This window comes from Jidongwangia harbinensis (assembly GCF_020216025.1).
Classification (GTDB): domain Bacteria; phylum Actinomycetota; class Actinomycetes; order Mycobacteriales; family Micromonosporaceae; genus Actinoplanes; species Actinoplanes harbinensis.
Map to the genome: position 1 here is coordinate 1 of NZ_JAIWNC010000052.1, position 57,671 is coordinate 57,671.

General features: G+C 72.7%; 47 protein-coding genes (1 of these 47 running past the window's edge). 26 read left to right on the top strand and 21 right to left on the bottom strand.

Going from position 1 to position 57,671, the window contains the following annotated elements; genetic code table 11:
* Together LDL48_RS38575 and LDL48_RS38580 are read right to left on the bottom strand one after the other, a co-directional pair.
* Positions 1 to 1,187 (bottom strand): non-reducing end alpha-L-arabinofuranosidase family hydrolase (locus LDL48_RS38575; protein ID WP_225260129.1); only part of this gene is annotated, 1,187 nt, incomplete at its 3' end.
* A gap of 395 nt (positions 1,188 to 1,582) precedes the next feature.
* Positions 1,583 to 2,929 carry an extracellular catalytic domain type 1 short-chain-length polyhydroxyalkanoate depolymerase gene (locus LDL48_RS38580; protein ID WP_225260130.1) on the bottom strand — a complete coding sequence of 449 codons (1,347 nt, stop codon included), beginning with the start codon at positions 2,927 to 2,929 and terminating at the stop codon, positions 1,583 to 1,585.
* Between the two features lie 388 nt (positions 2,930 to 3,317).
* On the opposite strand from LDL48_RS38580, the gene LDL48_RS38585 reads away from it, so the two are divergent.
* From LDL48_RS38585 to LDL48_RS38600, 4 genes are all read left to right on the top strand, one after another.
* Entirely contained in the window at positions 3,318 to 4,280 is a 963-nt protein-coding gene (locus tag LDL48_RS38585) for a PaaX family transcriptional regulator (RefSeq protein ID WP_225260131.1), read from the top strand.
* Between the two features lie 236 nt (positions 4,281 to 4,516).
* The gene (locus LDL48_RS38590) at positions 4,517 to 5,881 is read left to right on the top strand and encodes a glycoside hydrolase family 43 protein (protein ID WP_225260132.1); all 1,365 of its coding nucleotides are present in this window, start codon (positions 4,517 to 4,519) and stop codon (positions 5,879 to 5,881) included.
* A 28-nt stretch (positions 5,882 to 5,909) separates the two neighbouring features.
* Entirely contained in the window at positions 5,910 to 8,003 is a 2,094-nt protein-coding gene (locus LDL48_RS38595; protein WP_225260133.1) for a family 43 glycosylhydrolase, read from the top strand.
* Positions 8,004 to 8,080: 77 nt separating this feature from the next.
* Positions 8,081 to 9,619 (top strand): sigma-70 family RNA polymerase sigma factor, encoded by a 1,539-nt coding sequence (locus tag LDL48_RS38600; RefSeq protein ID WP_225260134.1) that lies wholly within the window; start codon positions 8,081 to 8,083, stop codon positions 9,617 to 9,619.
* An 18-nt stretch (positions 9,620 to 9,637) separates the two neighbouring features.
* Here the strand turns inward: LDL48_RS38600 and LDL48_RS38605 are convergent, their stop codons facing one another.
* Positions 9,638 to 10,390, bottom strand: coding sequence for an MBL fold metallo-hydrolase (locus LDL48_RS38605; RefSeq protein WP_225260135.1), 753 nt, complete (start codon positions 10,388 to 10,390; stop codon positions 9,638 to 9,640).
* Entirely contained in the window at positions 10,387 to 11,205 is an 819-nt protein-coding gene (locus LDL48_RS38610) for an alpha/beta hydrolase (protein WP_225260136.1), read from the bottom strand. The genes LDL48_RS38605 and LDL48_RS38610 overlap by 4 nt, the downstream gene beginning before the upstream one ends.
* A gap of 178 nt (positions 11,206 to 11,383) precedes the next feature.
* Here LDL48_RS38610 and LDL48_RS38615 point away from each other — a divergent pair, with 178 nt between their 5' ends.
* Positions 11,384 to 12,424, top strand: a complete 1,041-nt coding sequence (locus tag LDL48_RS38615) for a helix-turn-helix transcriptional regulator (RefSeq protein WP_225260137.1) — start codon at positions 11,384 to 11,386, stop codon at positions 12,422 to 12,424.
* Here LDL48_RS38615 and LDL48_RS44330 read toward each other — a convergent pair.
* The 8 genes from LDL48_RS44330 to ppdK form a co-directional block, all read right to left on the bottom strand.
* Positions 12,400 to 14,274 (bottom strand): fibronectin type III domain-containing protein, encoded by a 1,875-nt coding sequence (locus LDL48_RS44330; RefSeq protein WP_272493137.1) that lies wholly within the window; start codon positions 14,272 to 14,274, stop codon positions 12,400 to 12,402. The two genes, LDL48_RS38615 and LDL48_RS44330, sit on opposite strands and share 25 nt — an antisense overlap.
* A 150-nt stretch (positions 14,275 to 14,424) precedes the next feature.
* Positions 14,425 to 15,480 (bottom strand): HAMP domain-containing sensor histidine kinase, encoded by a 1,056-nt coding sequence (locus LDL48_RS38625; protein WP_225260138.1) that lies wholly within the window; start codon positions 15,478 to 15,480, stop codon positions 14,425 to 14,427.
* Positions 15,477 to 16,148, bottom strand: coding sequence for a response regulator transcription factor (locus tag LDL48_RS38630; protein ID WP_225260139.1), 672 nt, complete (start codon positions 16,146 to 16,148; stop codon positions 15,477 to 15,479). Before LDL48_RS38630 ends, LDL48_RS38625 begins: the two co-directional genes overlap by 4 nt.
* A gap of 16 nt (positions 16,149 to 16,164) precedes the next feature.
* On the bottom strand, positions 16,165 to 17,841 hold the full coding sequence (locus tag LDL48_RS38635; RefSeq protein ID WP_225260140.1) for a serine hydrolase domain-containing protein: 1,677 nt from the start codon (positions 17,839 to 17,841) through the stop codon (positions 16,165 to 16,167).
* Between the two features lie 143 nt (positions 17,842 to 17,984).
* Complete coding sequence (locus tag LDL48_RS38640) at positions 17,985 to 18,890, bottom strand: universal stress protein (RefSeq protein ID WP_225260141.1); 906 nt, start codon at positions 18,888 to 18,890, stop codon at positions 17,985 to 17,987.
* Between the two features lie 79 nt (positions 18,891 to 18,969).
* Positions 18,970 to 19,719, bottom strand: coding sequence for a pyruvate formate-lyase-activating protein (gene pflA / locus LDL48_RS38645; RefSeq protein WP_225260142.1), 750 nt, complete (start codon positions 19,717 to 19,719; stop codon positions 18,970 to 18,972).
* Positions 19,716 to 21,956: a formate C-acetyltransferase gene (pflB, locus tag LDL48_RS38650; RefSeq protein ID WP_225260143.1), complete on the bottom strand. Its 2,241-nt coding sequence runs from the start codon at positions 21,954 to 21,956 to the stop codon at positions 19,716 to 19,718. Before pflB ends, pflA begins: the two co-directional genes overlap by 4 nt.
* A gap of 70 nt (positions 21,957 to 22,026) precedes the next feature.
* Positions 22,027 to 24,690, bottom strand: coding sequence for a pyruvate, phosphate dikinase (gene ppdK / locus LDL48_RS38655; RefSeq protein ID WP_225260144.1), 2,664 nt, complete (start codon positions 24,688 to 24,690; stop codon positions 22,027 to 22,029).
* A gap of 296 nt (positions 24,691 to 24,986) precedes the next feature.
* Here ppdK and LDL48_RS38660 point away from each other — a divergent pair, with 296 nt between their 5' ends.
* Positions 24,987 to 25,271 carry a hypothetical protein gene (locus LDL48_RS38660; RefSeq protein WP_225260145.1) on the top strand — a complete coding sequence of 95 codons (285 nt, stop codon included), beginning with the start codon at positions 24,987 to 24,989 and terminating at the stop codon, positions 25,269 to 25,271.
* A 52-nt stretch (positions 25,272 to 25,323) separates the two neighbouring features.
* Here LDL48_RS38660 and LDL48_RS38665 read toward each other — a convergent pair whose 3' ends face one another.
* The gene (locus tag LDL48_RS38665) at positions 25,324 to 26,214 is read right to left on the bottom strand and encodes a universal stress protein (protein WP_225260146.1); all 891 of its coding nucleotides are present in this window, start codon (positions 26,212 to 26,214) and stop codon (positions 25,324 to 25,326) included.
* A gap of 127 nt (positions 26,215 to 26,341) precedes the next feature.
* Entirely contained in the window at positions 26,342 to 27,799 is a 1,458-nt protein-coding gene (locus LDL48_RS38670; protein WP_225260147.1) for a S8 family serine peptidase, read from the bottom strand.
* Between the two features lie 270 nt (positions 27,800 to 28,069).
* Between LDL48_RS38670 and LDL48_RS38675 the strand changes: the two genes are divergently transcribed.
* Positions 28,070 to 28,954 (top strand): SMP-30/gluconolactonase/LRE family protein, encoded by an 885-nt coding sequence (locus LDL48_RS38675; protein WP_225260148.1) that lies wholly within the window; start codon positions 28,070 to 28,072, stop codon positions 28,952 to 28,954.
* On the opposite strand, the gene LDL48_RS38680 is transcribed toward LDL48_RS38675, so the two are convergent.
* Genes LDL48_RS38680 through LDL48_RS38705 form a run of 6 tightly spaced genes read right to left on the bottom strand, consistent with a single transcriptional unit; the run spans position 28,955 to position 35,396 of the window.
* A complete protein-coding gene (locus LDL48_RS38680; protein ID WP_225260149.1) occupies positions 28,955 to 29,692 on the bottom strand; it encodes an SDR family oxidoreductase in 738 nt (245 codons plus the stop codon). It lies immediately after the preceding gene.
* The gene (locus LDL48_RS38685; protein WP_225260150.1) at positions 29,692 to 30,918 is read right to left on the bottom strand and encodes an acetyl-CoA C-acetyltransferase; all 1,227 of its coding nucleotides are present in this window, start codon (positions 30,916 to 30,918) and stop codon (positions 29,692 to 29,694) included. The genes LDL48_RS38680 and LDL48_RS38685 overlap by 1 nt, the downstream gene beginning before the upstream one ends.
* Complete coding sequence (locus LDL48_RS38690; RefSeq protein ID WP_225260151.1) at positions 30,918 to 31,895, bottom strand: ABC transporter permease subunit; 978 nt, start codon at positions 31,893 to 31,895, stop codon at positions 30,918 to 30,920. The genes LDL48_RS38685 and LDL48_RS38690 overlap by 1 nt, the downstream gene beginning before the upstream one ends.
* On the bottom strand, positions 31,892 to 32,881 hold the full coding sequence (locus tag LDL48_RS38695; protein WP_225260152.1) for an ABC transporter permease: 990 nt from the start codon (positions 32,879 to 32,881) through the stop codon (positions 31,892 to 31,894). The genes LDL48_RS38690 and LDL48_RS38695 overlap by 4 nt, the downstream gene beginning before the upstream one ends.
* On the bottom strand, positions 32,878 to 34,374 hold the full coding sequence (locus LDL48_RS38700) for a sugar ABC transporter ATP-binding protein (RefSeq protein ID WP_225260153.1): 1,497 nt from the start codon (positions 34,372 to 34,374) through the stop codon (positions 32,878 to 32,880). Before LDL48_RS38700 ends, LDL48_RS38695 begins: the two co-directional genes overlap by 4 nt.
* Positions 34,371 to 35,396, bottom strand: a complete 1,026-nt coding sequence (locus LDL48_RS38705; RefSeq protein WP_225260154.1) for a sugar ABC transporter substrate-binding protein — start codon at positions 35,394 to 35,396, stop codon at positions 34,371 to 34,373. Before LDL48_RS38705 ends, LDL48_RS38700 begins: the two co-directional genes overlap by 4 nt.
* A 183-nt stretch (positions 35,397 to 35,579) precedes the next feature.
* On the opposite strand from LDL48_RS38705, the gene LDL48_RS38710 reads away from it, so the two are divergent.
* From LDL48_RS38710 to LDL48_RS38780, 16 genes are all read left to right on the top strand, one after another.
* Entirely contained in the window at positions 35,580 to 36,308 is a 729-nt protein-coding gene (locus LDL48_RS38710; protein WP_225260155.1) for a TetR/AcrR family transcriptional regulator, read from the top strand.
* 73 nt (positions 36,309 to 36,381) lie between these two features.
* Positions 36,382 to 37,965, top strand: a complete 1,584-nt coding sequence (locus tag LDL48_RS38715; RefSeq protein WP_225260156.1) for a long-chain fatty acid--CoA ligase — start codon at positions 36,382 to 36,384, stop codon at positions 37,963 to 37,965.
* 72 nt (positions 37,966 to 38,037) lie between these two features.
* A complete protein-coding gene (locus LDL48_RS38720) occupies positions 38,038 to 38,958 on the top strand; it encodes an ABC transporter ATP-binding protein (RefSeq protein ID WP_225260157.1) in 921 nt (306 codons plus the stop codon).
* Complete coding sequence (locus LDL48_RS38725) at positions 38,955 to 40,532, top strand: ABC transporter permease (protein WP_225260158.1); 1,578 nt, start codon at positions 38,955 to 38,957, stop codon at positions 40,530 to 40,532. The genes LDL48_RS38720 and LDL48_RS38725 overlap by 4 nt, the downstream gene beginning before the upstream one ends.
* Before the next feature lie 238 nt (positions 40,533 to 40,770).
* Positions 40,771 to 40,902: a hypothetical protein gene (locus LDL48_RS44015; protein WP_255630134.1), complete on the top strand. Its 132-nt coding sequence runs from the start codon at positions 40,771 to 40,773 to the stop codon at positions 40,900 to 40,902.
* Positions 40,903 to 41,108: 206 nt separating this feature from the next.
* Complete coding sequence (locus LDL48_RS38730) at positions 41,109 to 41,786, top strand: lytic polysaccharide monooxygenase auxiliary activity family 9 protein (RefSeq protein ID WP_225260159.1); 678 nt, start codon at positions 41,109 to 41,111, stop codon at positions 41,784 to 41,786.
* A 91-nt stretch (positions 41,787 to 41,877) separates the two neighbouring features.
* Positions 41,878 to 42,468, top strand: coding sequence for a GNAT family N-acetyltransferase (locus tag LDL48_RS38735; protein ID WP_225260160.1), 591 nt, complete (start codon positions 41,878 to 41,880; stop codon positions 42,466 to 42,468).
* A 32-nt stretch (positions 42,469 to 42,500) separates the two neighbouring features.
* Positions 42,501 to 42,929, top strand: coding sequence for a Fur family transcriptional regulator (locus LDL48_RS38740; RefSeq protein WP_225260161.1), 429 nt, complete (start codon positions 42,501 to 42,503; stop codon positions 42,927 to 42,929).
* Positions 42,930 to 42,952: 23 nt separating this feature from the next.
* A complete protein-coding gene (gene katG / locus LDL48_RS38745; RefSeq protein ID WP_225260162.1) occupies positions 42,953 to 45,229 on the top strand; it encodes a catalase/peroxidase HPI in 2,277 nt (758 codons plus the stop codon).
* A 73-nt stretch (positions 45,230 to 45,302) separates the two neighbouring features.
* Complete coding sequence (locus LDL48_RS38750) at positions 45,303 to 47,996, top strand: hypothetical protein (RefSeq protein ID WP_225260163.1); 2,694 nt, start codon at positions 45,303 to 45,305, stop codon at positions 47,994 to 47,996.
* A gap of 56 nt (positions 47,997 to 48,052) precedes the next feature.
* Positions 48,053 to 48,457 carry an SRPBCC family protein gene (locus LDL48_RS38755; protein ID WP_308016544.1) on the top strand — a complete coding sequence of 135 codons (405 nt, stop codon included), beginning with the start codon at positions 48,053 to 48,055 and terminating at the stop codon, positions 48,455 to 48,457.
* A gap of 22 nt (positions 48,458 to 48,479) precedes the next feature.
* On the top strand, positions 48,480 to 50,000 hold the full coding sequence (locus tag LDL48_RS38760; protein ID WP_225260164.1) for a serine hydrolase domain-containing protein: 1,521 nt from the start codon (positions 48,480 to 48,482) through the stop codon (positions 49,998 to 50,000).
* Positions 50,001 to 50,130: 130 nt separating this feature from the next.
* Positions 50,131 to 50,787 (top strand): hypothetical protein, encoded by a 657-nt coding sequence (locus LDL48_RS38765; protein WP_225260165.1) that lies wholly within the window; start codon positions 50,131 to 50,133, stop codon positions 50,785 to 50,787.
* A gap of 93 nt (positions 50,788 to 50,880) precedes the next feature.
* On the top strand, positions 50,881 to 51,321 hold the full coding sequence (locus LDL48_RS38770; RefSeq protein WP_225260166.1) for an HNH endonuclease: 441 nt from the start codon (positions 50,881 to 50,883) through the stop codon (positions 51,319 to 51,321).
* A gap of 96 nt (positions 51,322 to 51,417) precedes the next feature.
* The gene (locus LDL48_RS38775) at positions 51,418 to 51,978 is read left to right on the top strand and encodes a hypothetical protein (protein ID WP_225260167.1); all 561 of its coding nucleotides are present in this window, start codon (positions 51,418 to 51,420) and stop codon (positions 51,976 to 51,978) included.
* Positions 51,979 to 51,993: 15 nt separating this feature from the next.
* Complete coding sequence (locus LDL48_RS38780) at positions 51,994 to 53,187, top strand: MFS transporter (RefSeq protein ID WP_225260168.1); 1,194 nt, start codon at positions 51,994 to 51,996, stop codon at positions 53,185 to 53,187.
* On the opposite strand, the gene LDL48_RS38785 is transcribed toward LDL48_RS38780, so the two are convergent.
* Positions 53,165 to 55,453, bottom strand: coding sequence for an acylase (locus tag LDL48_RS38785; protein WP_225260169.1), 2,289 nt, complete (start codon positions 55,451 to 55,453; stop codon positions 53,165 to 53,167). The two genes, LDL48_RS38780 and LDL48_RS38785, sit on opposite strands and share 23 nt — an antisense overlap.
* A gap of 164 nt (positions 55,454 to 55,617) precedes the next feature.
* Here LDL48_RS38785 and LDL48_RS38790 point away from each other — a divergent pair, with 164 nt between their 5' ends.
* The 3 genes from LDL48_RS38790 to LDL48_RS38800 all read left to right on the top strand — a co-directional run.
* Entirely contained in the window at positions 55,618 to 56,142 is a 525-nt protein-coding gene (locus LDL48_RS38790) for a hypothetical protein (protein WP_225260170.1), read from the top strand.
* Between the two features lie 92 nt (positions 56,143 to 56,234).
* Complete coding sequence (locus tag LDL48_RS38795; protein ID WP_225260171.1) at positions 56,235 to 57,095, top strand: helix-turn-helix transcriptional regulator; 861 nt, start codon at positions 56,235 to 56,237, stop codon at positions 57,093 to 57,095.
* 35 nt (positions 57,096 to 57,130) lie between these two features.
* On the top strand, positions 57,131 to 57,671 hold the 5' end (the start) of the coding sequence (locus LDL48_RS38800) for a sensor histidine kinase (RefSeq protein ID WP_225260172.1). Its footprint extends 641 nt past the window's final position; only the first 541 of its 1,182 coding nucleotides appear in the window; it begins with the start codon at positions 57,131 to 57,133; its stop codon lies off the right edge, out of view.

A 57,671-nucleotide genomic window follows, 5' to 3' on the forward strand; every position in this document is an offset into this window, starting at 1 on the left:
GCGGCTTGGGGGGTCCAGTTGCCGCCGAGGCTGGTGGCGGTGAAGGAGCGGAAGTAGCGGCCGTTGGCGCCGATGGCTTCGACGATCATGAGGTATTGGTTCTGGCCTTGGATTTTGTAGATCTGGGGTGCTTCGAAGAGGTTGTTGGTGGTGTCGCTCATGATGGTGGTGTAGCTGGTGCCGAAGTTGCCGGGGAAGTTGCCGATGGGCATGGAGGCTCGGTAGATCTTGCCGTTGTCGCCGGCGAAGAAGAGGTACATGTTCTGGCTGTCGCCGATGAGGGCCTGGTCGATGGGTCCGGTGTTGGAGCCGGTGATGGAGCCGGTGAACAGGTTTTGTGGTGCGGACCAGCCGTTGGGGTTGGTGGGGTCGGTGGAGGTGCGGTAGGAGAAGGCGGGTCCGCCCCATTGGTAGGCGAGAACCCAGATGTTCTTGGGGGCGAAGTAGAACAGTGAGGGTGCGACGGTGGCGGAGGACATCGCGTTCTGGCTGGCGGTGGCGAGTTCGGTGAAGTTGTTGATCAGGCTGAAGTTCATCGAGCCCCAGGTGGTGCCGGTGTCGTGGGTGGTGGCGTAGACGAGGTGCCGGCCGTTGTAGGGGGCGGTGGTGAAGTCCTTGAGCGAGACCCAGCCGGAGCGGGGGTTGGCGAGTACGCCGGTGGAGTTCCACCGGTAACTCGACGGCAGACTGCACGAGGCGGGTGGCGGCGTCGTCGGTCCGGACGGCGGGGGCGTCGTCGGTCCGGACGGCGGGGGAGTCGACGGCCCCACACTCCCGGTGCACGCCACGCCGTTCAGCGCGAAGCTCGTCGGCGCCGGGTTGCTGCCCGTGGACGAGCCGTTGAAGCCGAACGAGGCCGTGCCGTTGGTCGCGATCGACCCGTTGTAGCTGACGTTTCTCGCGGTCACCGCCGCGCCGCTCTGCGTCAGTGTGGTGTTCCACGCCTGCGTCACGGTCTGCCCGGCGCCGAACGACCAGGTCAGCGTCCAGCTGGTCAGCGGATCACCCAGATTGGTGATCGTCACGTTGGCGCCGAACCCGTCCTGCCACTGGGACGACACGGCGTAGGCCACCGAACAGCCCGCGGCCGCGGCGCCGGCCGGCAGCGCCACGGCGACCGCGGTGGACACGAGCAGTGCGGCACCGGCCGACGCGAGGCCGGCTCTGGTCGCTCGGGACCTGTTCATGACGCATCCTCCTACCGGACATGGCGGCCGACGTATGCGTGGGGATTGATGTTTCTGTTAACGTTAACAAGCCGCGTCAGGCATGCTACGGGAGCGCTCCCATGGGCTCAATAAAAGCTCATTCAAAATTCTTGAACGTCAATCCGTGGGTACGACCTGCGCGGCGAAAGGCCAGCTCACCACGGTGGTACACGGGACGTAACACTTTTTGGGCAACTTCTTCTTGCTGATCGTGAAAACGGATGCAACATGGCCCGGTGCCATTCGGCAAACGTTTGCCTAGTCGAAAGGGTGTGCCGTCGGCGTGGCATTGGGCGGCGGGTATTGCGGGCGCCGGGGCCCGCACGAGCGGCCGCGCCGCGTGGCGCCCGTGCGGTATCCGGTCACCGGTGCGTCTAGGCGACGGTGCAGGCGGCGCCGTTGAGCGTGAACGCACTCGGCGCGGCCGTGTTGCCGCTGTGCGTGGCCTGGAAGCCGACGGTCACCGAGCCGTTGGCCGCGATGGCGCCGTTGTGGCCGACGTTGCGCGCGGTCACCTGCCCGGAGGACGGCGAGTAGGTGGCGTTCCATCCGGACGTGATGGTCTGGCCGCTCGGCAGCGTGAAGACCAGGGACCAGCCGTTGATGCCGGCGGAACCGGTGTTGGTGATGGTGAGGTTGGAGGTCAGGCCGTTGTTCCAGGCGGTGATCGTGTCGGTGACCCGGCAGGCCCCGGACGCCGGCGGGTTGGACGGCGGGTTCGAGGGCGGGTTCGACGGCGGGTTGGACGGCGGATTCGAGGGCGGGTTCGAGGGCGGGGACGGCGGCACCGCGTTGGAGATTCCGAAGAACGAGATCGCCGCGGCGGCCATTCCGCTGCTGGGCAGGCTGTGCCCGGCACCCTGGACGCTGTACGCCTCGACCTGGACGACGCTGCCCGCGTCCATGAAGCGGCGGCGGTTCCAGTTGGCCTGCGGCGTGTCGGTGGACGTGGGTGTCTGGCTCAGCCCGAACACGTTGGTCCACTGCTCGACCGACTCCTGCAGCAGCGAGTAGGGCACGAGCGTGTCGTTGGTGCCGTGCCAGAGCTGCACCCGGGGACGCGGCCCGGTGTAGCCGGGATACGCCTGGCGGACCGCGTCGCCCCACTGCTGGGGCGTGCGGTTCATGTTGCCTCCGGTGCACTGGCCGCCGGGCGGGTAGTCGGCCGCGTTGGCGAAGCAGTTGAAGGGCACGCCCATGAAGGCGGCGCCGGCCTTGAACAGGTCGGGGTAGACCGCCATCATGTGCTGGGTCATCATGCCGCCGGACGAGCTGCCGGTGGCGTAGACGCGGTTCAGGTCACCGGCGTGCTGCCGGTTGGCGTACGCCACCATGGACGCGATGGAGACCGGGTCGCTGCCGCCGTCGCGCCGCTTGGACGCCGCGGACCAGGTGTCGAAGCACTTGCCGAAGCCGGCCTCCTGCATGGCGGACGGGTAGATCACGATGTACCCGTACTGGTCGGCGAGCCGGGCGAACTCGCTGCCCGAGTAGAAGCCGGGGCCGGAGCCGCCGCACCCGTGCATGGCCACCACGATCGGCGGGTTGGCCGGGCGGCGGTCCGGGACGTAGATGTGCATGCGCATCCCGCCGGGGTTGGCGCCGAAGTTGGTGACCTCGGTCAGCGACGCCGCGTACGCGGGCCGAGTCGCCGGTACGGCCACCCCGGCCACGGCCAGTGCGACAGCCGCGGCCAGGAGCAGCTTCCGTCTGATCTTCATGCTGATGACTCCTCGAGGGAAGGCGGGGACCGTCGCACGCTGCGGGCCGCACCGCGGTGCGGCCGCATGGCGGCGGATGAGGATGGTGGTGGCGGTACTCGGTAGCCGGAGCGCCCGCCGGTCCACCGGCGCCCAAGGTCGCCGGAGCGATGCGCGCCACGCCCTCCTGTCGCGCATCGGGGCCGGCCTGCGCCGGTACCCACCGCCGTGCCCCGGCCGTTTCGCACGGCCCGGCGCCACAAGCGTTGTATGGCACTTAGCTTGCTCCACGGCCGCAAAACTGTCAATCGACAAGTTTCGATCCACTGGCCGTGTCACCGGCGGCCCGCGCCGGGCGCCCGATTACAGTCGGGGTCACCCGTCACCAAGATCCCGCCGGAGCGTCACCGTGACCAGCCCGTACGACATCGAGGAGATCTTTCCGGGCGACGCCGCGGGGGCGGTGCGGCTGCCCCGGCGGCAGGCCGGGAACTCACCGCAGGACCTCACCGTGACCCTGCTGGCCGACTACACCCTGCGTACCCGGGCCTGGTTGCCGTCGGCGGCCCTGGTCGCCCTGCTCGCCGAGGCCGGGGTGAACCAGGCCGGGGCGCGGACTGCGATCAGCCGGCTCGCCCGCCGGGGCGTGCTGGAGGGGCGCCGGCGGGGGCGGCAGACCGCGTACCGGCTCACCCCGGCCGCGGCCACGTTCCTGGCCGTCGGCGGCAGCGCGATCGTCTCGCCCGCCGACGGCATCGAGCCGTGGGACGAACACTGGACCCTGATCGCCTTCTCGCTACCGCAGGAGGTGAGCAACCAGCGGCGCGGGCTGCGCGCGCAGCTGCGGTGGATGGGCTTCGCGCCGCTGTACGACGGGCTCTGGGTCTCGCCCCGGGACCTCACCGGGAAGGCCCAGGCCCAGCTGACGCACCTCACGCTCGGCGCCATCACGGTGTTCCGCGCCCGGCACGTCGACTTCGACACCGCGGTCCGGCGCGGCCCCCTCGACGCCTGGGACACCGCGGCGATCGCCGAACAGTACGAGTCCTTCATCCGCCGGTGGAGCCCGACGCCGCCCCGGATGGCCGCCGGGGAGATCGCGGGCGCCGAGGCGGTCCGGGTCCGTACCGAGGTGATGGACACCTACCGGCGGCTGCCCATCCTGGACCCGCAGCTGCCCAGCCGGCTGCTTCCGCCGGGCTGGCTGCGCGAGCCCGCGCGCGACCTGTTCGCCGCCATCTACGACGGACTCGCCGAGACCGCGCAGAACCACGTCCGCGCGGTCGCGGCCCGCTCCGGCGACGAACCGCTGTCCGGCGTACGGGCGCACACCGTGGCCGAACTCGCGGCCGGTCTGCCGAAGGACGACTAGCCGGCCGGGGTCGCGATCCGCGAACGCCGCCGGAAAGTGTTACGTGCGGCCCACCAAAGACGCCGCGCAAGTCGCCTGCGGCCCGCGTCTTGAGCGCGTGGAAACACTCTGGCAACATTGCTGCGTATCGATGGGAGCGCTACCAACCAGCGCGTTCAGATCCGCTGTGTCCTGGCGATATACCGCTGTTAACGATAACAGAATTCGTGATCTTGAAGGGGCGGGACGAGGCACCGATGACATCGCTCAAGCGTGCGACCGCGGGGCTGCTGAGCCTGCTCTGCGCCGCCGTCCTGCTGCCCGGCGCGGACGCCCGCGCGGACAACCCGATCGTGCAGACCATCTACACGGCGGACCCGGCGCCGCTGGTGCACAACGGACGGGTCTACCTGTACACCGGCCACGACGAGGACGGCTCGACCTACTTCACCATGCGGGAGTGGCGGGTCTACTCCTCGGCGGACATGGCGAACTGGACCGACCACGGCTCACCGATGAGCCTCGCCACGTTCAGCTGGGCGAGCGCGGACGCCTGGGCCGGTCACGTCATCGCCCGCAACGGCAGGTTCTACTGGTACGTGCCGGTGAAGAACCGGGCCACCGGCCGGATGGCCATCGGCGTCGGTGTCGCCGACAGCCCCACCGGGCCGTTCCGCGACGCCCTCGGCCGGCCGCTGGTGGAGAACGGTGAGATCGACCCCGCGGCCTTCCTCGACGACGACGGCCAGGCCTACCTCTACTGGGGCAACCCCAACCTGTGGTACGTCCGGCTCAACCCGGACATGATCTCCTTCTCCGGCGGCCCCACCCAGATCCCGCTCACCGCCGCCGGGTTCGGCGCCCGCAGCGGCAACCCGAGCCGGCCCACGCTGTACGAAGAGGCGCCCTGGGTCTTCAAGCGCAACGGCATGTACTACAACGTGTTCGCGGCGGAGTGCTGCTCGGAGTTCATCGCCTACTCGACCGCCCCGGGCCCGACCGGGCCGTGGACCTACCGCGGCACCGTCATGCCGCGTCAGGGCGCGAGCTTCACCAACCACGCCGGCGTCATCGACTTCAACGGCGGCTCGTACTTCTTCTACCACAACGGCGCGCTTCCCGGCGGGAGCGGCTACACCCGGTCGGTGGCCGTGGAGAAGTTCAGCTACCGGGCCGACGGCACCATCCCGACGATGTCCATGACCACGGCCGGCCCGCCGCAGATCGCCCCGCTCGATCCGTACGTGCGCCAGGAGGCCGAGACCATCGCCTGGTCGTCCGGGGTGGAGACGGAGGTGTCCGCCGAGGGCGGGATGAACGTCGGCTTCATCGAGAACGGCGACCACATCAAGGTCAAGGGCGTCGCGTTCGGCGGCGGTGCGACGTCGTTCAGCGCCCGGGTGGCGTCGGGGACCAGCGGCGGGCGGATCGAGCTGCGGCTCGGCGGCCCAAGCGGCACCACGGTGGGCACCTGCACCGTGCCGGCCACCGGCGGATGGCAGACCTGGACCACGGTCACCTGCCCGGTCAGCGGCGCGACCGGCACCCAGGACCTGTACCTGCGGTTCGCCGGCGGCAGCGGCTACCTGCTCAACCTGAACTGGTGGCAGTTCCACAGCTGACCCGAGCGCATCGAGCGAGGAGACGACGATGAACCACGACGGTACGACCGCAGTGTCCCGGCCCGGGAGACGCCGCCTGCTGGCCGTGCTGGCCGCGGTGCTGACCATGCTCGCCGGTGGGGTGGCCGCGGTCGTCTCCGCGCCGGCCGCGTCCGCGGCGACGGTCGACCCGAGCGCCTGGTACGTGCTGGTGAACCGCAACAGCGGCAAGGCCCTGGACGTCTACAACCTGGCCACCAACGACGGTGCCCGGATCACCCAGTGGTCCCGCAACGACGGCGCCCAGCAGCAGTGGCAGTTCGTCGACTCCGGCGGCGGCTACTACCGCCTGCGCTCCCGGCACTCCGGCAAGGTCCTCGACGTCTACAACCTCTCCACCGCGGACGGGGCGAGCATCGTCCAGTGGACCGACGGCAACGGCACCAACCAGCAGTTCCGGCTGGCGGACTCCGACGGCGGGTTCGTCCGCCTGCTCAACCGCAACAGCGGCAAGGCCGTCGAGGTGCAGAACGCGTCGACGGCCGACGGGGGAAACATCGTGCAGTACGCCGACCACAACGGCGCCGGGCAGCAGTGGCAGCTGGTCCCGGTGGGCACCGGCGGCACACCGACCACGCCGCCGCCGGCGAACGGCACCTTCAACAACCCGGTGATCTGGCAGGACTTCGCGGACGGCGACATCATCCGGGTCGGCGACGCCTACTACTACTCCGCCTCGACCATGCACTACTCGCCGGGCGCGCCGGTCCTGCGGTCCTACGACCTGGTCAACTGGGAGTACGCCGGACACTCCGTGCCCCGGCTGGACTTCGGAAGTGAGGCGTACAACCTCAACGGCGGCCGGGCGTACGTCAAGGGCATCTGGGCGTCGACGCTGAACTACCGGCCCAGCAACAGCACGTACTACTGGCTGGGCTGCATCGAGTTCAACCGGTCCTACGTCTACACCGCGGCGGCGGTGGACGGCACCTGGACGAAACGCGCCCAGCTGCCGTGCTACTACGACGCCGGGCTGCTGTTCGACAACGACACGCCGTACGTCGCGTACGGCAACGGCACCATCAGCGTCGCCCAGCTCAACGCGGACCTCACCGCACAGGTCCGGGCCCAGACCGTCTACCAGACCCCGTCGAACATCGGCACGCTCGAGGGCGCCCGGATGTACAAGCGCGGCAACTACTACTACATCTGGCTGACCCGCCCGGCCAACGGCCAGTACGTGCTGCGCTCGACCAGCCCGTGGGGTCCGTACGAACAGCGCCAGGTCCTGCTCGACCTGCCCGGCCCGATCTCCGGCGGCGGCGTCCCGCACCAGGGCGGCATCGTGCAGACCCAGAACGGCGACTGGTGGTACATGGCGTTCACCGACGCCTACCCCGGCGGGCGGATGCCCACCCTGGCGCCGATCACCTGGTCCGGCGACGGCTGGCCGGTCCTGCAGACGGTCAACGGCCGCTGGGGCGCCACGTACCCGAAGCCGGCGATCAGCACGACCCGGACGGTGCGGCCGATGACCGGCGCGGACACCTTCACCGGTACCACGCTGGGGCCGCAGTGGGAGTGGAACCACAACCCGGACACCAGCCGGTACAGCGTCGGCGACGGGCTGCGCCTGCAGACCGCCACCGTGACCGGGGACCTGTACAACGCCCGCAACACGCTGACCCACCGCATCCAGGGCCCGACCTCGACCGCGACGATCGAGCTGGACCACGCGGGCATGGCCAACGGGGACCGGGCCGGGCTGGCCATGCTGCGGGACCAGTCGGCGTACATCGGACTCAAACGGGACAACGGCACCACCCGGGTGGTGATGGTGAACGGGCTGACCATGAACAGCAGCTGGGCCACCACCGGCACGGGCTCGGAGGCGGCCGCCGCGGCGGTCTCCGGCACCCGGATCTGGTTGCGGATCAACGCCGACATCCGGCCCGGCTCCGGCCGGCAGGCCCGGTTCTCGTACAGTACCGACGGCGTGACGTTCACCCCGCTCGGGCCGGCGTTCACCCTGAACAACGCGTGGCAGTTCTTCATGGGCTACCGCTACGGGATCTTCAACCACGCCACCCAGGCACTCGGCGGCTCCGTCACGGTGCGGCGCTTCGAGATGACCACCCCCTGAAAAACCCCGCCCGCGCATCGCCGTCGAACCATGGGGTGGGGCGACGGCGATGCGCGGCCGGTGCGGAAAGGCGAACCGTGCAGGCCCTGGACCGTGAGACCGAGCACCTCGTCGTCGCCGCCCAGCACGGGGACCGGCGGGCCGCCGAGGACCTCGTGGCCCGGCACCTGCCGCTGCTGTACAACCTGGTGGGCCGGGCCCTCGACGGGCACACCGACGTGGACGACGTGGTGCAGGAGACGATCCTGCGGGCGTTCCGGGACCTGTCCAGCCTGCGCTCGCCCGCCAGGTTCCGGTCCTGGCTGGTGTCCATCGCCATGCACCAGATCAGCAGCCGGATGCGGGCCTGGCGACTGCACCGCGAACGCACCGGGCACCTCGGCGAAGCCGGCGATCTGCCGGATCCGCACGCCGACTTCGCCGAGGTGACCATCCTGCGGCTCGGCCTGTCCGGGCAGCGGCGGCAGGTGGCCGAGGCGGGCCGGTGGCTCGACCCGGGGGACCGGGAACTGCTGTCCCTGTGGTGGCTGGAACTCGCCGGTGCGGTCAACCGGGCGGACATCGCCGCGGCGCTGGGGATCAGCGGCGCGCACACCCGGGTCCGGATCCAGCGGATGCACCGCCGCCTCGACCTGAGCCGGTACCTGGTGGCCGCGCTGCGGGCCCGGCCGCGCTGCCCGGTGCTCGACGAGGCCGCCCGCCACTGGGACGGCGTACCGGGCCCGCGCTGGCGCAAACGCTTCGCCCGCCACCTGCGGGACTGCGACGTCTGCGGTTCCGTGCGGACCGGCTTCGTGCCGATCGAGCGCCTGCTGGCCGGGCTGGCACTGGTCCCCGTTCCGGCGTCCCTGAGCGTCACGATCGCCGGCGGCGCGCTGACTGCGGGTGCGGTCGCGGGCGGCGCGGCCTCGGGGGCCGGGACCGCCGTCGGGGTGAGCCTGGGCGGATGGCTCGGCTCGGCCACCGGGCTCAAGGCGGCCGTGGCGGTCGCGACGGTCGCCACCTCCGGCGGGTGGTACCTCGCCCGCCCGGACCCGGCGACGCCCCCGCCGGTGGCCGCACCGCCGGCCGCGTCCGCCCGGCCGGCACCCCCGGCATCCCCGGCCCGGCCCGGCACCGTTCCGCGGCGGACCTCGGCGCCGGCCCCGGAGCCGCCGCCCGCCACCCCGGCGTCCTCGGCCTCGCCGAGCCGCACCGGGCTGCTGCGACTCGGCGAGGCCACGCTGCGCCCGGCCGGCGATCCCGGGCGGACCGTCGTACCGCGCGACGGCGAGCTGGTGGTGGTGTCCCTGCCGCCGGGTGAGACCGGAGCGGCGACGTTCTCCGTGCTGACCGGGCTGGCCGATCCGGCGTGCTACTCGCTGCGGTCCGGCGACGGTCGGTACGTCCGGCACAGTTCCTGGCGCCTGGTCCTCGCCGTCGCCGAGGACGCGCCGCTGTTCCGGTCCGACGCGACGTTCTGCCCGCAGCGGGCCGCCGACGGCGCGGTGCGGCTGCGGTCGCACAACTATCCGGGCTCCTACGTGCACCGCCGCGGCGACGAGATGTGGGTCGATCGGGCCGAGCCCACCGACGACTTCACGGCCGAGAGCACGTTCGTCGTGGATCCGGTCTGACCACGGCCCGGTACCCGGTCAGGACAGCACCGCCGGTCGCCCGGGGGTGAGCCAGGTCAGGTCGTCCGGCGGGAACGCGGCGGCGATCTCGGCCCGCCCCTCGTGGAAGTGTGACCAGCCCTCGTAGTGCACGGGCACCACGTGGCGCGGCCTGATCCGGCGACACAGTCGCGCCGCGTCCCGGCCGGTCATGGTGAACCGGGCCGGTCCGGTCAGGCCGAACTGCACCTTGCCCAGGTGCAGGACCGCGGTGCCGACCGTGAACCGCTCGGCCACCGCGAGCAGGCCGGGAAAGAGCACGGTGTCACCGGAGATCCAGACGACCTCCGCCGCGCCGGCCGGCCGTAGCGCGAACCCGGTCGTCGCCCCGACCAGCGGCACGGCCCACGCCGGGCCGTGCCGGGACGGCGTGGCGGTGACCGTGAGGTCACCGACCGCCGCGTCCTGGAATGCGGCCAGGCCGACCGCGGTGCCGCCGAGACGCCGCGCGGCGGCCTCCGTGGTGAGCACGACGGGAACCGTCGACAACAACTCGCGGCCGGCGTCGTCGAGGTTGTCGGCGTGCTGGTCGTGGGTGAGCAGCACGGCGTCCAGCGGCCCGAGATCGGCGCGCGGAACCGCGGGGCCGGCGGTCTTGCGGGAGGACGTGCCCCAGCCGAACGAGTACCGCCGGCCGGGGGCGTCGAAGGTCGGGTCGACCAGCAGGCGCACCCCGCCCAGCTCCAGCAGGGTGGTCGGCCCGCCGATGTGGGTGATGCGGACCTGGGTCATGTGCCGGTCGGCACGGGACCGGTCCGGGCGTGGCGCAGGGCCCAGTCAAGCACCTCGTCCGCGATCGCCTCCCAGCCCTTCTGCGCGGGCAGCAGGTGGGCGTAGCCGGGGTACTCGCGGATCTCGGTCACGGTGTCGGACTTGTAGTGCTTGTGGTTGGACTGCTGAACGGCGGGCGGCATGATGTGGTCCTCGCCGCCGGAGACGAACAGCAGCGGGGCCCGGCGGTCGTTGTGGTAGTCGACCCAGGTGTCCTGGTGACCGGGCTGGAAGTTGGCCAGCACGCTGCCCCACAGGATGTTGCCGTTGGCGGGGATGTGGTAGCGGTCGTACAGCGCCTTCGATTCCTCCGCGGTGAAGGTGTTGGTGAACGCGTAGGTCCACTCCGGGAGCGTGAGGCCGACCGCCTTGTGCCGGTTGGCCGGGGACTTCAGCACCGGGAACGTCGATTTCACCTGGGCCAGCGGTACCACCCGGACGCCCTCGGTGGGCGCGGAGTTGAGTGCCACGCCGGCCGCACCGTAGCCGTGGTCCAGCAGGATCTGGGTGAACGCACCACCGGCCGAGTGGCCGATGATGATCGGTTGCTGACCCAGGCCCTGGATGATCTTCTCGATCTTGTCGATGATGGCCGGAACGGTGACGGCGGTGATGATGTCCGGGTTCGCGTTGAGCGCCTCGACCTCGACCTCGAACCCGGGGTAGCCGGGTGCGATGACCCGGAACCCCTTCTGCTCGTAGTGCGTGATCCAGTTCTCCCAGCTGCGCGGCGTCACCCAGAAGCCGTGCACCAGAACGATGGTGTCGGGGTTCATGAGCGAACCGTAGGCCGGGTAGGTGATCCGGCGCCTTCGTCGGGTGTGCATTCCGTTGTGCGCCGTGTGCACAGCGGTCCGCGGGTGCTGCCCAGGGCGGGTGCGGGTGCACGCCTGGCACAGCAGAATGCACGTCCTGCCGACCCGCGGCGAGCCGGATCGACGCTACGCTTCGGCCATGCACCGGAGCGATTCGGCGATGCGCCACTTCGACCTGACCGACAACGAGCCGTCGTCCCGGGTCGCGATCCTGGACGAGGCGGCACGCACCTGCTCGGTGCCGTTCCGGGCGCGACCGGCCGACCGCGGTCGCCGGGTCCGGTTCCAGCACATGGACCGGTACTTCGGCGGTGTCAACGTCACCCGGACCGCGCTCGACAACTTCTCCGGGCTGCGGTCGGCGAAACTCGCGCGCACCGATCCCGCGCCGCGACTGATCCTCACCGTCTCCTCCGGACCGTACCTCATCGAGCAGAACGGCCGGGCGGTTCGGCAGCGATCGGTCTCCATGGTTCCGTACTGGAGCTGCGACGCCTACCGCCTGCACGGCGACGAACCGACCCGGGCCTGGTCCGTGACCGTGCCCATCGCGGACCTGGGCCTGCCCTACCTCTTCCTGCGCGACGTCGGGGTCCGCAACATCGGCCACAGCCCACTCGGCCCGATGGTCCGCAAGTACCTGGTCGAACTGGCCGGGCTGGGCGAACTGACCCCGGAACGGGCCGCGTCCCTGGCGCACCCCACGGTCGACCTGATCCGCGCCCTGCTGACCACGGCCGGCGGCGACGAGTTCCTCAGCCGGCAACCGCTCGGCCGCACCCTGGGCATGCGGATCATGCTGCATCTCCGCAGCCAGGTAAGCGACCCGGAGCTGAGTGCCGACAAACTCGCGGCCCACTTCGGCATCTCCAAACGCTACCTGTACGCGGTGCTCGCCGGCATGAACGTCACGCTCGGCGAATGGATCCGGACCGAACGGCTCGGCCGCGCCGCGCGGGCGCTGACCAATCCGGCCAACGCACTGGTCTCGGTGGCGGCCATCGCCCGGATGTCCGGCTATCCGGACCACTCCTCGTTCTCCCGGGCGTTCCGGCAACGGTACGGGTGCACGCCGTCGGACTGGCGGCTGCGCACCGGCCCGGACGGCACCGAGCCGGACCCCCAGGGGGATCCGGCTCGGTGGAGCGGGTCGGCTCAGCCCAGCAGGCGGGCCCAGTAGACGAGTTCGTCGGCCTGCGCGGCCGTGAGGCCGGCCTTCTTGTCCTTCGGCTCCTTGAGCACCTTGCTGATGTACAGCTCGATCTGCCCGTGGTCCAGCTTGTTGCACAGGTCCTGGCCGAGGCCCACGCCGGCGTTGTTCGCGGCGAGGTAGCGCAGCGTCAGCGCCTTCAGGTCCGGCACGCTCGGCGTGACCGTGTAGTCGGCGGACACGGCCGCGGCGGTGTTGCCCGCGAGGTCGGTGCCGCCGGCGCAGGTGGCCGTGTACCGGGCCCGGTTGTCCCGGGCCACGGTCAGGACGGCCGCCCGGGCCACGCCGGAGACGGTGTCGGCCGTGTCGCAGCCCGCCGCCGGCATCGCGCCGAGCGGGTAGGTCGCGAGGCCGAGCCCGCTGACCCGCACCGCCGGAGCGGCGGTGTCGACGTTCAGGCCGGTGACCGCGGCGGCGGTCGTGTTGCCCGCCCGGTCGGTGACGGTCCCGGTGGCGCTCCGGGCGGCACCGTCGCCGTCGACGCGGACGGGCGCCGGGCAGTCGGCGACGCCGGAGCCGCCGTCGGCACAGGTGAAGCTCACCGACGGCGCGGTGCGGTACCAGCCGGCCGCGTTCGCCGTGCCGTCCACCGCGGCCTGGTACGCCGGCGCCGTCCGGTCCACGCTGACCCGGACGCTGGTGCTGGCCACGTTGCCGGCGCGGTCGGTCACGGTGCCCGTGACGACCTGGTCGGCCCCGTCCCGGGTGAGGGTGACCGGCGACGAGCAGGTGCCGACGCCGGACTGGGCGTCCACGCAGGTGAAGATCACCGAGACCGGACCGTTGTGCCATCCGTTGCGGTCGGCGGCCCGGGTGAGCGCCGCCTTGATCGTCGGCGGGGTCTTCTCGGGCGCGGCCGGGGTGACCACCGGCGCCGGGACCACGGGTGCGGTCGGGTCGGTGACGGTCAGCGGCGCCATGCCACTGCCGTTGACGTTGTACGCCTTGACCTCGACGACCCAGTTCTTGCCCAGGGGCAGGTTGAGCACGCCGGAGGTGGCCGGCGCCTTCACCTTCACCGAGCCGGCGGTGGCCTTCTCGACGCCGTACATGAGCAGGTAGTAGTCGACCGCCGGGCCGCTCGTCGGCGCCTGCCAGGTCACGTCCACCAGCGTCGAGTTGGGCCGGCGGGTGGCGACCGCACCTGCCGGGTCGGCCGGCTTGTGCTTGTCGATCAGCGACTTGCCGAGCACGGCCGCGCAGGTGCCGTACTGGTTCTGCGGGGCGACCTGCACGAGGTACGTCCGGGCCGGGTCCAGGTTCGGGAACCGGTGGCTGGTCGCCGTGGTGACCTGGTCCAGCAGGACGACGCTGTCGGAGTACCGGATGAGCTGCATGCGGTAGCCGGTCAACGGCGCCTCGCCCGCCCAGGTGGGTTCGTTCCAGCTGATCGTGCCGATGCTGCCGTCGGCGCCGTCGCGCCCGGGGACGGCGCCCATGATGCCGCTGGGGGCCAGGGTGCGCGCGGTGACGAAGGGGCTGTACTCGCCGGGCCCGTCCGCGTTCTCGGTGGCCACCCGCACCTTGTACGACACGCAGGGTCCGGTCGTGGGGATCGTGTAGGTCGTGGTGTCGCCCGGGACGAAGGTGACCGTCTCGGTGCCGCCCTGGACCATGTCGATGCGGTAGAAGGTCGCACCGGCGACCGGCTCCCAGGACATCACGATCCGGGTGGCGTCGTCGGCGGCGCGCGTCACGGTCAGTCCCTGCGGCGCCGGCAGAGCCGTGGACGCGTCCGACGCGAGCGCCGGCGTCCCCGTCAAGGCCAGCGACGCGGCCACCGCGGCGGCGCCGGTTCCGGCCAGGAGTCGTACCCGCATCTTTCCTCGTCTTCCTCATCGGCCGCCCCAACGGCGGCGCTGATCAGGGGATCGGCGGCCAACCTCAAGCTGGCCTGAAGACGGCGTCAAGGAGCCCTGTGGTTCCACCCGGCCACTGCGACGGGCCGGACCGGCCGCGCCTGGGGCCGGTCAGCGCCGCAGGGTCAGACGGAACACGCAGCCCTCGCCGCCGGGTCCCGGCGACCGCAGGGTGAGGGTGCCGCCGTGCGCCTCGGCGATCTGACCGGCGATCGGCAGGCCGAGGCCGGTGCCGTGCACGTCCGGCCGGCCGCGCCAGAAGCGCTGGAAGACGCGGTGCTGGTCGCCGGCCGGGATGCCCGGGCCGTTGTCCGCGACCGTCACGGCGAGCCCGGTCGCGCTGCTCTCCACGGTGACCCGCACGGCCGCCCCCGCGGGGGCGTACCGGATCGCGTTGTCGACGAGGTTCGCGACCGCCCGCTTCACGGTCGGCTCGTCGACGGAGCACTCGGCGCGCGGCGGCCCGGCCAGCGACACCGTGGTGCCCTTCGACGCGGCGAGTACCGCGGCGTCCTCGACGACGTCCCGGACGACGGCCATCAGGTCGGCCGGCCTCCGGTCGAGCAGGCGGGCCCGCCCGCGGGCGTCCACGAGCAGTTCGTCGATCGCCTTCCGCAGCCGCACCGCGGACGTCCGGGAACGCCGCAGCCCCTCCCGGTAGACCTCCACGGTCGGATCCGGGTGGGACAGCAGCACGTCGGCGTTGGTCATCAGGACGGCCAGCGGTATCCGCAGTTCGTGGCTGGCCTCCTCGATCAGCCGCCGCTGGGCGTCGGCCGCCCGTTCCAGCCGGTCCAGCATCGCGTCGAAGCCGGCGGCGAGCGACACGACCTCGGTCGGGCCGTGGCGCAGGCCGATGCGGCGGCTGAGGTCGGTCGCCTCGATGTCCTCGGCGACCGCCCGGATCCAGTCGATCGGGCGGACCGCCCGGCCGGCCCACCACCAGGCCAGCGCCGCCGCGGCCGGGGCGAGGGCGAGGACCGTCCAGCCGGCCCACCCGGACCGGTGGGTGGTGTGCCGTACCTCCTCCGCGGTCCGCGCGGCGTTCACCGTCGTCTCGGTGTCGGTGGCCACGACCACGCCGAACAGCAGGAGCGCCGGGAGATAGATCGCCAGGAACCCGGGCACCGCGAGGCGGACCCGCAGGGAGCGCCAGGTCCCGGTCACGACGGCGCCCCCAGCCGGTAGCCGACGCTGGTGACCGTGACGATCAGCGCCGGGTCGCCGAGCTTGCGGCGCAGCCGGCTGAGGATCACCCGGACCGATGCGGTGAACGGGTTCGCGTGGACGTCCCAGACGTGCTCCAGCAGATCCTCGGCGGACAGCACCTCGCCCGGGTGGTGCATGAAGTACCGCAGCAGGGAGAACTCACGCGCGGTCAGGTTCAGTTCGGCGCCGCCACGCCAGGCGCGGTGCGCGGCGAGGTCCAGGGTCAACTCCCCGACCTGGATCCTCGCTCCGTACCCGGTGCCGCGCCGGGCCAGGGCCCGCAGCCGGGCGACCAGTTCGGCGAAGTGGAACGGCTTGACGAGGTAGTCGTCGGCACCGGCGTCGAGCCCGGCGACCCGGTCGGCCACGGCGTCCCGGGCGGTCAGCACGAGGCTCCGTCGCGGGCGGCGCAGCGCACCGTCGTGCGCGAGCCGGCGCAGCAGGTCGAGGCCGTCCCCGTCGGGCAGCCCGAGGTCGACGCAGGCGACGTCGTACCCGGTGGTCCGGAGCAGCTCCTCGGCGTCCGCGTAGGTGCCGGCCAGATCCACCGCGTACGACTCGTTGCGCAGGCCGAGCGCCACGACCTCGGCGAGATCGGGATCGTCCTCGATGAGCAGGATGCGCATGGCGGACCGGGTCCCGTCAGCCGGCCCGGCGGGCGGTCGTGCCGCCCGCGGGCCCGGTCACGGTCATCCGGTCGCCGGCGAACGCGACGGTGACCTCGGGGCCGCCGCCGGTGGGGTCGTCCGGCCGGTAGTGGTCACCGGACCGGACGAACGACAGCGCCGGAGCCCCGGTGGGCAGCTCGGCACCCTGCACGCCGCCGTTCGCGTCGACGGCGTACCAGCCCAGGACCGATCGTCCGCCGGTCGTGACGGTCACGTAGCTGCGCAGTTCGCCGTCGGCGAGGATCGTGCCGGCCGGGGTGACCGCGGTGATCGGACCGAACTCCGATTCGATGAGGCCGCGTTCCGTGCGGCCCTCGCCGGTGCGCCCGGCCAGCAGCGCCGACACCCGCTCCGCGTGCCGGCGGACGTCGCCGGGCGGGACGCCGCGGGGCGGGAGGAGCGCCGCGACGCCGTCCGCGCCGTGGGCGGAGATCTCCATGCGGCCGTCCCGTGCGGTCACCTCGAACGAACCTCCCGTGCCCAGCCGGTAGGTGCCGACGATACCGGCGCCGTCCACCGCACCGGCCGACGTGCCGGGCACCGGCACCGGATCACCGGCGAACAGCGCCGGGCCGATCGCGCCGAGCAGCTTCTCCGCGGTCATCCCCGGCCGGTTGGAGGTGACCACCACCGCCCGCTGCCGTTCCGGCAGCCAGGCGACCACCACGTTGTGGCCGACGTCGCCGCCCCCGCCGGCGGTCATCAGCACGGGCATGCCGTGCACCTTCGCCGCGAGCGCCACCCACCCCGGCGTCTCCGACCGGCCGTCGCCCAGGTCGAAGCCGGGCCGGCCGATGGCCGCGACGGACCCGCCGGAGACCACGGCGCCGGTGAAGAGCGCGTGGGTCCAGGACGCCAGCTGCCGCGCGGTCATGGCGAGTCCGCCGTTGCCGTCCAGCGCCCAGTGCGGTCCGCCGAAGTCGCCCCGCTGACCGGTGCCGCCGCCGTCCAGATAGCCGACGGCGCGCGGCCCGGCCGCGGCCGGAGTGCCGTTCCAGAAGCCCCCGGCGACCCGGCCGCCGGGCCGGGACAGAATCCTCGACGCGGTGTAGTCCCGGTAGCTCCGGCCCGACAGCTTCTCGATGATGAGGGCCAGCAGGGTGTACCCGCCGTTGGAGTAGGCGTGGCCGGTGCCCGGCGGGAAGGCCAGCCGGAGCCGGCCGAGGGCCGCGACGGCGGCGTCCCGCGACAGCGGCCGGTAGTCCTCGCCGTGCGATCCGGTCAGCCCGCTGGTGTGCAGGAGCAGCTGCCGCACGGTGGCCGCGCGGACCGGTCCGGCCAGTTCGGGCAGCAGCCGGCCGGCCCGGTCGTCCAGCGTCAGCTTCCCGTCGTCGACCAGGCCGAAGACGGTGGCGGCGGTGACCGCCTTGGTGACCGAGCCGATGCTGAAGACGGTGTCCGGCGTGTTCCGTGTCCCGGTGGCGTCGTTCGCCGATCCGTACCCGGCCAGGCATTCGAACCGGCCGCCGGTGGAGATCGCGACCGACCCGCTGAACCCGGATCGTGCCCAGGCGCCGAACGCGGCGTCGAGGGTGCGGTCGCACGCCGGTTCCGCGCCGGTGGTGGCCGGTCCCGGACCGGGAGTGTCCGCTGTGCAGGCGGCCAGTGCCGCGGCCAGCAGCACGGACATCATCGCCAGACGTCTGTTCATCCGGCGACCGTACGAAGGGCCCTGCGAACGTGCGGTAAACGAACCTGGACCGGCGCGCGTCCGGCCAGAACCGGGTCGACCAGGACGGGCTGATCAGGCTGAACGAGATGACACCCGCCGGATGAGCCGGGCCGACGCGCCTGTCACCGCTGTTCAGCCTGCTCGGTGCCGCCGGAACGAGGGCCGGCGTACCGCAGGGCGGAGGACCGGGGTCCGGTCCGGTCGGGCCCGCCGGGATGCTCCCGGGGCACCACGGCCACCGGGCAGTCGGCGGTGCGGGCCACCACCAGCGGTACGCCGTCCTGGCGCGGCCAGCCCATCGGACCGTGCTGCCGGCCCTCGACGACCAGCAGGCCGGCGCCGATCCCGGCCTGCACCAGGGCTTCCGGCACCGGCCCGCGGAGGATCGCCCGCCGGCTCCGGACCGCGGGAAACGCCACCGAGTACGGCTCCACCCGCTCGCGCAGCACGTGCAGGGCGCGCGCGTCCAGGGCGGCGCGGGTGCGCGGGTGGGTGACGTGCTCCCGCGGACCGTCGGGGCAGACGTGCACCGCGGCGAGCGGTACCCGGTGCTGGCCGGCCCAGGCGAACGCGAACCGCAGGGCCGCGTGCCCGGACGTCTCGCCGTCCACGGCGACCACGACATGCCCGGCGAACGCCGCGCCCCGGCCGCCGGCCAGACCGCGCACCACGACGACCGGGCAGCGGGCGTGCCGCAGGATGCGGCGCACCGTGGTGCCGGCACCACCGGCACCGATCACGAGCAGGTCCGCGGCGCACTCGGTCAGCACCGACTCCGGCGCGGCCGCCGAGGTCCGCACGGCCACCCGCTGCCCGCCGAGGCGGTTGCGCAGCACCCCGACGGTGTGCGCGAGCGACGGGTCCGCCACCTCCAACGGCAGCGCCGGCAGCCGGTCCGGGAACCGCGCGGCGGGGTAGGCGCGCAGGAGGACCAGGCGCGAGTCCGTGGCGGCGGCCTCGTCGGCCGCCCAGGCCAGTGCCGCCGATCCGTGTGCGCCACCGACCCCGGCGACGATCGTGCCGGTCATCGGCCGCACCGGCCCGTCGCTCGTGCCGGGGCCGCCGGGCGGCCGTGCCCCGGGGAGACGGTCATGGTGCACCTCCGGATCAGCACACGGTCAGCCCGCGGGCCCGGAACCGGCCGCGGACCCGGTCGAGCAGCTCGGCGCCGGGTGGCTCCGTCTCGGCCAGCGGGAAGTCGATGCCCAGGGCGGCGTACTTGCCGGCGCCCAGGCGGTGGAACGGCAGGACCTCGACCCGTTCGACGGTGGGCACGGCCGCCACGATGTCGGCGACCGCGTCGACGTTCGCCGGGTCGTCGGTGAGGCCGGGCACCAGCACGAACCGGACCCAGATCGGGATGCCGCGCCCGGCGAGGCGGTGGGCGAACCGGACGGTCGGCGTGAGGCGGCCGGTCCGGGTCACCCGCTGGTAGGTGCCGGGGTCGCCGGACTTGATGTCGAGCAGGACCAGGTCGACCGCGTCGAGCAGGGCGTCGTCGGCCCGGTCGCCGAGGAAGCCGCTGGTGTCCAGCGCGGTGTGCAGGCCCATCGCCGTGCAGCGGGTGAGCACCTCGCGGACGAACGCCGGCTGTTGCAGCGGTTCGCCGCCGCTGATGGTGACCCCGCCGCCGGCGACCTTGATGAACCGTTCGTAGCGGCGGATCCGGGTGACCAGCTCGTCGACGGTGGTGGGCTCGCCGTTGCGCTGGTACCAGGTGTCCGGGCTGTGGCAGTACTGGCACCGCAGCGGGCAGCCGGCGAGGAACGCCACGAACCGGGTGCCCGGCCCGTCCACTCCGGTGGAGACGTCGAAGGAGTGGACGGCGCCGGTCACGGGCACGGCCTGGACGCTCACAGCGCACCGTGGAAGGTCCGGGAGATCACGTCGTGCTGCTGCTCGCGGGTGAGCCGGACGAAGTTGACCGCGTAGCCGGACACCCTGATGGTGAGCTGCGGGTATTTCTCGGGGTGGGCCATGGCGTCGGTGAGGGTGGCCCGGTCGAGCACGTTGACGTTGAGGTGGAAGCCGCCGGCGTCGGTGTAGCCGTCCAGGACCCCGGCCAGGTTGCCGATCCGCTCGTCCCGGGTGTGCCCGAGGCCGTCCGGGGTGACCGTGGTGGTCAGGGAGATGCCGTCCCGGGCGCAGCGGTACGGCAGCTTGGCGACCGACAGCGCGGCGGCGACCAGGCCGTGCCGGTCCCGGCCGTTCATCGGGTTGGCGCCGGGCGCGAACGGCTCGCCGGTGCGCCGCCCGTCCGGGGTGTTGCCGGTGTGCTTGCCGTAGACCACGTTCGACGTGATGGTCAGCACCGACAGGCTGGGTTCGGCACCACGGTACGCCGGCTGCCGGCGGATCTTCGCCATGAACCGTTCGACCAGGTCGACGGCGATCGCGTCGGCGCGGTCGTCGTTGTTGCCGAAGGTCGGAAAGTCCCCGTCCACGGCGTAGTCGACGACCAGCCCGGTGGTGTCGCGCAGCGCCTTGACCTGGGCGTACCGGATCGCGGAGAGGCTGTCGGCGGCCACCGAGAGTCCGGCGATGCCGGTGGCGAGGAAGCGGTGCACCGGGTAGTCGTGCAGGGCCATCTCGATGCGCTCGTAGGCGTACCTGTCGTGCATGTAGTGGATGACGTTGAGCGCGTCCACGTACGTCTCGGCCAGCCAGTCCAGGGTGCGGTCGAACGCGGCGAGCACCTCGGCGTAGTCGAGCACGTCCCCGGCGACCGGTGGGCCCACCGGCGCCACCTGCTCGCCGGTGATCTCGTCGCGGCCGCCGTTGATCGCGTACAGCAGGGCCTTGGCCAGGTTGGCCCGGGCGCCGAAGAACTGCATGTCCTTGCCGACCCGCATGGCGGACACGCAGCACGCGATGGCGGTGTCGTCGCTGTAGTCGGGCCGGATCAGGTCGTCGTTCTCGTACTGGATGGAGCTGGTGTCGATGGAGACCTGGGCGCAGAACCGCTTGAAGCCCTCGGGCAGCGCCGGCGACCACAGGACGGTCAGGTTCGGCTCGGGTGCGGGTCCGAGGTTGTAGAGCGTCTGCAGGTAGCGGAAGCTGCTGCGGGTCACCAGCGGCCGGCCGTCCGCGCCGCGGCCGCCGATCGCCTCGGTCACCCAGGTGGGGTCGCCGGAGAACAGCTGGTCGTACTCGGGCGTGCGCAGGAACCGGATGATCCGCAGCTTGATCACGAAGTCGTCGATGAGTTCCTGCGCGGCGGACTCGGTGAGGGTGCCCTCGTCGATGTCGCGTTGCAGGTAGATGTCCACGAACGTCGAGGTCCGGCCGAGCGACATGGCCGCGCCGTTCTGTTCCTTGGTGGCGGCCAGGTAGGCGAAGTACAGCCACTGGATCGCCTCGCGGCCGGTGGTCGCCGGCCCGGAGATGTCCGAGCCGTACCCGGCCGCCATGGTCTTGAGTTCTTCGAGGGCGCGGATCTGCTCGGCCAGTTCCTCGCGGTCGCGGATGACGTCCTCGGCGGAGAGCCGCGCGTCCAGGGCGTCCTTGCGGGCACGCCGTTCGGCGATCAGCCGGTCCACGCCGTACAGGGCGACCCGGCGGTAGTCACCGATGATCCGGCCGCGGCCGTACGCGTCGGGCAGCCCGGTGATGATGTGTGAACGCCGCGCGGCCAGCACGTCGGCGGGGTACGCGTCGAAGACGCCGTCGTTGTGCGTCTTGCGGTACCGGGAGTAGATCGCGTGCACCGCCGGGTCCAGCGCGTACCCGTAGGCCTTGAGCCCGGCCTCGACCATCCGCAGGCCGCCGGCCGGCATGATGGCCCGGCGCAGCGGCGCGCTGGTCTGCAGTCCGACGATCAGTTCGTGCGAGCGGTCGAGGTAGCCGGGGGCGTGCGCGGTGATGGTCGACGGGGTGTGCGTGTCGACGTCGTAGATCCCGCGCCGGCGTTCCTCGACGAACATGCGCTGCAGTTCCTGCCAGATCCGGTCGGTGCGGTGCGTCGGCCCGGCCAGGAACGCCCCGTCGCCGGTGTAGGGCGTGACGTTGTCGTGGATGAACCCGGCCACGTCGATCGTGTCGCGCCAGGCCGTACCCGTGAACCCACGCCAGGCATCTCTGCGTTCCTGCACCATGACTCCTCCTCGCTTCTCCTCCCAGCCTCGCCGGTGACCCCCGGTCCGGGCAGGGCCGAAAGTCCCGCCACTACCTGCTGTCCGACGAGGCCGCCGGGCAGGCGGCGCGGCCCGCTTCCAGCCGGGCGACCGGGACGCGGAACGGTGAGCAGGACACGTAGTCCAGCCCGGCGTGGTGGAAGAACCGGACGGAGGCGGGGTCGCCGCCGTGTTCCCCGCAGACCCCGACGGTGAGGTCCGGCCGGGTGGTCCGGCCGCGTTCGACGGCGATCCGGACGAGTTCGCCGACGCCGTCGGTGTCGATCGTTTCGAACGGTGACGCGGCGAAGATGCCCAGTGCCAGGTAGCGGCCGAAGAAGGCGCCTTCCACGTCGTCGCGGGAGAAGCCCCATGTCATCTGGGTCAGGTCGTTGGTGCCGAAGGAGAAGAACTCCGCGTTGTGCGCGATGTCGCCGGCGGTCAGCGCGGCCCGGGGTACCTCGATCATCGTGCCGATCCGGATGCGCGGGATGCCGTCGATGTCCCGCAGTACGGCCTCGGCTTCCGCGCGTACTGTCTCGAGTTCCTGCGCGGTGCCGACCAGCGGCACCATGATCTCGGGTCGTGGGTCGCCGCCGGCGGCCGTCCGCAGCGCCGCCGCCTCCGCGATGGCCCGTACCTGCATGGCGAACAGACCGGGCACGACCAGGCCCAGTCGTACTCCGCGCAGTCCGAGCATCGGGTTGGATTCGTGCATGCGGCGTACCGCGGCGAGCAGCACCGCGTCGCGGCCCGGATCGCGGCCCTGCGCCTCGGCGCGGGCGACCCGGGCGGTCAGGTCCTCCAGCGCCGGCAGGAACTCGTGCAGCGGCGGGTCGATCAGCCGGACGGTGACCGGTCGGCCGTCCATCGCGGTGAACAACTCGACGAAGTCGGCGCGTTGTAGCGGAAGCAGCGCGGCCAGTGCCGCGTCGCGCTCGGCGTCGTCGTCGGCGAGGATGAGCCGTTCCACCAGCTCACGGCGTTCGCCGAGGAACATGTGCTCGGTGCGGCACAGCCCGACGCCGCTCGCGCCGAACCGGCGGGCCCGGGCGGCGTCGGCGCCGGTGTCGGCGTTGGCGTGCACGCCGAGGCGGCGGACGTGGTCGGCGTGGGTCATCAGGCGTTGCACGGCGGCCAGCAGCGGGTCGTTCGTGGGTGGCAGTTCGCCCTCGAAGTAGCGGACGACTCCGGAGGGGTGCACCGGCACGGCCCCCGGGTACACCCGGCCGGTGGTGCCGTCCAGCGACAGCACGTCTCCGGCGTGCAGCACGGTGTCGTGCACGGTGACCGTTTCCGTCGCGAGGTCGATGCGCAGTTGCTCGGCGCCGCAGACACAGGTCTTGCCCATGCCGCGGGCGACCACGGCGGCGTGTGACGTCTTGCCGCCGCGGCTGGTCAGGATGCCCTGTGCGGCGATCATGCCGGGCAGGTCGTCGGGGTTGGTCTCCGGTCGTACCAGGATCACCGGCCGGTCCGCCGCCGCGGCGTGGGCGGAGTCGAAGACGATCGCGCCGACCGCCGCGCCGGGTGACGCCGGCACCCCGGTGGTCAGCGGGGCCGGGGCGGTGGAGGTGTCGAAGCTGGGGAACATCAGCTGTGCCAGCTGTTCGCCCGAAACCCGTTGCAGCGCCTCGTCGAGCGTGATGGTGCCCTCGTCGACCAGCTGCGCGGCGATCACGAACGCGGCGGCCGCCGTGCGTTTGCCGACCCGGGTCTGCAGCATCCACAGCTTGCCGCGTTCGATGGTGAACTCGATGTCGCACAGGTCGCGGTAGCGCTGTTCCAGCCGCTGCATGACCGACAGCAGCTGCCGGTAGCTGTGCGGGTCGAGGTTGGCGAGTTCGGGCAGGCCGACGGTGTTGCGGATGCCGGCGACCACGTCCTCGCCCTGGGCGTTGGGCAGGTAGTCGCCGTAGGCGCCGCGGCGGCCGGTGGCCGGGTCGCGGGTGAAGGCGACCCCGGTGCCGGAGTCCGCGCCCCGGTTGCCGAACACCATCGCCATCACGTTCACCGCGGTGCCCAGGTCCTGTGGGATGCGTTCCTGCCGGCGGTACAGCACGGCGCGTTCGGCGTTCCACGACCGGAACACCGAGGTGATGGCGAGGAACAGCTGTTCGTGCGGCGCCTGCGGGAAGTCCCGGCCGGTGTGGGCCTGGAACACCTTCTGGTACGCCCGCACCAGATCCTGCAGTTGCGCCACGCCCAGTTCCGCGTCGGACGCGACCCCGGCGCCGGTACGCGCCGCCGCCAGTTCGGACTCGAAGTCCTCGGCGGGTACGCCGAACACGGTCTTGCCGAACATCTGGATGAGGCGCCGGTAGGAGTCCCAGGCGAACCGCTCGTCGCCGCTCTGCACGGCCAGTGCCCGCACGCTGGAGTCGGTCAGGCCGATGTCCAGAATGGTCTCCATCATGCCGGGCATCGAGAACTTGCCGCCGGAACGGACCGACAGCAGCAGCGGATCCTGCGGGTCGCCGAGCTCCTTCTCCATCCGGGCCTCGACCAGCCGCAGATGCTCCTGCACCTCGCCGAACAGTCCGGCCGGGACCGATCCGGTACGCAGATAGGCACGGCAGGCCTCGGTGGTGATGGTGAAGCCGGGCGGCACCGGCAGACCCATCCGGGTCATCTCCGCGAGGTTGGCGCCCTTGCCGCCGAGCAGGTCCTTGAGATCCTTGTTGCCCTCCGCGAAGTCGTACACGTACCTGGCCATCCGGCTCACCCTCATCAGCTCGGCGCGTATGTGTCCTCCTCTGGTGGTACGCCCGGCGACGTCCCGGCCAGTAGGGCCGGACGGCCCTGCGTCGCGGTCAACGACCTGTACGGCACCGCCACCCTGGCCCATCTGCTGGAGTACGACTCGACATCCGGCCGGTTCGACGCCGGACGGCCGGTTCCGGCGGCGGTTCCGGTTCCGGCCGGCCGGAACACCGGTCCGGAATGGACGGGGGGCTCTCCCGCTCCGCCCCGCCAAGGGTCAGTATGAGGGGGAGCCCGGAGGTGATGACGATGCTGTTCTTCGTTGCCGTGATGGTCCTGGTGCTGGCCGTGAGCGTGGCGGCGATGTGGCCGTGGGAGGAGGACGAGGCGAAGTCCCACGACAGCGACTCGCCCGGCACCGCCGCGGTGCGCGGTGCGCCGCCGCAGACGCTCGAGGGCGCGCTGGTGGCGCAACTGGTGGCCGGCGAGATCACCTCACCGCAGTACCGGCACGCCATGGCGAACCTGGCCGTGCGGGACGCGGACCGGCACCCGCTCACCGTCCCGCCGGACACCGGGCCGGCCAACGCCTGAGGCCGGTGCCGGGTGGCCGCCGCGCGGGGCGGCCACCCGGCGCTGCGGGCCGTCAGTCCCGGTCGTGCTCGCCGCGGACGACCGCGACGGGGCAGTCGGCGTGGTAGATCAGGTGCTGGCTGACCGAGCCGAGCAGCAGGCCCACGAAGCCGCCGTGGCCGCGGTCACCGACCACGATCAGCTGGGCGTCGTGCGAGCGTTCGGTGAGGACCCGGCCGGCCGGGCCGGAGGCCATCTCGTGGTGCAGGGCCAGATCGGGGTACCGCTCGCGCAGGCCGGCGATCGCCTGGAGCAGCACCCGTTCCTCCATGGCGGCCAGCAGGTCCGGGTCGTAGACCAGCGGCATCATGTCACCGGGCATGGTCACCGGCGGGGTGTGCCAGGCGTGCACCGCGACGAGTGCCGCGCCGCGCCGGGTGGCCTCCTCGGCGGCGAAGCCGATCGCCCGGGTGGAGACCTCGGAGCCGTCGACGCCGACGACGACCGGTCCGGACGGGTGCGCGGTGCCGCGCACCACCAGCACCGGGCAGTGGCCGTGGGTGGCGGCCTGCACCGCCACCGAGCCGACGAGCAGGCCGGTGAACTGGCCGAGCCCGCGGTCACCGAGGACCAGCAGGTCGGCCCGGCGGGTCTCGCCGAGCAGCACGGGCACCGGCGCCCCGGTCACGATCTCGGCCGTCACCGTCACCTCGGGGGCGGCCTTCGTGGCGGCCCGCACGGCCTCGTCCAGGAACGTCTCGGCCCGGGCCCGCAGGGCGCCGTCCCGCGGCGGGGTGACGCCGGGCGTGACCGGCACCGGGATCGTCGGCCATTGCAGGGCATGCACGATCCGCAACGGACGTGCGCGTAGCGCGGCCTCGGCGGCGGCCACCTCGACCGCGTCCAGGCTCCGCGGGGAACCGTCGATGCCGACCACCACGGGCGCACCGGTCAACGCGGTCATGGTTTCCACCGCCCTCTCTGCTGGGACCGGACGACGGCCCGGCCGGCCGTCCGTCTGTCGTCCCGGTCAGGATCGCGCGGCGCGGTGCTCCGCCGTCAGGGCCGTTGGTCCCGGAGCACCGGGCCGGTCACTCCCAGCGGGCACCGGACCAGCTGCCGCCGCTCCAGGCCCGGCCGGTGAACTCCGACCCGGTGCCCGACCAGGCGCGGCCGGACCAGGCGCGACCCGCCCACGCCACGTCCGACCAGGCGCGGCCGGACCAGGCACGTCCGGACCAGGCGCGGCCGGCCCAGTTCGCCTGCCCGTTGGTGGCCGGGCCCCAGCCGGTGCCGGTGTAGACGCGCCCCATCCACGAGCCGCCGTTCCACGCGGTCTGCGTGGTGCTGGCGAAGGCCCACGCCGGGGCGCTCAGCGGGCCGAAGATGTCGCGCTCGCCGGTCAGCGCCGTGGCGTCGCCGAAGGTCACCTGGGTGGTGCCGCGCGCCTTCTGGATCGATCCGGTACCGGTGCCCCGGGCCGTCGTCAGCGTCACGTTCGGCGGCGGCTGCAGCATCGTGGCGACGTTGAGTTTCCACTGGGTGTTCGCGTACTGCGGGTTGTTGCCCCAGGTGGCCAGACGGGCCTGCTCGGTGGTGGCGTTCGGGTACTTCTGCAGGTACAGGGCGAGGGCCCCGGAGACCACGGCGGCCGCCTGCGAGGTGCCGCTGCCCTTGAAGTAGCGGTCGCCGACGCGTGCCGACGGGTAGAACGTGTCCGCGAACGAACCGGGGTTGCGCAGCGACACGACGGACCGGCCGGGGGCGAGGACGTCCACCGCGATGCCCCGCCCGTCGGCCGCGGAGAACGCCGAGATCACGTCGTCGGCCGGGTTGGTGGTGCCCCGCGGGTCGGTCGAGCCGACGACGATGGGGCGGACCCCGGTGGCCGGGTTGGTGATCCGGGAGCCGGTGTTGCCGGCCGCCACGACCACGTTGATCCCGGCGGCGACCGCGTTGCTCACGGCGTACCCGAGCGGGTCGGACTCGGCGGACTGGGTGCCGTCGGTGCCGTACGACAGGTTGATGATCCGGATCGGGTTCTTCGGGTCGTCGTTGCGATGCTCGACCACCCAGTCGATCGCCGCCATCACCTGGGTCACGTCCACGGCGCCGTTGGACATGCCGACCTTCAGCGAGATCAGCTTCGCGTCCGGGGCGATGCCGCGGAACCCGGTGGCCGTCGTCGCGCTGTCCCGCCCGGCGATGATGCCGGCCAGGTGGGTGCCGTGTCCGTACCCGTCGTAGCGCAGCAGCGACGGCACCTGACTCTCCAGCGACAGGTCCGGGCCGTTCGCGATGTTGCCGCTGGTCAGTCCGCTCACCGGGACGACGCCCGTGTCGATCAGGGCGATTCCGACGCCCTTGCCGGTGTAGCCGGCCGCGTACGCCGCGTCGGCGCGGATGCTGCGGGCCACGTCGGCGAGCGTCGCCGCCGTGGCCGGGAACGTCCAGTCGGTGGTGGCCGCCATGGCGGGTGCCGGTCCGACGGCGGAACCGGTCGCGGCCAGCGCCCCGGCGAGGATCGCCGCGGTGACAGTACGTCGCATGTTCTCCGTGCCTCCGTTTCGCGGCCCGCCGGCAGATCGGCCGAGCGGGCCTGCGAAGAAGTGCCATCGGCGGGCCGGTGCCGGGCATGAGGCCGGCTGCGCGGAATGCCGGTCCGGCGTGCCGGACCGGCCGAACGGCCGACGGTGGATTCCATGAGCCGGGTCGACTCCCTCGGTGCATTCGGCGCGGCTGACCTTGACAGACGCGCGCGCCGGGGATGACTATGCGCTCAGTCAGCGGACGATCGGCGGGTTCAAGAGGAGGACGGCATGGCCGGCGTGGCGACCACTCTGCTCGACGGGTTCGGTTTCCTGGAGGCGCCGCGGTGGCGCGAGGGGCGGATCTGGTTCTCCGACTTCTACACGCTCCGGGTGCTGTCCGCCCGCGCGGACGGCTCCGACCTGCGGGTCGAGGCCGAGGTGCCGCACCAGCCGGCCGGCCTGGGCTGGCTGCCCGACGGCCGCCTGCTGGTGGTGTCGATGCGCGACCGCCGGGTGCTGCGCCGCGAGGCCGACGGCACGCTGGTCACCCACGCGGACCTGAGCCGGCACGCCACCGGTCACGTCAACGACATGGTGGTCGACTCCGACGGCACCGCGTACGCCGGCAACTTCGGGTTCGACCTGATGGGCGGCGCGCCGCTGGCGCCGACCGCGGTGCACCGGGTGGACCCGGACGGCACCGTGACCGAGGCGGCGGCCGACCTGTGGTTCCCCAACGGCATGGTGCTCACCCCGCAGCGGGTGCTCCTGGTGAACGAGACGTTCGGCAACCGGGTCACCGCGTTCGACGTGGCCGCGGACGGGCAGCTGACCAACCGGCGGGTGTGGGCGCAGTTCGGCCCGCTGCCCACCGAGCGGGACGTCCACAAGGCGCTGGGCCAGCTCGCGGTCGCCGCCGACGGTTGCTGCCTGGACGCCGAGGGTGCGTTGTGGATCGCCGACGCCACCGGCGACCGGCTGCTCCGGGTGACCGAGGGCGGCACCGTCACCGACGAGGTCCGGCCGGGCACGCCGGTGTACGCCTGCGCGCTGGGCGGCGCGGACGGCCGGACGCTGTTCGCCTGCGCGGCGCCGGACTTCGACGAGCACGCCCGCCGGGCGGCGAACGAGGCCCGCCTGATCGGCATCCCGGTCGCCGTACCGGCGGCCTGATCAGATCGAGATGCCGCCGTCCACCGGCAGGACCACCCCGGTGATGTACCCGGCCAGGTCGGAGGCGAGGAACGCGACGGCGGCCGCCATCTCGGACGGGTCCGCGAACCGGCCCATCGGGATCGCGGCGGTCAGTTCGGCGAGCTTCCCGGCGGGTACGGAATCGAGCATCCGGGTGTGCGCGTTGGGCGAGATGGCGTTGACCGTGATGCCGTAGCGGGCCAGTTCCTTGGCCGCGGTCTTGGTGAAGCCGATGATGCCGGCCTTGGCCATGGCGTAGTTGGACTGCCCGATGTTGCCGTGCAGCCCGGTGTACGACGTGACGTTGATGATCCGGCCGCCGCCCTGCCGCCGGAAGTGCGGGACCGCGGCCCGGGTGCACCGGAACGTACCGCCGGCGTGCACCGCCATCACCTGCTCGAAGTCGTCGTCGGTGAGCTTCCACAGCATCCCGTCGCGCAGGATGCCGGCGTTGTTCACCAGTACGTCGAGCCGGCCGGTGTCGGCGACCACCCGGGCCACCACGTCCGCGACCTGAGCGGTGTCCGAGACGTCCGCGGTCAGGGCGACCGCACCGATCTCGTGTGCCGCCTGGGCGACCGCGCCGGCGTCGGAGTCGACCAGGTACACCGCGGCCCCGGCGGCGTGGAACTGCGCGCCGATCGCCCGGCCCACGCCGCGGGCGGCACCGGTGACCACCACGGTGCGCCCGCCGAAGTCGAACGTCACCCCGCCCATCAGGACAACCGCTCCAGGATCATGGCCATGCCCTGGCCGCCGCCGACACACATGGTCTCCAGGCCGATGCCGCGGTCGGCGGTCCGCAGCCCGTTGAGCAGCGTGGTGGTGATCCGGGCACCGGTCATGCCGTACGGATGGCCGACCGCGATGGCGCCGCCGTGGACGTTCAGGGTGTCGCCGGACTCGTCGATGCCGAGCTCCCGGGCGCTGGCGATCACCTGCACCGCGAACGCCTCGTTGATCTCGATCAGGTCGACGTCGCCGATGGTCATCCCGGCGCGGGCCAGTGCCCGCCGGGACGCCTCGACCGGGCCGAGGCCCATGATCTCCGGGGACAGTCCGGTGAGGCCGGTGGAGACGATCCGGGCCAGCGGGGTGATGCCGAGGTCCCGGGCCCGGGTGTCGGACATGATGACCAGGGCCGCGGCGCCGTCGTTGAGCGGGCAGCTGTTGCCCGCGGTCACCCGGCCGCCGGGCCGGAACACCGGCCGCAGCTGGGCCACCGCCTCGTAGGTGACGCCGGGGCGGGGGCCGTCGTCGGCGTCCACCACGGTGCCGTCGGGCAGCGTGACCGGGGTGATCTCGGCGGCGTAGAAGCCGGACCGGATGGAGTCCTCGGCGAGGTTCTGCGAGCGGACCGCGAAGTGGTCCATCTCGGCGCGGGTGATGCCGGCGGCGCGGGCCACGTTCTCGGCGGTCTGGCCCATCGCGATGTAGACGTCCGGCAGCTGCCCGTCCCGGCGCGGGTCGGTCCAGGTCTCCGCGGACGCCGCGGCGGTGGCGGCGGTACGCGCCTCCGCCCCGGCGAACAGCGGATTGTGCGTGTCCGGCCAGGAGTCCGAGGTGCCCTTGGCGTAGCGGGAGACGGTCTCCACGCCGGCCGAGACGAAGACGTCGCCCTCGCCCGCCCGGATCGCGTGCAGGGCCATCCGGGTGGTCTGCACCGACGACGCGCAGTAGCGCGTGACGGTGGTCCCCGGCACGCGGTCGAGCCCGAGCAGCACCGACACCACCCGGGCCAGGTTGTCGCCCTGTTCCCCGCCGGGGAGGCCGCAGCCCAGCATCAGGTCGTCGATCTCGGCCGGGTCGAGCGCGGGCACCTGGTCGAGGGCCGCAAGGACCATCTGGACGGCCAGGTCGTCGGGACGCATGTCGACGAGCGAACCCTTGCGGGCGCGGCCGATCGGCGATCGGGCCGCCGCGACGATCACTGCCTCGGGCATCAGGAACTCCTCACCGGTACGCGGGCCCGCAGCCGGCCGATCGCGGCGCGCAGCCCCGGAGCATCGATCGCGCCGAGCAGCAGCGCGGCGTAGAGCAGCTGGGTGGTGTAGTCGGGCAGCGCGGCGGTGGTCACGATCTGCGCGAGCAGGGCGACCGACAGGGTGCCGCAGAGCAGGCCCAGGGGCAGGCCCCGGCCGCCGGCCAGCGACACCCCGCCGAGCAGCGCGGCGACCGCGGCCAGGATCAGCGGTTGCAGGCCGGGATCCGGGTTGGCGGAGGCGTAGCTGTAGCTCAGCAGCGCCCCGCCGAGCGCGGCGAGCGCGCCGGACACGGTGAACAGGCCGACCACGGTGCGGTCCACCCGTACCCCGGCCACCCGGCTGGCCCGCCGGTCGCCGCCGATCGCCCGCAGCTCGCGGCCCAGCCTGGTCCGGCCGAGCACGAGCGCGGCGAGCAGGAACGCGGCCAGGGTGATCAGGCTGCGCGGCGAGAAGACGACGGCGACGGTCCGGTCGACCCAGAGCGTGGCGTCGCTGTTGGGGTAGCTCTTGCTCAGGCCGCCGGACATCGCGCTGGTCAGCCCGAGCAGTGCGATGTACGTGGCGAGCGTGACCGGCAGCGAAGGGATGCGCAGCCGGGCGATCAGCCCGCCCTGCGCGGCCCCGATCAGCATGCCCGCGGCCACCGCGACCAGCACACCCAGGGCGGGGGAGGACTGTCCGGTCTGCACCGCCAGCATCCCGCCGAGGGCGTACGTGCCGACCACCGACAGGTCGAACTCGCCGGCGATCATGGTGATGCCGAGCGCGAGGGCGAGCAGTCCCAGCTGGGCGAAGCCCTGCAGGGCGTTGTAGACGTCGAACGTGGTCAGCGCGTCCCCGGTCAGCACCGGCGAACCGGCGAACGCGAGCACCACGGCCAGCAGCGACACGGTCGGCAGCAGGCGCTCCGGCCGGCTGGTCCACCGGCGGATCATCGCCGGCCCCGGACCGAGCGCAGGTGCACGGTGAGCACGACGGCGAGCACGAGTAGTCCCTTCACCAGGATCTGGATGCCGGTGGAGTAGCCGCGGAGCAGCAGCACGTCCGAGATGATCGAGATGAGCAGCGCGCCGCCGAGCGTGCGCAGCGCCGACCCCCGGCCACCGGCGATCGCGGTGCCGCCGGCGAGCACGGCCGCGATCGCGTCGAGCGTGAGGGTGCCGCCCAGCGCGGAGTTCGCGCCGGTGTTGAACGACGCGAGAAAGACGCCGGTCAGGCCGATGCAGGCGCCGAAGAACGCCCACGCGACCACGGTGACCCGGCCGACCGGGAGCCCGGCGGCGTGCGCCGCGGCCCGGTTCTCGCCGACCAGGTACATCTGCCGGCCGGCCGTGGTGCGCCGCAGCGTCCACTGGGCCAGCGCGGTGACGGCCAGCAGGACGTAGACGGCCAGCGGCAGCCCCAGTGGCGTGCTGTTCAGCACGTCGTACCGGGGCACCTCGGCGGACACGGTGGTGCCGTCGCTGATCCAGGTGGCGACGCCGCCGGTGGCGAAACCGGCGGCGATGGTGAGCACGATCGGATTGGCCGCCCAGTAACCGATCACGGCGCCCTGCACCGCGGTGACGGTCACGCCGCAGAGCAGCGCCAGCAGCAGCGACGTGCCGAGGCCGAGCGGTTGCGTGGCCAGGAAGATCATCGCGACGACGGTGGCGGTCTGCGACACGGCCAGAGACACCGCGGACCCGGCGATCATCACCAGGGTCGCGCCGATCGCGGTGATCCCGACGAAAGCGGTCGAGGCGAGGATCGCCCGCGCGTTGTCCAGGGTGAGGAACCGGTCGGTGCTCGCGCCGGCCGCGAGCAGGATCAGGACCAGGACGCCGGCCGCGAGCCGGAGCGGATCCGGCCGCCGCCGCGCGCCGGTCGCGGGCGGTGTGTCCGGCGGTGCCTCGGCGCGGCCGGATCGGGACACCATCATGTCGCGTTCACCCCGTGGGTCATGTCCCGCATCAGCGTGGCCCCGTCGGCGTCCCCGTCGTAGCGGCCGACCGTCCGGCCGTCGCGCAAGGTGACGATCACGTCCCCGAGTTCGAGCAGCTCCTCGAGTTCGGTCGAGGCGAACAGCACCACCAGGCCGGCGTCCGCGGCGCTCCGGAGCAGCCGGTGGATCGCGGCGCGCCCGCCGATGTCGACGCCGCGGGTGGGCTCGTCGAGCAGCAGCGCGTGCACGTCGTCGCGGCCCAGGCAGCGGCCGACGAACACCTTCTGCTGGTTGCCGCCGCTCAGCGTGAGCACCGGATCGTCCAGCCGGTGCTCGGCGAGTCCGGACCGTTCGGCGAGCGAGCGGGCCGCACGCCGTTCCCGGCCGGCCCGGATCACGCCGGCCCGGCCCAGGGACGGCAGCCGGGTGGCGACGAGATTCCAGGCCACCGTCTTGTCGAGAAAGAGCCCCTCGGACTTCCGGTCGTTCGACACGAAGGCCACCCCGGCACGCGCCGCGCCGACCGGGTTCCGCAGCGGCAGCGCCCGGTCGTGCAGCTCCACCGATCCGGTGGCCTGGGGGTGCAGCCCGGCCAGCGCCCGCAGCACGTCGGAGGCCCCGCTGCCCAGCTGTCCGGCGAGCGCGTAGATCCGGCCCGCCTGGGCGGTGAGCGTGAAGTCCGCCAGCCGGCCCGGTACGTGCAGGTGGTCGATGCGCAGCGCGTGCCCGAGGTCCGGGTCCGGGGGCCGGGTCGCGGCCAGCCGGTGCGGCGCCTCGCCCAGCATCTGTTCGATCAGCGTGCCGACGGTCAGTTCGCCGGCCGGGGTGGTGGCGATCCGGCGTCCGTCCCGCAGCACCGTCACGGTGTCGCAGAGGTCCAGCACCTCGGCCAGCCGGTGCGAGACGTACAGGACCGCGCACCCGCGGGCGGCGACCCGGCGGATCGCCGCGAAGACCAGGTCGCTCTCGACGTCGCTGAGCGTGGCGGTGGGCTCGTCGAGGATGACCAGCCGGGCCTTCTGGCTCAGCGCCCGGGCGATTTCGACGAGTTGCCGTTCGCCGATGCTGAGCGACGACAGCGGCCGGTCCGGGTCGATCCGTTCCAGTCCGATCTCGTCGAGCACCGCCCGGCACCGCGCCACCGCGGCCCGGCGCCGGTTCAGCATCGGGGCGTCGATGTCGCCGAGCAGAAGGTTGTCCAGCACGGTCAGGGCCGGGACCACGCTGAGCTCCTGGTCGACCAGGGCGATGCCGAGGCGCTGCGCGGCCCGGCGGCTGCGCAGCTCGGCCGGCTCGCCGTCGACGGAGATCCGGCCCTGGTCCGGCGGGATCTGCCCGGACAGCATCTTGACCACGGTGCTCTTGCCGGCGCCGTTGTGCCCGCAGAGGGCGTGGATCTCGCCGGCGCCGACCGTGAACGAGAGGTCCCGGACCGCGGGCACCCCGGCGAAGCTGCGGGCCAGGCCCTCGACGCCGACCCGGGCCGTCATGCGTGGCTGCACTGCTCGGCGAACTGGTCGAGGGTGGCCTTGGTGACCCGTTCCTCCTTGACCGTCTCGCTCTGCGGCGGCTTCTGTCCGGACAGGAACCGGACGGTGTAGTCGGCGGTCTGCTTCGCGATGGTCCCCGGGTCCTCGGTGGCGGTTCCGTACAGCTCACCGGCCCGGATCGACTCGATCCCGGCCTTGAAGCAGTTGCTGCTGGTGACGATGAGGCCGTCCGTACCGCCGATCGGGAAACCGGCCTGCTTGGCCGCCTGCACGATGGGCAGCGCCATGTAGTCGGCCATGCCGTACGCCGCCTGGACCCCGTCCTTGCCGAACCGGGCCAGCAGCTGCTGGGCGATCTTGCCGGACAGCGTCGGGTCCCAGTTCGCGTCCTCCTCGGCGACCACCTTGTACTCCGGGGCGGTGGCCATCACCTTGTGGAAGCCCTGCATCCGGTCCTGGGTCACGAGCATCGACTTGGTGCCGGTGAGCACGATGACGTTGCCGGACCTGCGGCCCTGGCCGCGCAGTCCCTCGATGATGTTCTGCGCCGCGAACTCGCCGAGTTTCACGTTGTCCGAGAGCACCGACATGACGTCGTTCTGCACCGACGGGTCGGGCCGGCCGTCGACCACGAGGACCGGAACCCCGGCCTGCTTGGCCTTCTTGATCGGCACGGCCATGGCCGCGGTGTCCCAGATCGCCAGCACGATCAGGTCCGGCTTCTGCGCCACCGACTGGTTGAACTTCTGCACCTGCGTACCCGGGTCCATCGACGTCATGTCGTCGATCCGCACGCCGGTGGCGGCGAGCTGTTCGTTGAACACCTGGTTGTAGTAGGCGCCCCAGGAGTTGGCCTTGCCGTAGCCGACCAGGGCGACGGTCTTGCCCTTGAGCTGGGCGGCTCCGGGGGCGCCGGAGGCGGACGGGCCGGCGTCGTCCGCGCCGCCGCAGGCGGACGCCAGCAGGACCAGCGCGAGCGAACCGGCGGCTGTCCCGGCTCGACGGGAACGGGTACGGAACATGGAATTCTCCTTCGGCCGGGTATGCACGGAAATCGGTAGGTTGGAAGGTTTCCCCTCGCCGTCCAGGATGTTGCTAAGGTGTTGTGACTAAGCGCATAGTCACCGCATCTGATCAGGGCTGTCAAGGACTTCCGTCCGCGCAGCTAGGATCGACGGCTAACCAGCCGAGGGGGAGGTCCAGCCATGGCCAAGCGGCAGGCCCGCTTCACACTCCAGGACCTGGAGGACGACCCCAGGCTGCAGGACGACTCGCCGGACCTCTGGGACTCCGGGCTCGGCGAGGTCACCCGCAGTCTGCTCACCTCGGCGGTGCGCTGCTTCGCGGCCAACGGCTTCCACGCCACCACGACGCGGGACATCTCGGCCGGCGTGGGGCTGAGCCCGGCGGCGCTCTACGTGCACTTCCCCTCGAAGGAACTCGTGCTCTACGAGATCGCCCGGGCCGGCCACGAGCGCGCCCTGGACTGCGTCCGGGACCCGGCGATCGAGCAGGCCGAGGACTCCGCGGAGCGGTTGTCCAGGATCGTCGCCCGGTACACGGCGTGGCACGCCCGGCACCACGTGGCGGCCCGGGTCTGCCAGTACGAACTGGGCGGGCTGACCACCGAGCACCACGACGAGATCCTGGAACTGCGGCACCGGACCAACGAGGTGTTCCGGGACACCGTGGCCCGCGGCATCGCCGACGGCACCTTCGCGCCGATCGACATCAAGCGGGCGGTCCGCGGAATCCTCTCGCTCAGCATCGACCTGGCCCGGTGGTACCGCCTGGACGGCAGCGACACCCCGGAACAGCTCGGTGAGTTCTACGCCGAACTGGCGTTGCGGATGGTGACGAACACGCCGCGCGCCGAGCGGGCCGTGCCGGCGCCGGCCGGGCGTCCGGGTGGCCGGCCGCGGGCCCGCGCTTGACAGCTTGACGACGGGCGCTGACTATGCGCTTAGTTCTCAGATCACCGGCGCGGGAGGTCCGATGCAGGGTCTGATGCAAGACCGGCCCCTCGACGTGGCCGCCGTGATGCGGCGGGTCGAGCAGCTGTTCGGTCACAAACGGGTGGTCACCGCCACCGTGGGCGGCGAGGTCGTGGCCACCTGGCAGCAGGTGGTCGCGCGGGCCCGCCGGCTCGCCGCGGCGCTCGACCTGCTGGAGATCCCGCCGCAGGCCCGGGTCGGCACGTTCGGCTGGAACTCGCAGCGGCACGTGGAGCTGTATCTCGCGGTGCCGAGCAGCGGCCGCGTGCTGCACACCCTCAACCACCGGCTGTACGCCGAGGAACTCGTGCACATCGTCACGGACGCGGCCGACGACGTGCTGTTCGTCGACCGGTCGCTGCTCCCGCGGGTGTGGCCGCTGATCGACGACTTCGGCACGGTCCGCCGGGTCGTGGTGATGGACGACGGCGGCGCCGAGGAACTGCCGTCCGACCCGCGCGTCGTCGGCTACGAGGAACTCCTCGGCCGCGTGACCGAACCGGCGCCACCCGCGGTCGTCGACGAGCGGGACGCCGCCAGCCTCTGCTACACCTCCGGCACCACCGGCCGCCCCAAGGGCGTGCTCTACAGCCACCGGTCGATCGTGCTGCACGCGCTGATGCTGCTGGGCGTGGACAACTTCGCCATCAGCGAACGCGACGTGGTCATGCCGATCGTGCCGATGTTCCACGTCAACGCGTGGGGCCTGCCGTACGCCGCGATGCTGGCCGGCGCCGACCTGGTGCTGCCCGGACCGGCCATGACGCCGGAGGCGCTGCTCGGCCGGATGGCCCGGCACCGGGTCACCTTCTCCGCCGCGGTCCCGACCATCTGGCGTGGCATGGAGCCGCTGCTCGGCGACGCCGACCTGGCCAGCCTGCGGATGATCGTCTGTGGTGGCAGCGCGGTGCCGGACGCCCTCTCCCGATCCTGGCAGGAGAAGGCCGGCATCCCGCTGACCAACGCCTGGGGGATGACCGAGACCAGCCCGGTCGTCACCTGCTCGCGCCTCGCCACCGCGCACGACGACCTCGACGCGGACGCCCGCCGCACCCTGCTCGGCACGCCCGGGCCGCCGCTCCCGCTGGCCGAGATCCGGATCGCCGACGACGACGGCACCGGGATCGGTGAACTGCAGGCCGCCGGCCCGACCATCGCCGCCGGCTACTTCGGTGCCGACCCCGGCAAGTCCTCGTTCACCCCCGACGGATGGCTGCGCACCGGCGACGTCGGCACCCTCGACCAGTACGGCTACCTGCGGATCGTCGACCGCACCAAGGATCTGGTGAAGTCCGGCGGGGAATGGATCTCCTCGGTCGCCCTGGAGAACGAGATCATGGCCCACCCGGACGTCCACGAGGCCGCCGTCATCGCCGTGGCCGACGACCGCTGGGGGGAGCGCCCGCTCGCCTGCGTGGTGCCGGCGCCCGGCCGTACCCTCGACGACCAGGACCTGCGTGACCACCTGGCCGGCCGGGTCGCCTCCTGGTGGATTCCGGAGCAGATCTGGATCCTGCCCGAGATCCCGAAGACCGCGACCGGCAAGTTCTCCAAGACCGCGCTGCGGGCGCTCGCCGCGGGCCGCGACGAACGGTAGCCGACCCGTCCCCGACGGTGAGCGCGGGTGTCGTACCATCCACCGTGGATCTCCCTCCACAGAGGAGCTGGCATGGCGACGTCGTCCCAGGCGATCTCGATCACCGCGTTGCGCAAGTCGTTCGGCGGCGCCACGGCGCTCGACGGGCTGGATCTGAGCGTGGCGACCGGCGAGGTGCACGGCTTCCTGGGGCCGAACGGCAGCGGGAAGACCACCACCATCCGGGTACTGCTCGGCCTGCTCCGTCCCGACTCCGGTCAGGCGCGGATGCTGGGCGGCGATCCGTGGCGCGACGCCGTCGCCCTGCACCGCCGCCTGGCGTACGTGCCCGGCGACGTCACGCTCTGGCCGTCGCTCACCGGCGGGGAGGTGATCGACCTGCTCGGCCGGATGCGCGGCGGGCTCGACCGGCGCCGCCGCGACGAGCTGCTGGAGCGCTTCGACCTGGACCCGCGCAAGAAGGCCCGCACCTACTCCAAGGGCAACCGGCAGAAGGTCGCGCTGATCGCCGGGCTGGCCTCGGACGCCGAACTGCTGCTGCTCGACGAGCCCACCTCGGGCCTGGACCCGCTGATGGAGTCGGTGTTCCAGCAGTGCATCCGGGAGGTGAAACAGCAGGGCCGCACGGTGCTGCTGTCCAGCCACATCCTGGCCGAGATCGAGGCGCTGTGCGACCGGGTGAGCATCATCCGGCTGGGCCGCACCGTGGAGTCGGGCACGCTGACCGAGCTGCGGCACCTGACCCGGACCTCGATCGCGGTGGAGACGGCGCAGCCGCTGACCGGCCTGGACGCGCTGCCCGGCGTGCACGACGTGGTGGTCGAGGACCACCACGCCCGCTTCGACGTCGACAGCGCCCAACTCGACACCGTGGTGCGCCGGCTCGCGCCGCTGGGGGTACGCAGCCTGACCAGCACGCCGCCCACCCTGGAGGAACTGTTCCTGCGCCACTACGGCGACGACCACGTGGCCGACGCGCAGGTGCCGGCATGACCGGAGCGCCGGGCCTGCTGCGGTTCCTGCTCCGCCGGGAACGCTTCGGCCTGCCGTGGTGGCTGCTCGGCGCCACCCTGCTCGTGCTGGTGCAGTCGACCCAGAGCCAGAACCTCTACGGCACGCCCGACGAACTGGCCAAGCTGCGCCAGACGATCGGCAGCAACACCGCGGTGATCGCGATGAGCGGCCCGACCCGGCTGCTGGACTCGATCGGCGGCGAGGTCGTGTTCGAGATCTTCGCGTTCGTGGCGGTCGTGGTCGCGCTGATGAGCATGTTCCTGGTCGGCCGGCACACCCGCGCCGAGGAGGAGACCGGGCGTGCCGAACTGATCCGCTCCGCCCGGGTCGGCCGGCACGCCCCGCTGGCCGCCGCCCTCGCGCTGGCCGGCCTGGCCGACGTCGCCGCCGGCACGCTGATCGCCGTGGTGGCCGCCGGCACCGGCCTGCCGGTCGGCGGGTCGCTGCTGTTCGGTGCCGCGATCACCGCGGTGGGCGTCCTGTTCGCCGCGCTCACCGCGGTCGCGGTCCAGATCTTCGAGAACAGCCGGGCGGTGTACGGTGCCGTCGCGCTGCTCCTCGGCGCCGCGTTCGTGCTGCGGGCCGCCGGCGACGTGGGCAGCGGTGCCCTGTCCTGGGCGTCGCCCATCGGCTGGGGCCAGCGCACGTTCCCCTACACCGGCGACCGGTGGTGGCCGCTGCTGTTCCCGCTGGTGGCGTCCGCCCTGCTGGTGGCCGTGGCGGCGGCCCTGCTGCGGCGCCGCGACTTCGGCGCCGGGCTGGTGCCGGCCCGGCCCGGCCCGGCGGCGGCCGGCCGGTCGCTGCGCAACGCCTACGCGCTCGCCTGGCGCCTGCAACGCGGCAGCCTGCTCGGGTGGGCCGTCGGGCTGGTCCTGCTCGGCGTCGCGTACGGGTCGATCGGCGAGACCATCGAGCAGTACGTCGCGGACAACCCCGAGGTGGCCGAGTTCCTGCCCGGCGGCGCGGCGGACATCGTCGACGCGTACCTCGCGCTGACCGTCGGCACCGCGGCCCTGATCGTGGCGGCCTACGGCGTCTCCAGCGCCCTGCGGATCCGCACCGAGGAGACGTCCGGCCGGGCCGAACCGGTCCTGGCCACCGCGACCAGCCGGCTGACCTGGCTGGCCGGCAACCTCAGCGTGACCCTGGCCGGCAGCGCCCTGGTGCTGCTCGCGTTCGGCCTCGGCGAGGGCGCCGCGTACGGCCTGACCATCGCGGACGCCGGCCAGGTCCCGCGACTGGCCGGTGTCGCGCTGGCCCACCTGCCGGCGGTCTGGCTGCTCGTCGCCGTGGTGGTGCTGGCGCTGGGCTGGGCACCCCGGCCGTCCGCCGCGCTGGGGTGGGTGGCCGTCGGGTACTGCTCGGTCGTCACGCTGTTCGCCGACTCGTTCGACCTGCCGGGCTGGGTGCAACGGGCGTCGCCGTTCGCGCACACCCCGCAGGTGCCGCTGGCGGATCTCGCCCTGACCCCCCTGATCGTGATCCTGGTGCTGGCGGCGGGGGCGCTGGTCACCGGTTATGCCGGTCTGCGCCGCCGCGACATCGGCTACTGACCGGAACGCGACGCCCGTTCCACCATGGAGACGTGAAGCGGCCGATGCCGCACTCCGGACGGCGAACGGGCCGGCGCCCCGCCCGTGTCGTGCGGGTGACCAGGTTCGTCATGGACGCGGCCGCCGGGCCGGCGAAGCCGCCACCGCCACCCGGCACGGCGGAGAAGCCGCTCCAGATCCTGCCGCGACGGGGGCAGAATCCGCTTCCCTACCTCAAGGGTCATGACTGGTGTCGCACATGACGGCGTGGTACCTGGGGGTGAGGTGCCGGTACCGGCCCAGAGCGTTTCCGCGGTGGTGGTTCCGGCTGTCCCTGCAGGGCTTCGCCTTCGCCGGGGCCGTCGCGGCGCTCGCCGTCGATCAGATGTAGGGCCCTCGGACGCCGGGCACTCACCACGGCGCAGGGCCCGCTCGGCGGCGACCGGAAGGCACCGGCACCGAAGGCACCGGCACGACTCCGGCCAACTCGGCACACACGCACTCTAACAACGCGATTGTTGATATTTATAATACTCGATGTAATACTTTGGAAGCGCTCCCATGCCGCTCCTCGCCGCCGATGAACGGAGGATGTTCATGCGTTCACAGTTCGATCAATCCACCCGGCGATCCCGGTCCGCCTTCCGCCAGCCCGTCCGCGCGCTGGTCCTGCTGGTCGCCTTGCTGGCCGGCATCATGACCGTGCCCGGCACGGCACTGGCACACGGCACCGTCGTCAGCCCGGCCACCCGCGCCTACCAGTGCTGGCAGGCCTGGGGAAACAACCACACCAACCCGGCCATGCAGCAGCAGGACCCCATGTGTTACCAGGCCTTCCAGGCCAACCCTGACACCATGTGGAACTGGATGAGCGCGCTGCGGGACGGCCTCGGTGCCCAGTTCCAGGCCCGTACCCCGGACGGCCAGCTGTGCAGCAACGGCCTCTCCCGGAACAACAGCCTGAACACCCCGGGTGCCTGGAAGACGACGCCGATCAGCAACAACTTCACCGTCCGTCTGCAGGACCAGGCCAGCCACGGCGCGGACTACTTCCGGGTGTACGTGAGCAAGAACGGGTTCAACCCGACCACCCAGCGCCTCGGGTGGGGGAACCTCGACCTGGTCGCCACCACCGGGCGGTACGCACCGGCCCAGAGCATCTCGTTCAACGTCTCGACCTCCGGATACACCGGACAGCACATCGTGTTCATCATCTGGCAGGCCTCGCACCTCGACCAGGCCTACATGTGGTGCAGTGACGTCACCTTCAGTTGATCGGTAACATCCGCACCTGCTTCACTGATCCGGCCCGGGACGCCATCGTCCTGGGCCGGATCTTTGCCTTCGGGGGCGCCGGGAGGGTGCAGTGCGGATCGCGGGTGCTTCGCCGTACCGGGTGGCGGCTCTGGACGGCTCGACCTGGGCCGCCTTCGCGGCGCTGGTGGAACGCCACAACGGCGTCTTCGGCGGCTGTTGGTGCATGGGATTCCACGGGGGGATGTCGCGGGACGACCCGGCGCGGAACCGGGCCGCGAAGGAGCAGCGCGTGCGGCAGGGACAGGCCCACGCCGCGCTGGTCTTCGACGGCGACGACTGTGTGGGCTGGTGCCAGTTCGGCACGCCGGGGGAGGTGCCCCAGATCAAGAACCGGGCGGCGTACGAGAAGGGCCGCACCGGATCACCCGACTGGCGGATCGCCTGCTGTTTCGTGGGCAAGGGGCACCGGCGCCGGGGCGTCGCCACGGCGGCGCTGGCGGGCGCGCTGGACCTGATCGCCGGTCTGGGCGGCGGCACCGTCGAGGGGTATCCGGAGGCCGCGGACGCGGTGTCCGCCGGCTTTCTCTATCACGGCGCACTCTCGACGTACGAAAAGCTGGGTTTCGTCCGGGACCGCCTGATCGGTAAGCACCGGTGGGTCGTGACCCGGACGGTGGAACCCGCGACCCGCAAAACTTGATCTGTTCCAGAAAAGTCGCCTATGTTGATCTCGTGACGTCCGACTTCGAGGCCCAGCTGCGCGCGGTGTCGCTGCGGGTGACCCGGCCCCGACTGGCGGTCCTCGAAGCGCTGCGCGACCATCCGCACGTCGACACCGACACGGTGATTGCGCTAGTTCGGGCGCATTGTCCTAAAGTATCCCGCCAGGCGGTGTACGACGTGCTGCGGGCGCTCACCACCACCGGCCTGGTGCGGCGCATCGAGCCGGCCGGCGCGGCCGCCCGCTACGAGTCGCGGGTGGGCGACAACCACCATCACGTCGTGTGCCGCTCCTGCGGTGCGATCGCCGACGTCGACTGTGCCGTCGGCCACGCCCCCTGCCTCACCGCCTCGGACGACCACGGCTTCGTGGTCGACGAGGCGGAGGTCGTGTATTGGGGCACCTGCCCCGACTGCCTGACCACACGCACTGCCCAGTGATCCGCCAGTTCGGAAGGAACCAGATGAGCGACACGCAGGACAACGTCAGCGCCAGCGCGCAGGGCGTGGACCGGATGGCGGCGGACGGCTGTCCGGTCGCGCACGACTCGGTGACCGCGCACGGCAGCGAGAGCGAGAACCCGGCGATCGACTCGCCGACCCCGAAGACCGGCGGCCGGCCGCACACCAACCGGGACTGGTGGCCCAACCAGCTCGACCTGTCGGTGCTGCACGCCCACTCGTCCAAGGGCAACCCGCTGGGCGAGAACTTCAGCTACGCGGCGGAGTTCGCCAAGCTCGACGTCGAGGCGCTCAAGCGGGACATCACCGAGGTGCTGACCACCTCGCAGGACTGGTGGCCGGCCGACTTCGGCCACTACGGCGGCCTGATGATCCGGATGAGCTGGCACGCCGCGGGCACGTACCGCATCCACGACGGCCGGGGCGGGGCCGGCGACGGCGGCCAGCGGTTCGCGCCGCTCAACAGCTGGCCCGACAACGCCAACCTGGACAAGGCCCGCCGGCTGCTCTGGCCGGTCAAGCAGAAGTACGGCCAGCAGATCTCCTGGGCCGACCTGCTCGTGCTGGCCGGCAACGTGGCCCTGGAGTCGATGGGCTTCAAGACCTTCGGCTTCGGCTTCGGCCGCGAGGACGTCTGGGAGCCCGAGGAGATCTTCTGGGGCCCGGAGGACGCCTGGCTGGGCGACGAGCGCTACGTCTCCGACAACGCGATGGCGGAGAACGTCGGCGCCACCGAGATGGGCCTGATCTACGTCAACCCGGAGGGACCGCGCGGCAGCGGGGACTTCCGGGCGGCGGCCCACTTCATCCGGGAGACGTTCGGCCGGATGGCGATGAACGACGAGGAGACCGTCGCGCTCATCGCCGGCGGCCACACGTTCGGCAAGACCCACGGCGCCGGACCCGCGGACAACCACATCGGCCCGGAGCCGGAGGGCGCGGCGCTGGAGAACCAGGGCCTGGGCTGGCTGAGCACGTACGGCAGCGGCAAGGGCAAGGACACCATCACCAGCGGCCTCGAGGTGACCTGGACCGACCGGCCGACGCAGTGGAGCAACCGGTTCTTCGAGATCCTCTTCGGTTACGAGTGGGAGCTCGAGATGAGCCCCGGCGGCGCCAAGCAGTGGGTCGCCAAGGACGCCGAGGCGATCATCCCGGACGCGCACGACCCGGCGAAGAAGCACAAGCCGACGATGCTCACCACCGACCTGTCGCTGCGTTTCGATCCGACGTACGAGAAGATCTCCCGTCGTTTCCTGGAGAACCCCGACGAGTTCGCGCTCGCGTTCGCCAAGGCCTGGTACAAGCTGCTGCACCGGGACATGGGCCCGGTCAGCCGCTTCCTGGGGCCGTGGGTCGCCGAGCCGCAGCTGTGGCAGGACCCGGTGCCGGCGGTCGACCACCAGCTGGTGGACGACGCCGACGTCGCCGCGCTCAAGGCGACCGTGCTCCGGTCCGGGCTGTCCACCGCCCAGCTGATCTCCACCGCCTGGGCCTCCGCCGCGAGCTTCCGGTCCACCGACAAGCGCGGCGGCGCCAACGGCGCGCGGATCCGGCTCGAACCGCAGCGCTCCTGGGAGGTCAACGAGCCGGAGCAGCTCGCCACGGTGCTGAAGACGCTCGAGGGCATCCAGCGCGAGTTCAACGACGCGGGCGGCGCGAAGATCTCGCTGGCCGACCTGATCGTGCTGGCCGGCTCGGCCGCCGTCGAGAAGGCCGCCCGGGACGCCGGCGTCGAGGTGACCGTGCCGTTCCGGCCGGGCCGCACGGACGCCTCCCAGGAGCAGACGGACGTGGAGTCCTTCCGGGTTCTCGAGCCGCGCGCCGACGGGTTCCGCAACTACCTGCGGGCCGGCGAGAAGACCCAGCCGGAGGTGCTGCTCATCGACCGTGCCTACATGCTGGATCTGACCGCGCCCCAGATGACCGTCCTGATCGGTGGCCTGCGCGCGCTGGGCGCCAACGTCGGCGGCAGCCGGCACGGCGTGCTCACCGACCGGCCCGGCGTGCTCAGCAACGACTTCTTCGCCAACCTGCTCTCCCCGGGCACCCGGTGGAAGGTGTCGGAGTCCGACGAGCACGTGTACGAGATCCGGGACCTGGCCACCGACCAGGTGAAGTGGACCGCCACCGCGGTCGACCTGGTCTTCGGCTCCAACTCGCAGCTGCGGGCGCTCGCCGAGGTGTACGCCGGCCAGGACGCGCACACCAAGTTCGTGGCCGACTTCGTGGCGGCCTGGACCAAGGTCATGGAACTCGACCGGTTTGACCTGGCCTGATCCGGCCCGGCGCCCGGCCCGGCCGGTCCATCGAGGACCGGCCGGGTTGCACCGGTGGGATAGAAACGGTTCCATGCGTGGATATCTCGCGGGGGCGTTGTCCGCTGTTCTGATCATGGGTGCGGCCGGTCCGGCGGTGGCCGCGCCGCCCACCCCGGCACCGGCCCGGGACGCCGCCGGCTGGTCGGTGACCGACGGAAAGCTGACCTGGCGGTCGGGCGAGCGGGTGCCGATGGGCGACGCCGCGGTGGAGTTCTGGTCGGGCGACCGGATGCTGGGCCGGGCCCGCCCGCACCCCGACGGCCGCACGTTCAGCCTGCCGCTGCGCGGGGCGGTGCGGCCGGACGGCCTTTCCGTGCGGGCCGGTGGCGAACGGATCGACCGGCCCGAGCCACGCACGAAGCGGCGCGCCGGACCGGTCGCCGCGGCCCCGGCGCCGCGGCCCGCGAACGCCGTCGACCCCGGCGTACCCGGGCCCTATGAGCCGGTCACCGGGGAGTACGACCTCCCCGCGGTCACCCTGCCCGACTTCCCGGAGAAGGTCGAGATGCGGGCCGTCGTGGTGGCCCCCCGGGACGCTCCCGGCGTGCGCCCGCTCGCCCTGTTCCTGCACGGCCGGCACTGGATCTGCTTCCGCGGCGAGGAGGACGTCCCGCAGACGTGGCCGTGTCCGGCCGGCACCGAACCGGTCCCCAGCCACCGCGGCTACCTGCAGGCCCAGCGGCTGCTGGCGTCGCAGGGCTACTTGACCGTGTCCATCTCGGCGAACGGCGTGAACGGGCAGGACGGCGTGCTCGAGGACGGCGGCGCCCAGGCCCGCTCCTCGCTGGTCCGGCTGCACCTGGCGGCGTGGGCGGACTGGGCCGGCGCCGGGCGCGACGGCGCACCCGCCGCGGTCCGCGCCGCGCCGCCCGCCGACCTGTCCCGGGTGTTCCTGATGGGCCACTCCCGCGGCGGCGAGGGCGTGAGCCGGGCCGCCATGGACTCGCTGACCCCGCCGCCGGCCGCGCACGACGGATACCACGGCGAGGTGCGCTGGACGGTGCGCGGCCTGCTGCTGATCGGCCCCACCGCGTTCGGCCAGGACCCGGTGCCGGACGTGCCGTCGGCCACGATCCTGCCCGGCTGCGACGGCGACGTCTCCGACCTGCAGGGCCAGATGCTGGTGGACGAGACCCGCGGGGTCAGCCGCGGCCGGGCGCTGCACAGCGCGCTGTACGTGGTCGGCGCCAACCACAACTACTTCAACACCGAATGGACGCCGGGACAGTCGGCGGCGCCGTCCGTCGACGACTTCCGGGACGTCGGCGTACCCGACCCGGTGTGCTCACCCGGCGCCGCCACCCGGCTCACCGCGGCGCAGCAGCAGAACGTCGGCGCCACCTACATCGCGGCCGCCGCCCGGCTGTTCGTCGGCGGCGACGACCGGGTCCGCCCGCTGCTCGACGGCAGCGGCCGCGGCGCGCCGTCGGCCGCGCCGGCCCGGGTGCTCAGCCACGCGCTCGGCGCCGGCCGCACCCCGGCGCTCATCCCGGACCCGTCCACCCGGGTGACCGGCGGGGCGCGGATCTGCGACCAGGTCACCGACGACGAGACCGCGTCCTGCCTGGGCGGGGAGGCCGACCCGCGACAGGCGCACTTCGTGCCGTTCCGCTCGGCCGTCCCGGAACCCGGCCGGCACGCGGCCGAGCTGTCCTGGTCCGCCGCCGGGCAACCGGTCCGGCTCACCCCGTCCCGCCCGTTCGCCGTGTCCGGCGCCCGCGACCTGGCGCTGCGCGTGATCGTCCCGCCGAACACCACCGGCACCCGGTTCGGGGTGCGCGTCGTCGGCGCCGACGGCCGGCGTACCGGGCTGGGCGACGTCCGGATCGACGGGCTGCCCGGCACCGCCCGCACCACCTCGCACTGGGCCCAGGAGGTGCGGGTCCCGCTCAACGGCGTCACCGGCCCGCTGACGGCGCTGGAACTCACCCCGCGCACCGCGTCGGGCCGGGCCTGGTTGCTCGACGCCTGGGGCTGGCGGCCGGGCACCCCGGACCCGGGCACGACCGCCCTGCCCCGGCTGGACATCGGGAACCTCGAGGTGGCCGAGGGCGACTCCGGCTTGGCGGAGTACCAGATCCCGGTCCAGATCTCCGGGGCCGGCGGCGGCGTCGTCCGGCTGTTCCTGAGCGACGCCGACACGTTCGAGACCCGGTCCTGGCTGGCCACCGTCCAGCCGGGCCAGCGCACCATCCCGGTCCCGGTCGAGGTCACCGGCGACACCGTGTGGAACTACACGGAGGAGCACGGGCTGACCGCCAAGGCGGAGCAGAACTTCGTGATCGGCGACTACGTCGGCGGCGTCGCGGTCCGCAACGACGACCCGGATCCGGTGGTCACGGTGGAGTCCGCGACCGCCCGGGTCGCCGAGGGCGGGACGCTGACCTGGACCGTCGCGGTGTCCGCGCCGACCGAGACCGGATACTTCGCGGTCACCAGGGCGCTGCCACCGGCGGCCGGGACCGAGCTGTCCACCACGGACGTCGATCCGGCCTGGTTCACCGACAACACCGGGGAGCCGGTCGAGCCGTCCCGGCCGCTGTCGCAGACCTGGGTGACGCCGTACGTGTTCGTCGGACCGGACGCGGGCACCGGAGAGCTGACCGTCCCGACCGTCACCGACCCGCTGACCGAACCGGACGAGGCGGTGGAACTGCACTTCCTCGAGTACGCGGACGCTCCGGTGCCGGACGAGGTGCTGACCGGGGTGGTCACCGGCGGCTGAACCCGGGCGCCGATTCGTTCAAGACGGCGTCACCGCGGCCTTGGTACCTTCCCGCCATGGACCCGATGACCTCACCGTCGCGACACCTCAGTGCGTACATCGACCGCCCGGCACAGGAGGTCTACGACTACGCGTCGGACCCGGCCCGGCTGCCCGAGTGGGCACCCGGGCTGGGCACCTCCATCGCCCTGGTCGACGGGCAGTGGGTGATGGAGTCGCCGATGGGCCGGATCGTGGTGACGTTCGCGCCGCACAACGAGTTCGGCGTCCTCGACCACCACGTGACGCTGCCGTCCGGGGAGGACTTCTACAACCCGATGCGGGTGACCGCCTCCGGTACCGGCTCGGAGATCGTGTTCAGCCTGCGCCGCCAGGCGGCGATGAGCGACGAGGACTTCGACCGCGACGCCGACGCGGTGCTGGCCGACCTGGTCCGGCTCAAGCGCCGGATGGAGCATTGACCGCGGTGCATACGATGAGCCGATGGCGAACAACCTGATGCTGTCCCGGCGTACTCTCCTGGGCGCCGCGGCGGCCGGCGGCGCGGCGGCTCTCGTCGGTTCCCGGCCGGCGTCCGCGGCCACCAGGCCGCGGGCCGTGCGCGAGCTGGAGGAGAAGATCCAGGCCGGCATGGCCGCCTACCGGATTCCCGGCGTGGCGTACGGCCTGCGGTACCGGGGCGCCGACTACACCGGCGGCTTCGGCGTGACGAATGTCGACGATCCGGAGCCGGTCGACGCGGACACCGTCTTCCGGGTCGGCTCCACCAGCAAGACGTTCGCCGGCACCACGGTGATGCGGCTGGTCGAGCGCGGCCAGCTCGACCTGCACCGCACGGTCCGCAGCTACCTGCCGGACTTCCGCACCGCCGACCCGGCCGCGTCCGCCCGGGTCACCGTGCGCGAGGCGCTCAACCACAGCGCCGGCTGGCTCGGCGACTTCTTCCTGGACACCGGCGAGGGCGACGGCGCGCTGGCCGAGTACGTCGCCGCGATGTCCGTGCTGCCGCAGCTGACCCGGCCCGGGCAGGTGATGGCGTACAACAACGCCGCGATCGGGCTCGCCGGGCGGCTGATCGAGGTGGTCACCGGCGACACCTACGAGCAGGCGGTGCGGTCCCTCGTCCTCGACCCGCTGCGCCTGCGGCACAGCGCGTTCACGCTGGGCGAACTGCCGGGCGTGCCGGTGGCCACCTCGCATCTGTACGACGAGGACGGCGCGCCGGTGGCGTACCCCGAGGGGTTCTTCATCTGGCGGAGCCTGAACCCGGCCGGCGGCCTGATCTCCAGCGCCCGGGACCAGCTGCGCTGGGCGAACTTCCATCTGGGCGACGGCGGGCGGCTGCTCACCCCGGCGTCGATGCGCCGGATGCAGTCACGGCCCGGGCCCGGCGGCGCGCTGTTCACGGAGACCGACGGCTTCGGGGTCACCTGGATGCTGCGGCCGACCGCCGAGGGCCCGAAGGTGGTGCAGCACGGCGGCGACTGGACCGGGCAGCACTCCGGTTTCCTGATGGTGCCGCAGCGCGACTTCGCGCTGACCGTGCTGACCAACTCGGAGACCGGCCCGGCGCTGACCGCCGAGCTGTTCGCCGACGACTGGGCGCTGTCCCGTTTCGCCGGGGTGCACAACCTGCCGGCGGTGCCGCGCGCGCTCGGCGCGGCCGAGCTGGCGCCCTACACGGGTACGTTCACCGCGGAGCAGATCAACCCGGACGGCTCCACGGCCGCCATCGTGCTCGACCTGGTGGCCGACGCCGGGCAACTCAGCATGCGACTCGACGGCGACGAGATCGGGCGGCTCGCGTTCTACCGCCGCGACTGGGTGCTGGTGCTCGAACCGAACGGCGCGCCCGCCCACTTCCGGGCCGACTTCCTGCGCGACGGCGGCGAGGTCCGCTGGTTGCGTTACGGCGGGCGGCTGTTCCGTCACGGGCCCGCGCCGGAGGCCCGCACCCGGTCGGCCCGGCCGGTGCCGTTCCGCCTGAACACCCTGCCGTACTGACGCTCACCACCGATCGGCGGTGGCACCCGGGCAAGCGGCGGGGCACGAACGGACACACCGCCGGGGCAGGCGCATGGCGGCACGGCCGTGGGGGTAGGTACCGGCCGCCACCGTCCTGAGGAGACACCGCATGTCTGAGACGTCCCGGCGGCCCGTCCGCGTCCTGGCCACCGCCGCCGCGCTCGCCGCCCTGCTGGCCCAGTCCGGATGTTCCTCGGCCGAGCCGCGGAACACGCCGGAGGCCGCCGGCTCGAGTCCCGCCGCCGCGCCGCCGGAGCCGTCCGCCACCCGGAGCAGCCGCCCGGCCGGCCAGGGTTCCGACGTCGCGAACGCGAACCTGGACGAGGCGATTCTGCAGGGCCGGCGGCAGGTGCTGATCCACCTGGTGGAGGCGGACCGGGACCTGTCGGCCAGCTACGAGGGCCCCATCACCACCGGCCCAGGAACGGACGACGGCGCCCGGTTCCGGCTGGTGCCGGAGGGCGACGCCTACCTGATCGAGACGTTGCGCCCGGTGGAGTTCGAGGGCCGGTTCTGTGCCGTGGTCAAGACCGGCGGCGAGCGCGCGTCGCTGTCGACGACCGAGTGCGAGCCGAGCGACACGACCCGCTTCCTGATCAGCGACACCGGGAAGACCGACGACAAGGGTCGCCCGGCCTACCACATCAAGAACGACAAACACGGTTTCGTGCAGTGGAGCGCCGACGACCGGAGTCTCTACGTGCAGCAGGTCGGGGACGCCGCCGTGCAGGGATCGTTCAGCTTCGTGGACCGCGGCGCCGCCTGACCGCGCCGCCGGCGTAAAGGCGTTGCCCGCCGCGAGTCCCGATCCCTACCGTGTAGATCAACCGCACGGGGACATGGGTGGAGGGAGGCTCCGGTGGACGTCCTGGTTCTGAACGCCGACTTCGGCCCGCTGCACCGGGTCAGCCTCCGGCACGCCGTGCGGATGCTGGTCCGGCAGGTGGCCGAGGTACACGAGGCCCGGCCGGACCGGCTCATCGGCGTCTTCCCGATGCCGACCGTGGTGCGGCTCGTCTCCTACGTGGTGACCCGCTGGCGGCACTCCCGGGGCCCGGCCTGGTCCCGGCGCGGCGTGCTCGAACGCGACCACCGCGCCTGCGCCTACTGCGGTCGCGCCGCCTCCACCGTCGACCACGTGCTGCCCCGCTCGCGCGGCGGCGCGAACACCTGGCTCAACACGGTGGCCGCCTGCGGCCGCTGCAATCAGCGTAAGGGCGACCGGACGCCGTCCGAGGCGCACATGTCGCTGCGCACCGCACCGTCCGTGCCGACCTGGGACGCGGTCTACCTGCGCTGAACCGGGCCGGCGAGGTCGCCACATCGCCGGCCCGATCCGGTCCGGCCGGAGACCGGCCTGACAGGTTGCTGACATTCGTCCGCGATCGTGATCGTCATGTCGGGTATCACGTGGGTCCGTCGCGCCGTCGTTCTGCTCGCGGTGTGGTGTCTGGCGGCCGGTTGTACCGGGGCGCAACCCGGGAAGGACGGCGGCGGCCAGCGGGTGGCCTCGCTGACTACGGGCGCGCCGCAGACCCGTCCGTCGGATGACCCCGAGGACCGTCGTCCGCTGGTCCGCATCGACCGGACCGAGGCGGAGGTGGAGAACCTCTGGGCGGTGTGGGGTTCCTGCGCGCGGGAGAAGGGCGGCCCCCGTTTCGACGACATGGAGATGGCCCGGAAGATCTACCGCGAAGGGGACGCCGAGGCCGAGGCGGTCCGGACGGCATGCCTCGCGAAGGAGCCGGAACTCTTCGAGGACCGGCAGAAGCGGACCGACCCCACGGCCTACAAGGACAACCAGCGGGAGTGGTACGAGTGCGCCCGCAAGGCGGGCTACCAGGTCACCATCGCCGACCCGGAGACCGGCGAGTTCGGGCTCAGCGAGATCGGCCCGAACGGTGACTTCCGATCACCCGGAATCGAAGCGTGCCGGCGGAAGGCGTTTCAGGACTGAGACTAGGGTCGGCGGGTGACCGATGAGCGCCGGCGCTGGCTGATCCTGGTCGTCGGCCTGCTGGCGATGACCGCGACCTGCATGTTCCAGTTCGGGTTCGCCTACCTCATCCCGGCGCTGCGCGCCGACGGCTTCTCCCTGGAACAGGCCGGTGTCCTGGTCGCCTGTCCCACGGCCGGTGGAGTGCTCACGCTCATCGCCTGGGGCGCCGCGGCCGACCGGTGGGGCGAGCGGGTCGTGCTGGCCACGGGTCTCGCGGTGGCCGGCCTCGTACTGGTCGCCGCCCGGTGGGTGCACGGCACGGTGACCCTGGCGGTGTGCCTGGTGCTGGCCGGCGCCGCGGCCGCCTCGGTGCTGGCCAGCGGACGGCTCATCCTCGGCTGGTTCGCCCGGCGCGAGCGGGGCCTGGCGATGGGCATCAGGCAGATGTCACAGCCGATCGGGATCGGGCTGGCCGCCGCGATCCTGCCCACGCTCGGGGCCGGCGGTCTCGGCGTACCGCTGCTGTTTCTCGGCGTGTGCCTGCTGGCCGCGTCGGCGGCGGTGGCCGTCCTGGTGCGCGATCCGGAACGGCCGCCGCCGGGACCGGGCCGGACGGCGGGAGCGGCGTCGCCGTACCGGACGCCGGTGCTGTGGCGCATCCACGCGGCCAGCGCGCTGCTCGTCGTGCCGCAGTCCACGGTCGGCACGTTCGCGCTGATCTTCCTCACCGACGCCCGGGGCTGGACGGCCGTCGGCGCGGGACAGCTGCTGGCCGGAGCGCAGGTCTTCGGCGCCCTAGCCCGGCTCGGCGCGGGTGCCTGGTCGGACCGGACCGGCAGCCGGATCCGGCCCATCCGGATCCTGGCGGTGACGACCGGCGCCGGCATGCTGGCCCTGGCGGCCGCCGCGGCGGCCGGCTCCCGCCTGGCGGTGCCCGTCCTGCTGTTTCTGGGGGTGGTCGTGGTGAGCACCAACGGCCTGTCCTTCACCGCGGTGGGCGAGTACGCGGGTCTCGCCTGGGCGGGCCGTGCCCTCGGCGTCCAGACCACCGGCCAGAACACGGTGGGGGCGGGCACGCCGCCGGTCCTGGCCGTGGTGATCGCGGGCGCCGGCTTCGGACCGGCGTTCGCCGCGGTGGCCGTCTTTCCGCTGTTGGCGGCGATCCTGGTGCCGGCCGCGGCGGACGCCCGGAACCCGCAACCGACTAGCGTCCGGGCAGCCGGGTGACGGTCAGCGCCGGATCGGCGGCGATCTCCTCCTCGGTGAAGCGATCGGTGACCCACCGCTTCTCGTTGTAGAGGCGGGTCTGGTCGGTGTGGTGCGGCGAGTCCGGGTTCCCGGACTGGCCGTAGGTGAGCAGCGTCCGGGCCCGCGGGCCGGACCGGGTCAGCTCGACCGCCATGAGGAAGCTGGACCCGTGCTGCACCTGGGAGATCCGCGGCACCGGGGAGGTGATCACGTTGAAGCAGCCCTCGCCGCCGGAACATCCGTGCACGCCGAGGTCCGCGTACCGCTGCACGTCCCGGAGGCGGGCGTCGACCGGGACGCCGGCCGCGGTGAACGCGGTGACCGCGTCGGCGAGCATGGTGCCGGCACCGGGCCGGGTGGCGTCGAAACCGCGCGGGGTGTGCGCCGGGTCGGCGGGGTCGAACGGCACCGCCCAGGGGAACGGGCCGCTCTGTACGAACACCCGCCAGAGTGCCGCACCGCGCGCGTCCAGGTCGCCCCGCCCGTTCCAGGCCGCCAGCACGCCGCAGGCGGCGCGCACGTCGACGGTCCGGCCGTCCGAGCCGGTCAGCGTGGGCCGGTCGCGGCAGAACGCGACCAGCCCGGCGCGGCCCTGCTCCGCGGTGTAGTTCCGGTTGGTGAGCATGGCCGCCCGCAGCGAGGAGAGCGTGAATCCGGGCGGGCCGAGGCCGTCGCTGCCGTCCAGCCGGCCGGCGATCAGATCCAGCCCCAGACGGGTCCGGGCGGAGCGCGCCGTCCCCTGGTCGCCGACGATCGCCGGGTACCCGGTGAGCGGGGCGGCCGGGTTCGCCAGCCACGGGCTGTCGTTCATGTTGCTCACGTGGTCGCGGCGCAGCAGCGTGGGCAGCCGGCCGGGCCCGAGCAGACCGGGCCGGACCGCGTCGGCGTCCGTGCCCCAGGCACACGCGGACCGGGACCCGTCCAGCACCGGAATGCCGTCCACGTCGGCGAGCCCGCACCGCGCGACGAGCGCGTCGGTGACGTGCGGGACGGCCTGCAGGTCGCCGTAGAACGCGGTTCCGGTGACGTCCGCGGCGACCGTGTTCACCCACGGCGAGGCGAGCAGCCGGGTCTGGACCCGGCGCAGCTCGTGCACGTCGCGGGCCCGCGCCATGGCGAGCCACTGGTCGATCGTGCGCAGATTCCCGGCGTTCGCGCTGCGCAGCTGGAACGCCTGCGTGGTGTCCCACGGGAGCGTGCCCGGGATCGTCACCAGCGGCCCGTCGGGCGTGCTGTAGACCGGCTGCGACACCGCGGCGAGGGTGCCGTCGGCCTGCCGTACGGTCACCGTGACCGGGTCGCGGCGCAGCGCACGGGCCTGCCCGTCCACCAGGTACCGGGTCGGATCGCCGGGCACGAGCGCCAGCCGGTGCAGCGTGACCGTGGTGGCGGTGGAGACGGTGTGCGTCCACGCCAGCCGCTCGTTGTGCCCGATCGCGACGGCCGGCAGCCCGGGCAGGGTGGCGCCGGTGACGTTCAGCCGGCCGGGCAGGGTCAGCTGCAGCTGGTGGAAGCGGCGGTCTCCGTTCCACGGGAAGTGCGGGTTCGCCAGCAGCATCCCGGTGCCGGCCGCGGTGGCGTCCCGGCCCAGCCCGATCGCGTTGCTGCCGATGCCGTTGCCCAGCCGGCGGGGGAGCGCGCGCGGGGCGGTCCGGGACGCGGGTGCGGCGGTGCCCGGCGGCTGCGCGGCCGCGATCAGTCCGGTGACCGCCTCCGCGCCGCCCAGTTCGGACAGTTGCAGCGTGCGCCGCCAGACGTCGGTCTCGGTGATCGGGCGCACCCAGGCGGCGCCGCGGCACACCGACTCCGGCAGCCCCGCCACGCCGGTCCGGGCCAGGTACCGGTTGTAGCCGGCGGCGTATCCGCGGGCCAGTCGCCGGGCCTCGGGTGACGGCCCGGACGGTGCGGCCAGCGCCCGTTCCACCACCCGCGTCTGGTTGACCCACCGGTGGTAGAGGTCGGACTCGACGTTGCCGCCCGCGGGGCCGAACCATCGGGAGCGCTCGCCGTCCAGCGTCACGATCTGCTGGGCGAGCAGGCAGAGGTTGTCCTCGGCGAACGCGTACCCCGCGCCGAGCCCGAGGCCCCACCAGCTGTGTGCGCGGATGTGCGGGATGCCGTACTCGGTCCGCCGTACCGTGGCGCCGGAGGTTCCGTCCGCCGCCCGGGCCCCGGCCGGCGCCGCCGTGGCCAGCGTCAGCGCGGCGAGACCCGCCGCCACCCATCGTCGCGCCCGCCCGTTCATGGGTCACCTCACCGTCGTCGCTCCGCAGCATCCCTCCGAGCATCCAAGCACGTCCATGCCGCCGGGGCCGGGGACGGTACGGAGGGGCACACCCTTGCGGTGGATGCAGACAGACGGGGGCCGGGCGCGCCAGCGGTATTGATCGCAATGCCTAGCATCGCGGGATGCGTCTCCCGTCGAAGACAATCGTCTCTGGAATCGTTGCGCTGGCCACCGTGGCGCCGGCCGCCGGATGTGGCAAGGACAAATCCGGGAACACCGCCTGGGTCCAGGCCGCGCCCACTCCGGCCGCCTCGGCCACGGCCCGGCCGGCCGCGGCGCCGAAGTCCGTCGCGGACCGGTGCAAGCGCGCGGTGGCCGCGCTCAACACCTACGCCGGCGTGGCCGCGAAGCATCCGATCGAGATCGGGCCGGGCGGTGGCCAGCCGCCGGAGAAGGACGTCGCACCCGTCAAGGAGGCGGCGGCGAAGGCCGTGGCCGAGCTGCGCATCGCCGCCGACGGCGCGACCGAGAAGGCCGTGCTGACCCAGCTGAACGCGTCCATCGACGTGCTGGAGGAGACCGCGGCCGGTGAGTTCGGCGACGACCAGCGGTTCCTGCCGGTGATGCCGCTGATCAAGGCGTGCGGGAAGGCCGCGCCGGAGCTGACCAAGGGCGACGACCTGAAGTTCGAGCTCAACTTCGGCTGACGTGAGCTGTCCGAGGTGCGGACCCGGACGGGGGAACGACATGCCCACCCAGCCCCTGGGCACGGCGGGACCGGTCGGGCAATCATGAAGGCATGGCGGGACGGACGGATCTGGGTGACTTCTTGCGCAAGTGCCGGGCGGAGGTGCCGCCGGAGGCCGCCGGCATCACCGGCCACACCGGTCGCCGGGTACGCGGCCTGCGCCGCGAGGAGGTGGCCCGGCTCGCCGGCGTGAGCGTGGACTACTACACCCGGCTGGAGCAGGGCCGGCACCGCAGCCCGTCGGACGCGGTGCTGGACGCCCTGGGCCGGGTCTTCGGGCTCGACGCCGCCGCCCGGGCCCACCTCGCCGACCTGGCCCGACCGGCCCGGCGCCGCGCCACGCCGGCTCCGGTCCAGCGGGTCCGCCCGGCGATGCAGCAGATGATCGCCTCGATGGTCGACCATCCGGCCTTCGTCATCGGCCGCCGCACGGACGTCCTGGCGTCGAACACGCTGGCCCGCGCCCTGCTCACCGACTGGACCCGCCTGCCACCCCGGCACCGCAACTACACCCGGTGGGTCTTTCTCGACCCGGCCGCCCGCGCCGCCTTTTTCGACTGGCCGAGCGTGGCGGCCGACGTGGTGGGCACGCTGCGGCTCTACGCGGGGCGGTTCCCCGACGATCCGCGGCTGGCCGACCTGGTCCGGGAGCTGACCGCGAAGAGCCCGGAGTTCGGCACCTGGTGGCACGCGCACCAGGTGCACGAGCGCACGTACGGCACCAAGCAGATGGTGCACCACGCCGTCGGGCCGATCACGATCCGCTACGAGGCGCTGACCCTCCCGGGCGACGCGGACCAGACGCTGTTCGTCTACACCACCGATCCCGGCAGCCGGTCCCACGACAACCTGCGCCTGCTCGCGCTCTGGGCCGCCCAGCAGACGAACGAGGCCACGGCCGACTCCGCCTGAGGCGCCGGTTCCGGGTCGACCGTTACAGTCTCCCGGTGATCGATCTCCGGAGACTCGCGGAACCGTGGCGGCGGTGGGACGTCACGGTCCGGGACCTTCCGCTCGGGCTGCTGATCGCCGTGCTGTCCTTCGTGCCGGCCCTGAACGACCGCGGGACGCGGCTCGGCGACCTGCCGGCCCGCCCTTTCGACGCACTGGCCGTGGTGGCGATCGCCCTGGAGTGCCTCCCGCTCGCCGTCCGCCGGCGCCGGCCGGCCGTCTGCCTCGCCCTGGTGTCGGTCGGCTTCGCGATCGACCAGCTCCGCGGCTACCACACCGTGGCGGGCGTCGCGCTGGGCATCGCCCTGATCAGTACGGCGGCCCACCTGCACCGTCACCGGCGCGCCGTCATCGCCGTGGCCACCGTCGCATACGTGCTCCTGGCCGTCGCCCTCGACCGGCGGGGCGCGGCCGAAGGACTGCTCGGGTACGTCACGTTCTATCTGGTCACGGCGATCGCCTGGGGCACCGGAGCGTGGCTGCGCCGGTCCCGGGCCGCCGAGGCCGCGCTGCGCCGCCACGTGGCCGAGGCCAGCC

Excerpts from the sequence above, each read along its gene's own strand:
- LDL48_RS38605 (WP_225260135.1), bottom strand. The coding sequence starts at position 10,390 with ATGACCCAGGTCCGCATCACCCACATCGGCGGGCCGACCACCCTGCTG.
- LDL48_RS38750 (WP_225260163.1), top strand. The coding sequence starts at position 45,303 with ATGCGTGGATATCTCGCGGGGGCGTTGTCCGCTGTTCTGATCATGGGT.
- LDL48_RS38755 (WP_308016544.1), top strand. The coding sequence starts at position 48,053 with ATGGACCCGATGACCTCACCGTCGCGACACCTCAGTGCGTACATCGAC.
- LDL48_RS38730 (WP_225260159.1), top strand. The coding sequence starts at position 41,109 with ATGCGTTCACAGTTCGATCAATCCACCCGGCGATCCCGGTCCGCCTTC.
- LDL48_RS38615 (WP_225260137.1), top strand. The coding sequence starts at position 11,384 with ATGCACCGGAGCGATTCGGCGATGCGCCACTTCGACCTGACCGACAAC.
- LDL48_RS38595 (WP_225260133.1), top strand. The coding sequence starts at position 5,910 with ATGAACCACGACGGTACGACCGCAGTGTCCCGGCCCGGGAGACGCCGC.
- katG (WP_225260162.1), top strand. The coding sequence starts at position 42,953 with ATGAGCGACACGCAGGACAACGTCAGCGCCAGCGCGCAGGGCGTGGAC.
- LDL48_RS38695 (WP_225260152.1), bottom strand. The coding sequence starts at position 32,881 with ATGATGGTGTCCCGATCCGGCCGCGCCGAGGCACCGCCGGACACACCG.
- LDL48_RS38775 (WP_225260167.1), top strand. The coding sequence starts at position 51,418 with ATGTCGGGTATCACGTGGGTCCGTCGCGCCGTCGTTCTGCTCGCGGTG.
- LDL48_RS44330 (WP_272493137.1), bottom strand. The coding sequence starts at position 14,274 with ATGCGGGTACGACTCCTGGCCGGAACCGGCGCCGCCGCGGTGGCCGCG.
- LDL48_RS38665 (WP_225260146.1), bottom strand. The coding sequence starts at position 26,214 with ATGACCGCGTTGACCGGTGCGCCCGTGGTGGTCGGCATCGACGGTTCC.
- LDL48_RS38675 (WP_225260148.1), top strand. The coding sequence starts at position 28,070 with ATGGCCGGCGTGGCGACCACTCTGCTCGACGGGTTCGGTTTCCTGGAG.
- LDL48_RS38635 (WP_225260140.1), bottom strand. The coding sequence starts at position 17,841 with ATGAACAGACGTCTGGCGATGATGTCCGTGCTGCTGGCCGCGGCACTG.
- LDL48_RS38640 (WP_225260141.1), bottom strand. The coding sequence starts at position 18,890 with ATGACCGGCACGATCGTCGCCGGGGTCGGTGGCGCACACGGATCGGCG.
- LDL48_RS38610 (WP_225260136.1), bottom strand. The coding sequence starts at position 11,205 with ATGAACCCCGACACCATCGTTCTGGTGCACGGCTTCTGGGTGACGCCG.
- LDL48_RS38590 (WP_225260132.1), top strand. The coding sequence starts at position 4,517 with ATGACATCGCTCAAGCGTGCGACCGCGGGGCTGCTGAGCCTGCTCTGC.
- LDL48_RS38760 (WP_225260164.1), top strand. The coding sequence starts at position 48,480 with ATGGCGAACAACCTGATGCTGTCCCGGCGTACTCTCCTGGGCGCCGCG.
- LDL48_RS38795 (WP_225260171.1), top strand. The coding sequence starts at position 56,235 with ATGGCGGGACGGACGGATCTGGGTGACTTCTTGCGCAAGTGCCGGGCG.
- LDL48_RS38685 (WP_225260150.1), bottom strand. The coding sequence starts at position 30,918 with ATGCCCGAGGCAGTGATCGTCGCGGCGGCCCGATCGCCGATCGGCCGC.
- LDL48_RS44015 (WP_255630134.1), top strand. The coding sequence starts at position 40,771 with ATGACGGCGTGGTACCTGGGGGTGAGGTGCCGGTACCGGCCCAGAGCG.
- LDL48_RS38660 (WP_225260145.1), top strand. The coding sequence starts at position 24,987 with ATGCTGTTCTTCGTTGCCGTGATGGTCCTGGTGCTGGCCGTGAGCGTG.
- LDL48_RS38700 (WP_225260153.1), bottom strand. The coding sequence starts at position 34,374 with ATGACGGCCCGGGTCGGCGTCGAGGGCCTGGCCCGCAGCTTCGCCGGG.
- LDL48_RS38630 (WP_225260139.1), bottom strand. The coding sequence starts at position 16,148 with ATGCGCATCCTGCTCATCGAGGACGATCCCGATCTCGCCGAGGTCGTG.
- LDL48_RS38580 (WP_225260130.1), bottom strand. The coding sequence starts at position 2,929 with ATGAAGATCAGACGGAAGCTGCTCCTGGCCGCGGCTGTCGCACTGGCC.
- LDL48_RS38680 (WP_225260149.1), bottom strand. The coding sequence starts at position 29,692 with ATGGGCGGGGTGACGTTCGACTTCGGCGGGCGCACCGTGGTGGTCACC.
- LDL48_RS38785 (WP_225260169.1), bottom strand. The coding sequence starts at position 55,453 with ATGAACGGGCGGGCGCGACGATGGGTGGCGGCGGGTCTCGCCGCGCTG.
- LDL48_RS38720 (WP_225260157.1), top strand. The coding sequence starts at position 38,038 with ATGGCGACGTCGTCCCAGGCGATCTCGATCACCGCGTTGCGCAAGTCG.
- LDL48_RS38725 (WP_225260158.1), top strand. The coding sequence starts at position 38,955 with ATGACCGGAGCGCCGGGCCTGCTGCGGTTCCTGCTCCGCCGGGAACGC.
- ppdK (WP_225260144.1), bottom strand. The coding sequence starts at position 24,690 with ATGGCCAGGTACGTGTACGACTTCGCGGAGGGCAACAAGGATCTCAAG.
- LDL48_RS38670 (WP_225260147.1), bottom strand. The coding sequence starts at position 27,799 with ATGCGACGTACTGTCACCGCGGCGATCCTCGCCGGGGCGCTGGCCGCG.
- pflB (WP_225260143.1), bottom strand. The coding sequence starts at position 21,956 with ATGGTGCAGGAACGCAGAGATGCCTGGCGTGGGTTCACGGGTACGGCC.
- LDL48_RS38705 (WP_225260154.1), bottom strand. The coding sequence starts at position 35,396 with ATGTTCCGTACCCGTTCCCGTCGAGCCGGGACAGCCGCCGGTTCGCTC.
- LDL48_RS38690 (WP_225260151.1), bottom strand. The coding sequence starts at position 31,895 with ATGATCCGCCGGTGGACCAGCCGGCCGGAGCGCCTGCTGCCGACCGTG.
- LDL48_RS38715 (WP_225260156.1), top strand. The coding sequence starts at position 36,382 with ATGCAAGACCGGCCCCTCGACGTGGCCGCCGTGATGCGGCGGGTCGAG.
- LDL48_RS38790 (WP_225260170.1), top strand. The coding sequence starts at position 55,618 with ATGCGTCTCCCGTCGAAGACAATCGTCTCTGGAATCGTTGCGCTGGCC.
- LDL48_RS38765 (WP_225260165.1), top strand. The coding sequence starts at position 50,131 with ATGTCTGAGACGTCCCGGCGGCCCGTCCGCGTCCTGGCCACCGCCGCC.
- LDL48_RS38710 (WP_225260155.1), top strand. The coding sequence starts at position 35,580 with ATGGCCAAGCGGCAGGCCCGCTTCACACTCCAGGACCTGGAGGACGAC.